The following is a 57,671-nucleotide window of genomic DNA, read 5'->3' as shown; positions in this document are numbered from 1 at the left end:
CGAAAAAATCCCATAAAGTGAGATCAAATCTATGAGAAATCTACTAGTTTAGAATCGCAACTCGATACCGAGCTTCAGTATCCGGGGCGAAAATTAGATTAGTTCAATTGGGCGGAAACGTCTGCGATCTCGGAGTTTGACAACTGCGACGCCAATGCTATCGTTGGCGAAAGTGATCATTCGAGCCAAACACAATGGTAACAATTAAAGACATCGCCGCCATACTGCAAGTTTCACCCTCAACCGTCGGTCGCGCTCTTGCCGACGATCGACGTATCAGCGCCGAGATGAAGCGAAAGGTGAACGAAGCTGCGGCGCAAGCGGGGTACGTTGCCAATCGTGCTGCACGGATGATGCGCGGGGTTCAGAGTAATCTCGTTGGGCTGATCGTTCCAGATATCAGGAACAGCTTTTATTCGACTATTGCACACGCTCTCTCGCGGTGCCTTCTTTCGGCGAATTACCAACTGACTTTGTGTGAAACCGATGACGACAGAATGCATGAGCTTCGTCACATCAAGGAACTTACTAGCGCCAACGTTGCGGGGATCATTCTTGTTCCGAGCGCAAAACCTCATCCCGATTCTGCGCGAATCCTGAAGATGACGCCTCACATCCAATTGCTGCGAAAGGCACCACTGCTCGGTGACCAATGGTTTGGGATTGATGACCGACGGGCACTTTACGAGAGTACTGAACATATCATCAATGAAGGTCACAAACGGATCGCTTACATCGGCGGCACGGAAGAACTGCCCACTGGCGCGGCTCGCGTGCAGGGTTTCCGGGATGCCGTAAAAAGCTCCGGTCAAGCGATCACCGTTCGTGAGGAGCTTGGCGCCCCCTCCTCGCCCGAATTCGGACGGGAGGCCGTGCGTCGCCTACTTTCGTTAAAGGATCGACCCACGGCGCTCGTGATCGGTGCGGTACAAAACACCTCAGGAGTTATTGATGAACTCCAGGACCAAGCTTTAAGCATCCCCCAAGACATTTCCGTCATCGGATTCGGAGATGAGCTCGGGTACCGGTGGTGGGGTCCAGGATTGACCACCGTACAGCTACCTGTTTCGGAGTTGGCAACGGCCTGCGGACTTTGGTTTTTGCATCACCTTCAGAATAAGTCTGACCTTAGCAAGCCGTACAGCTTCATCTCTCCGCCTCAATTAATTGTTCGTGGCAGTACGGCGACCCCATCGAAGCAATGACGGCGTCATTTCCCAACGTCTCAAGGCCATGGGAAAAAGGAGCCGTCCGCGATACGACTACACCTCTTTCTCCGGACGCCCCCCTCATCCGCCACGGCGATCTGGAGGGGAGGCCGCTTGAGGACCAGACCAAAGTAAAGGCCTCGATGGTGATGTCAGGTCCCTACTTCTTGTAGGAGTCCTCAAGATCTACTTTCAACGCGCCCATCAACCGTACGCCGGAATTGTACCACGCGACATTAATTGCCAATTCGACCAATTGCTTCTCGGAAAGGAATTTCGCGACACCGTTCCAAACCTCGTCGGAAACGTCGACATGCAGGGTCGAGTCCTTCGCGAAAGCCATCACCGCCCTTTCCTCTTCCGTGAATAAGTCCGAGGTCTCGAATTCAGGGATAGCTTGGAACTGCTCCTCGGTGAGCCCTGCCTTCAGACCGTGCGAATGGTGATGAACGATCTCATATTCCGAGTTGGTGCAGTAACCTACCGTAAGGATCGCCATCTCTCTCAGCTTCGGACTGAGGTCAGAAGCACGAACAGCATTGGCGTAGGTCAGGAAGTCATTCAAAATTTCTGGCGCGTTTGCGAGTGCAAGGAAAATGTTCCCTGTCGGCACCTTCCTTTCCTTCAGCAGGCGCTCATTGAGCGCCGCGTGCGTGTCTGCCAGTTCTGAATTCGGAACATATCTAACTCGTGCCATTACTCCACCCTTGGGTTGTCATCGAAGATCACTATTGGTCAAGTGCCACAACGAAGGCCACCGCGAAAATTGACCCGCTACGCGCTAACGTTTGCATTACTAACATCGAGTCACCCGGGATCAATCGCTTCTTTTCCTAAACAAATCCCGAAAGGTCTCGTTCTAATTTGCTTTCTGGAAGTCCTCACCGCGGCTGAAGCGAGCTGGCCGCGCGTGAAATGTGCGCGGGTTGCCATGCACACCTTGGAAGCTCTCAAGCATGGCTCAATGCGCGGCAAGTACAACTGGATTCTTCAAAATGCCGATGCCGGGGATCTCCACTTCGAGATCATCACCCGGACTGATGGGGCCTACCCCGGCAGGAGTGCCCGTCATGATAGCATCGCCTGGCAAAAGCGTCATGAACCGGCTCAAATAAGCAACGATGTCAGCCACTGAGTAAACTAGATCCCTGGTGTTTCCGGACTGCTTCACCGCACCATTTTGACGAAGAATGACGTCGAGATTTGTCGGATCAAGGTCGGTTACGATCGCCGGCCCCATTGGTGCAAAGGTGTCGTATCCTTTCCCCGCCAAAAGACAGCCAAACTTGCTTTCCTGACGCTGTATGATGCGATCGCTGATATCGTTGCCGCATGTATATCCAAGGACGTGGCTCAGTGCCTCGTCCTTGCTGATGTGCCGACCACCCTTGCCAATGATCGCGACTAGCTCAGCCTCGTAATGTACGATTTCACCGTCTCGCGGGAATTCGATCCCATCTCCGTTGCCGCTCGCTGCGGTGCTAGGCTTCATGAACAAAACCGGAAGTGAGGGCTGCTCTTTCCCTGACTCGTTGGTATGCTCTCGATAATTGTATGCCACTCCAAAAATGCGGGGACGGTTGACTGGGCACAGCAAGCGAACCGTGGACAGATCGTCCACCTTTCCAGTTCCTTTTATCTCGCTGAATGGCTCTCCAGCGATCCGCACGATACTGCCGTCGCCGCTATCGACACCATAGTGAATCCCATCGGCCGCCTCGTATCGCAAAATTCTCATTTCGATCTCCATTTTTGCTAACGTTAGCGCAAACCATCGGTCGTCGTCAACGCTGTCTCTAGCTATTAGTGATCTTCCTCAATTTGCGTGGTGCTCAACATTTTTGATCGGCATCATCCGTGCCCTGAGAAACTCTGAGCCAGCCCTACCGTGCATTGCACGTTTGATCGTTTTCAAATGGTTGATATGACCTTGTGCTTGGCCATCGCTCCACGGGAGGTCGATTGCAATGTCGCGGCGAAGAACGCGAAACGAACCGAGCAAGCGAAGTAAGGCCGGAGACGATGGCATCAATCCAAGCACTTCTTAACACCATTCGTTGGATGTCTTTTGCTGGATGCAAATTCGGGTGCTGGCCCCCTGCTGACGACCTTCGTCCGGGGTTGCCTTCAGCGATTTCCGTCGTCGGTTGCACCCATATGAGTTATCTGCCTCCGGTATTAGAGTAACTATCCTAAGTTTAGTTTTCTCTTTATAATTCGACTCGTCACGTAGCTGGGGAGCTATGTGCACAGGGGATACATCAACAGGTCCGTTCGCATTTCACCTGATCTTAACAACAGGAGGACGCAATGCGTGCATTCGCAAATGACGACAGAAACCTGTTCTGCAAACTGAGACCGATCGCTTTTCTCGCTGTTGGCCTTACGGCCTTTTCGATCGGCACGGCAGATGCGAACACCATCACCGAAGAGGAAGCCCATGCGATAGGCGTGGACGCGTACGTGTATTTCTATCCACTGCTATCAATGGACATCACCCGGAAGCAACTGACCAACGCCGATGCCAAAAAAGGTGCGATCGGCGGCCCGTCCAATCAGTTCAACAACATCCTCGAGTTCCCTCCCGCGGACATGAAGGTGGTAGTCCGGCCGAATTTTGACACTCTATATTCGAGCGCCTGGCTTGATCTGACGAAAGAACCGGTCGTGGTTTCGGTCCCCGACACCGGCGGACGCTTCTACTTGCTGCCCATGCTCGACATGTGGACGGACGTGTTTGCGGCACCGGGCTGGCGGACCACCGGAACTGCGGTCGGCCATTTCCTGATTGCCCGTCCCGGCTGGCGGCCCGATCTCCGTGAAGGGTTCAATGAGTTCAAGCTGCCAGCAGGAACCCAACGGATCGATGCACCGACACCCTATGTCTGGGTCATCGGACGGACAAAGACCGACGGACCGCCAGACTATGACGCCGTTCATAAGATCCAAGATGGTTACACTGTCACATTGCTTTCGCAGTGGGGAAAGGATGCAAAACCGGTGGAGGTGAAAATCGACCCATCTGTGGATATGAAGACACCACCCAAGACCCAGGTCGATACCGCCTCGGCAGGAGCTTATTTCGCCTACGCTGCCGAGCTCCTGAAGCTCCATCCCCCGCATGTCACCGATGAGCCCATAATTGCCCGAATGAAGAAGATCGGCATTGAGCCGGGCAAGAGCTTCGATCTTTCCAAAGCAGACGCGGTCGTCCAAAAGGCGCTCGAGACGGTGCCACAGGACGCTCAGGCGCTGATGGCCTGGAAGGTGAAGACGCTGGCACGCGTCGCCAATGGCTGGTCGATGAATACCGACACGATGGGTGTTTATGGCAATTACTACCTGAAGCGCGCTATCGTTGCGCAGCAGGGCCTCGGCGCCAACCTGCCCGAAGACGCCATCTATCCGCTCAATCTTGCCGACGAAAATGGCCACCCGCTTGACGGCAGCAACAACTATACGATCCACTTTGACAAGGATCAAATTCCGCCAGTCCAAGCCTTCTGGTCTGTGACGTTGTATGACGACAACGGATTTCAGGTCGCCAATTCCCTCAACCGCTTCGCAGTCAGCAGTTGGATGCCGTTCAAGTATAACGCCGACGGCTCGCTCGATCTCTATTTCCAGAACGAGAGCCCGGGCAAGGACAAGGAATGGAACTGGTTGCCAGCGCCCAAAGGGGCGTACAACCTGACAATGCGGCTCTACGCACCCAAGCCCGACGCGCTGACGGGCAAGTGGAACCCGCCGCCGGTCAGTGAAGCAATCGCAGCATCTTCACTTGCTGCGCAATAACCGGTAGTGAGAAAGTGAAACGTATCGCAGTGCGCATGCTGTAACGCCAAGGGGGCCGCATTCGTACCTCCTTGGCGGATATGCAGCGTTCCTGGCGTGTGAGTACCGGCTTGGATTTTTTGTTACCGGCGTTCATTTCTAACACACCGAAGCCGTTTTGGAGCCTTAAGGGGAACGGCAAGGTTCCACCGTTAACCTTGAAGGCTGACGGAGTTCTGCGCAACTCCGTCATTCGAAGCTTGTGTCGATATTGCAACTGTATGCTCGTCTCGAGACCAGACGATCAACTGCAAGCATGGATCTGGGACTGGAGCGGACCGCGAGGATTGATATTTCAGAATCGGATCGCAAGCCCCAAAATAGGTCCTTGCTGAACCACGTCGAATATAAAGCCGTCATTGCGATAATTGACGCCGAGAGCGCGATAACCGGCGACGGCGGAGATGGTATCGTTGAACTTGTAGCCGAGCCCTGCCATGACATCCCAATCGATATCTGCGCCGCCGCCGCCGACAAGGCCCCAGCCCGTCAGGTAGACTTTCGGTGTAAAGAAATAGCTACCCTTGACGCCGGCCAGGGCGTCCACCCAGGTGGCGCTGTCGTCTTGGGAGATCCCGTCGAGAAACCCGCCGTTGAAAGATATGTTGGTGTCAACGGACCAGAGCCTGGCGCCTCCTACGACGTCGAGATGACCGTCAGGGCCGTCAAGGACCGAGTAGCCTACGCCGAGCAGCCCCGCAAAAGTCTTGGAGGTAACCTCGACATTGTTCACGATGATGCCCCTCGGCGTGTGGGCGTCATTGGAGAGTTTAGTGTACATGATGTCGCCGAAGATGCTGAAGCGGTCGTAGCGCGCTTCGCCAATGGCCATCATGGCAAAATCAAGGTTCTCGAAGAGATCGCCGAAGCTTGCGTCGACATGAACCTCAGGAAGGCCGAACTGCGCCACGTCTCCGGACATGCTCGCGCCCCAAAAATAAGGGGCAAACGTAAAAGTCCATCCACTCTGGGTCTCGATCGATGGTGCCTGCGGGTTCAGAAGTGGCGTCAGATCCGCCGCCTCCAGCGGGCCGCAAGCTGTCATTGCGCCCAAAAGAACAGCAACATAGCCGACATGGTATTTCATAGTCTTGTCCCCCCAGATCAGCCGGCTCTTTGCCGGCGATTCAAATCGTGCTTCCACCCCTCATGCATTCGTTCGACCCACATCGCGACGCCAAAAGGCAATCCCAGCCATAGACGGTGTGTCCCCCAAAAATGTCATTTTGGAAAGGCATGCGGATCAGCAATGCTATCGGATTGGACACCTTCTTTGCGTGACCCGCAAAGTTATCCTCGGCCACTGCCAAGAACACCACGGATAGAACCAGAGGAACGCAAATCAGGCACTGAACTGAGATAACTGCCACACGAACCCCCGTCGCAGTTAGTCGCCGAACGATATATTAGAATCCCCTTACCATTCAATGGTATGAACTGAAAACGAGCCTTGGTCAATATCTCATTGCCGATTGGGATGAGCCCCTAGTTTGGGTGATAGCCGTGTTCCAGGGACCGTCGAAGGTGCTGGATTCGGTTTGGGAAAACCGCCCATTTTGCGGAGATAAATTGCCCGCGAAAGGGACAATCTGCTGCGAATTTCCCTCGTGCTCCCCGAAACTGGGCGTCCGACCATGACGTTTGATCCCAGGATCGCGACTACGTCTGCCAAGGCTGCCAGATCGTAGGAGGACGTCTTTTCCTTCAGCGCGTAATTGGCGTTGATTGGTTCGTTGGTTGGCTTCAAGCGTCAAGGCTTTGATGTGGCTCGCTGCTCGGTTGCTCGGCTCACAAGATCGATGGACCTTCAAGGCATCGTCAGCGAAAACCGATCCGCACGATGTTCTCAGGCGAGGCGGCTCCGAGCCCACTCGACCGCGTGAAGTTCGGGCGCCGAAGAGATTCTGATTTCTGATCTCACGCGTCTCAAGCAGCATGTTCGCCGTGCTGATGCAGGTTCTTTTCCTCGGTATCCGCTTATTTTGGAAATTCGTATCTCCTCATCCCTTTTAATGCACATAATCTATAGACATTATTATTTTAGGGGATACCTATGGGCATCGAAAAATCTGAAAGCGGCCTCGGAAGACGGGACTTGTTGAAACTGTCTGCTGCGATGGGGGCCGCCATTGCCGGCGCTGCCCTTGTGGGGCAAAAGCCAGCCTCTGCGGAGGGTGAACTTTCTCTCAAGGGAAAGCGCATCGCCATCAGCGCAACGGGCACCGATCACTTCTTCGATCTTCAGGCCTATAATGCACAGATTGCCGAGGTAAAGCGCCTCGGCGGCGAGCCGATCGCGGTGGATGCCGGGCGTAACGACGGCAAGCTCGTCTCGCAGCTACAGACGCTGATCGCCCAAAAGCCGGATGCAATCGTCCAGATTCTCGGCACGTTGAGCGTCATCGATCCCTGGCTGAAAAAGGCGCGCGATGCCGGCATTCCCGTGCTGACGGTCGATGTCGGCTCTACCAATTCGCTCAACAACACCACGTCCGACAACTGGGGCATCGGCAAGGATCTTGCCCTGCAGCTTGTCTCGGACATCGGCGGCGAAGGCAATATTGTCGTCTTCAATGGCTTTTATGGCGTGACGCCTTGCGCGATCCGCTATGACCAATTGGTGAACGTGGTCAAATATTTCCCGAAGGTAAAGATCCTTCAGCCGGAATTGCGCGACGTCATTCCCAACACCGTTCAGGACGCCTTTGCGCAGATCACCGCAATCCTGAACAAGTATCCGGAAAAGGGATCGATAAAAGCAATCTGGTCGGCCTGGGACATTCCGCAGCTTGGGGCCACCCAGGCATTGGCGGCTGCCGGCAGAACCGAGATCCGCACATATGGCGTCGACGGCAGCCCGGAAGTTCTGCAGCTTATCGCCGACAAAAGCTCTCCGGCCGGCGCCGACGTAGCGCAGCAGCCGGCGGAAATCGGCCGCACGGCGATCCGCAACGTCGCAAGACTGCTTGCTGGAGAAAGCTTGCCGCGCGAGACCTATGTCCCGGCCTTACTGGCCAACAAGGACAATGTTTCGGACGTCGTCAAGAAACTCGGCATCGGCTGACGCCACTCAATCGCGATCCGGGCAATTCCCGGATCGCTTACTATTGGTGCGGTGTCGGGAGAAATTGATATGACGGCCATTTCGGTCACGCAGCCGGTCAGGACGCGAGATGACATCATCCGCTTCGAGGGGATCTTCAAGCACTTCGGCGGGGCGCAGGCACTCGCGGGGGCGTCACTGATCGTCAAGCGCGGAACCATCCACGGTCTCGTCGGCCAGAATGGCGCGGGCAAGTCGACGCTGATCAAATTGCTCGCCGGTCTCCATCATCCCGACGGGGGCACGATCGAGATCGAGGGCGAATATGTCGACAGGTTGACACCCCATCTTGCCGAAGAACTCGGCATCCACTTCATCCATCAGGACCGCCTGCTGGTGCCGACGTTCACGGTCGGGGAGATCCTGTTCCTCGGTCGCGAGCCACGGATTGCTGGAACTCCGTTCCTCGATCGCAGGCTGATGCAGCGCCGTGCATCCGAAATCCTCGACGATTATTTCGGGATTCGGCTTCCGAATGGCTCCTTGATCAGTGAGCTTTCGACCGCCGAAAAGCAGATCGTGCAAATCACCCGCGCGCTTCTGAACCGGCCGAAAGTGCTTGTTTTCGACGAGCCGACAGCGGCGCTCGTTCGCCGTGAGGCGGACATCCTGTTCCGGTTAATCCGCCGTCTTCGGGATGAAGGCGTCACCATTCTCTACATTTCCCATTACCTGAACGAGATCGAGGATCTCTGCGATCATGTCACGGTGCTGCGCAACGGGCTCGATGTGGCCTCCCTGCCGATCAAAAGCACGTCCGCCGCAGCGATTGCCCGGCTGATGGTGGAACGGGACATCAAGGAGATGTTTCCCAAAAGGCAGGTCGCGTTCGGCGATGAAATCCTCGGGGTCGAGCAGCTTACCGCGCCGGGCAAATACAGTGATATCAGCTTTACACTTCGGCGCGGCGAAGTGCTCGGTATCACCGGCCTGCTGGGTTCCGGCGCAAAAGAACTCGTCCGAACGCTCTTCGGCCTGGAGAACCCGGCGTCCGGCAGCATCGAGGTCAGTGGCACGGCGGCGCGTTTTTCCAATCCCACCCATGCTGCAGACCACAATTTCGCGCTTGTGCCGGAAGATCGGCGTCGTCATGGGGTAGCGCTCGACCTCAGCGTGAAGGAAAACATCAGCCTCTCGAGCCTGGAGCGTTTCACCCGCTTCGGTTTCCTCGATCGAAAAAGCGAACAGGATGAAGTCGATAGCTTGATCAAACGGCTTGAGGTCAAGACCGGCAGTCGGGATTCTTTGTTGCGGACGCTGTCGGGCGGCAATCAGCAAAAGGTCGCGATCGCCAAATGGCTGAGCCGTCAATCGGAGGTCTATCTTCTCGACGAGCCGACTGTAGGGGTCGATATCGGCTCGAAGGTCGAAATCTACAGCATAATCGGCGAACTCGCCGCCCGCGGCGCCGGCATTATCGTGCTTTCTTCCGATTTGCCTGAGCTCGTCGGCATCACCGATCGAATTCTGGTTCTCTTCCGCGGCCGCATAGTGCGAGAATTTAAATCATCTGACACCAAGGCGGATGAAGTCCTGGCCGAATCCATTGGTTCCTCGGAGGGATTGCGCCATGTCGGCTGATGTAGAGCTCGCGCCGCCCATAAGTTTCGAACCCGCGGAACCGCATCGACGTCAGGCCGGAAGCGTGGCCGCCGCGGCATTGCGATACGGGTCCCTGATCGCCTTTGCGGCCATCCTTGCTGTCTTCTCGCTGACGGCTCCTTATTTCCTCAGCATCGGCAATATCGGCAACGTGCTTGGACAGTCGGCGATCTCAGGCGTGCTTGCTATCGGGCTGACCATCGTGCTGATTGCAGGCGGCTCCAATGTCGTCAAAGGCGGGATAGACCTTTCCCTTGCGGCCAATATGGGTTTGAGCGCCGCCGTCTATGCCAGCCTGACCCAACTTGGCTACGGTGATGCGGTGGCGGTGGCGGCGTCGCTTCTCACTGGCGCGCTGATTGGCACAATCAACGCGCTTGCGGTCGCCGTCGCCGGCATTGTGCCCTTGCTCGCCACACTTGCCGTGATGAACGTGGTCGCCGGCCTCGAATTGGTGCTGACGCAGAATACCGTTCTTCCTGCCTCGACACCGCTCCTCGCGATGCTTGCCGCGTCGGATCCCCTCGGCATCCCCGTTCTCGCCTATTACCTGCTCGGTTTTACGGTGATTACGGCTGCCGTCGTGCAGTACACGCCGCTTGGCTTGCGTCTTTATGCCGTCGGTGAATTTCCGGACGCGGCGCGCGCCGCGGGCCTGCCGCTTCGCAGATTGCTGGCGGGAGCGTTCATCGCAAGCGGCATTTCCGGCGGCATAGCGGGCATCCTCTCCGTTTCCTATCTCAGCGGCAGCACGACCGGCTCCGGCGAGATGCTGCTGCCGGTGGTCGTAACGGCTCTGCTTGGCTCGGTCTTTTCGCGCCGGCTGGTGCCGACTGTCACGGGCACGTTGCTCTCCGCTCTGCTGGTCGGATTTCTGGTCAACGGCTTCCAGCTTCTGAATATTTCGAGCACGCTGGTGAGCGGCGTCCAGGGCGTCCTCATTCTCATCGTCGTCTCCGCCACCACGCTACTGCGCAAACAGGAGAGCTGACCATGTCGTTCCAGACCTCCACTCCCGCTGCCGCCAGCTTGCCCCGCGCTATCGCCGGCAGCCTGGTACGCTACGGGCTGATCCTGGCGCTGGTCGCCGTCTTCACAGCATTCTCCATCGCAACGCCCACTTTCCTGACGCTTGCGAACCTGCAGAGTGTGTTGGTCAATAACTTCACGCTTCTCGCCATCGTTTCCATCGCCATGACCTTTGCCGTCTCATTGGGCGGGATTGATCTCTCGGTTGGAACGGCGGTTGATTTCGCGAGCTTCGCCTTCGTGTCCCTCGTGCTTGCGGGCCAACCGGTAGTATTCGCTGCGGCCGCCGGATTGGGTGCGGGCGCGCTGGTCGGCGCCTTCAACGCGCTTCTGATCTCGGGTATCGGCGTATCGCCGTTCCTGGCGACGCTCGGCACGCTGTTCATTGGCCGCAGCATCCAACAGCTTCTGACCAATGGCGGCAATCCGGTCTATCTCCCGCCGACGGGCGTGCCGGAATCGTTCCGCTACCTTGGCCATGGCACCATTGGCGGCTTCCCAGTGCCGCTGGCGGTTTCCGTCGTAATCATTGCCGCAGCGGCGATCGTTTTTGCCCGTACGCGCTTCGGCCGCGTGGTCCTGTCGATCGGCGTTCAGCCGAGTGTGGTCCGATATTCCGGCGTCGCCTCGCGTACCCATGTCGCAGTGACCTTCATTCTGGTCGGACTGATAGCCGCCGTTGCCGGATTGATCTTGACGGCGACGGTCACTGTCTACATCCCTTCCTCGGGCAATGCGTTTCTCCTGAATGCGATCGGTGCCACCTTCATCGGCACGACGCTCAGCCCGCTGGGGCGGCCGAACGTAGCTGGAACTGTTCTCGGCGTATTGCTGCTTAGCATCATCGCCAACGGGCTGCTGCTGACTGATCTTAACTTCTACTGGCAGCAGGTGGGAACAGGCACAGTGATCTTCGCCGTCCTGGCCCTAAGCTTCACGAGTCGAAAATCCAGCACTACCGGCTGAGAACTGGCGTCCAAATCTCATAGAGATCAGCAGGCAGACAGCATGAGCAAACCGTCCGAATTTCTTTGGTATATCCCGAACGATGTCAAAGCCGGCCATCGCGGCGATTCCAGCGTCGAGAACCATAACAGCCTGGAGACGCTAACCACTCACGCGAAGGCGCTGGAGGAGCACGGCTGGAAGGGCGCACTCATCGGCACCGGCTGGGGCAGACCCGACACCTTTACGGTGGCGACCTCGCTTGCCGCGCGCACCACCACCTTCGAGCCACTCATCGCGATCCGCCCCGGCTATTGGCGGCCGGCAAACTTCGCGACCGCTGCCGCCACACTCGACCATCTGTCCGGCGGGCGCGTGCGCGTCAACATCGTGTCGGGCCAGGACGACCTTGCCGCCTATGGCGACAGCGAAGGCGACCAGGCGCATCGTTATGGCCGCACCAAGGAGTTCATGCGGCTGGTTCGCAGACTGTGGACGGAAGAGAATGTTACCTATGCCGGCGAGCACTTCCGGGTCACCGGATCGACCGCGATGCCGCGCATCGAGGTCCGCGGCGACCGGCGGCATCCCAAGCTCTATTTCGGCGGCGCCTCCGAGGCGGCCGAGCGAGTGTCCGCCACCGAGGCCGATGTCCAGCTTTTCTGGGGCGAACCCCTCGACGGCGTCCGGGAGCGGATCGAGCGGCTGAGGGCGCTGAGCAAAGAACTGGGTCGCGACCTGCCGCCGCTGGAGTTCGGGTTGCGGATCACCACGCTGGTTCGCGACACCACGGAACAGGCCTGGGCCGATGCCGAGGCGAAGGTCTCCGAGATGGTAAAGAACAAGGGCGCCGGCTGGAACGATCACCGGCAGGCCGTGGCGGTTGGCCAGAAGCGGCTGCTCGATCTGCACGCGCGCGGCAATGTCCTTGACGACAACCTCTATACCGCGCCGGGCAAGTTCGGTGGCGGCGGCGCCGGCACCACCTGGCTGGTCGGATCGGCCGCGGACGTTGCCCGTTCGCTACGCAAGTATCAGGATCTCGGCATCACGCATTTCGTGCTCTCCGACACGCCGTACCTGTCCGAGATCAAGCGCCAGGGCAATCAACTGCTTCCGCTACTGCGCGGCGTCGAAATCAGGCTTCCAGATTAGCAAGCCGTAGGCGAATATCCAAAGTGCATCGCCTTGCGATTCCTGATACAGCCGCCTCGCCAGCGCGTCCAGTTCGTCTTCCGCGCGTCCTGCAGATGGGCCACGTCCCCGTTATCGGCTGCCATCCAAGCACCCGCATCGCGACCGGGGTGATTTCGGCATGCGAAAAAAATGAATGCACGCGAACCGCTTTACGATGGATCATCGAGCAATCCACGTTATAAACTTGGTACGTTCGGGAAGAAGAGCCTACTAGCGGTAACCAATGCAGAGTCCTCCCAGTTCCTCAGCCGAAAACGCCGGCGACTCAAGCGCAGGTGCTAACCACCCCGCAAACTCGGAGGTCGCCGCCAATAAGGCTGAGGCAGAGACATCCCCCTCGGAGCCATCAGAAGGTTCCAGCTCGTCCATCGAAGCTGAGCGCGCGCGACCGCCTGCCGGATCTTTTGGCCGAAGCAGAGAGGCAACGCGAAATCTGTTGCGTGCACTCGGTCACGATTTGCGGACGAGTTCCATTTCGGCGGGGGCCAAGGCTAAGACAGCCGCCCGCTATTTGAAGACGAAACTCAAGGCATCAATCCGACCCGAAACCACATCAACTACACACAGCTTTGGCAAATGGTCCGCAACAGCTTTCGTCAAAGCAGGAGGCGTTATTCGCAGTCTGCTTGCAAAGACGCTGCACTATCGCCGAAGCGCTTCGTTTACTCCCGGCCGTTGGAAAATCACCATAGGACTAGCCTTGCTTGCCTGCCTCATCCTTGCAGGAAGCGTATTGGTGTGGGCACTCAAAGACGTGCCCTGGGGCGAGATCCGGGACGGGACGTTGAAGCCCGTCGTCGTGCTGGAAACCGCTGACGGCGCGCCGTTGGTAAGACAGGGACCTTATCAAGGACCATATGCTCGATACGACCAATTTCCGCCGCGGCTGATCGATGCCGTCCTTTCAATTGAGGATCGGCGGTTCATGGATCATTTCGGCATCGACCTCAAAGGGATCGGAAGGGCGCTCCTACGGAACATCCAAGCCGGGTCGGTGGTAGAGGGCGGCAGCACGATCACCCAGCAGCTCATCAAGCTGCAATATCTTGAGAGCGATCGAACAATAAAACGAAAGATACAGGAGGTCGTCATCGCCCTGTGGCTGGAGTGGAAACTCGGCAAGCAGGAAATCCTGACACGCTATCTCAACAGCGTCTATCTCGGTGCCGGCGCCACCGGCATGCCTGCCGCTGCGCGGATCTACTTCGACAAGGATATCGGTGCACTCAATCTGCCGGAATCGGCGATGCTGGCGGGCTTACTGCGGGCGCCGAGCCAATGGAATCCGATCGACAATTTCGACGGCGCCCGCCAACGCACTTCCGTTGTTCTCGACGCGATGGTGGCCAATGGCAAGATCACCGCGCCGGAGGCTGAAGAAGCCAAAGCAAGCTTCGCCAAGCTGCACCCGACAACGCCGACACCGCGCTCCGGAAGCTGGTTTGCAGACTGGATTTCGCCGCAGGCAAGCGAAATCGCCGGCTCCTCGCCGGGCTCGACGACGGTGCGCACCACTTTGGTACCACAGCTCCAGCAGATCGCCGAAAGGGTGGTCAAAAGAGCACTCGATGGTGAAGGAAAGGCGGTCGGAGCATCGCAGGCCGCATTGGTAGCGATGACGCCGGACGGCGCGGTCGTTGCCATGGTCGGCGGGCGTGACTACAAGGCAAGCCAGTTCAACCGCGCCGTCACCGCGATGCGGCAGCCGGGCTCCACCTTCAAGCTGTTCGTCTATTACGCAGCACTGAAGGCGGGGCTTACCTTGTCCGACCGCATTCTCGATGCGCCAATCGACATCAATGGCTGGTCGCCGCAAAATTACGGCGGCAACTATCGCGGCTGGGTAACACTTGCCGAAGCCTTCGCCCGATCGCTGAATGCGGCCAGCGTGGCGCTTGCTCAAGAGGTCGGGATCGACAAAGTGATTGCCGCCGCCCGAGAGCTCGGCATCAAAGCGCCGCTTGCCAATACGCCGTCTCTGGCGCTTGGTACATCCGAAGTCAACTTGCTTGAGCTCACCAGCGCTTACGCGTCCGTCCAACTCGGCAAGGCACCGGTTGAGCCCTGGGGCATCATCAATTTTCAGGCGGCGGGGCAGGCGAATGCGTTTCGAGTTGGCTCGCAAACAAGGCCGAACGTCGATCTTTCGACCTACCAGTCCGATCTCCTCGGGCTTCTGCAGTTGGTGGTCGAGCGCGGCACCGGACGTGGAGCGGATCCCGGCACGTTTGCAGCCGGCAAGACCGGCACCAGCCAGAACAATCGCGATGCCTGGTTCGTCGGCTTCACGGAACCGCTCGTCGCCGGCGTATGGGTTGGCAATGATGACGATACGCCAATGAATGGCGTCACAGGCGGTGCCTTGCCAGCGCATATTTGGCGGGACTTTATGCGGGAGGCGATGGCCGAACCTGCGCCGAATGGAGCTCGGTCGCCAGAAGCAGTGATCGATGGCCAAGGCGCACCGCAGTCCTGCAACGTCACCGCCTGCTCACGCAGCTACCGCTCCTTCCGACCGTCCGACTGCACCTACCAGCCCTATGCCGGCGGGCGTCGACTATGCGAAAAATGATCGCTTCAGCTCATGTCGCTTGGCATTTAAGGGGGTTTCCTCAATTTGTGTGGTGATGAGTATTGTTGAGGCAACATGCATGCTCGGAGGAGCTCCGCGCCTGCTCTGCGAACAGCACTCTGAATCGCGACGGGGCGCCGGCGTTTCGAAACCGCAGTCGCGTCCCCGAATGTCGCTGCAGACGACATTTTCGCGCCGCCTGAAGCCGGCTCGATTTATGATCTGGCGGGCGAGCTGCGGGAAGACAGTTCGCATCGTCAAATACGCTGGTCGCGACAAATCCCGCTCCGACTTCGAGCAGGAAGGCAAGAAGGGATACGCCGCTCTTGATGGGATTCGAGCTGTAGGCCCCGCAACAGAAGTGTAAGGGATATCAGATGATGTGACATGCGCTACAGCCGCGCCTCAATGCCTCTCACACAACCATGCTTGTTTATCCATTGTGAGTCCTAGACAGGATCGCCGGCCCAGTCTTCATGTCCATGGCGTATTCGGATCACGAAAATTACTCCGTTTTCCTCGATCCGGTAGACAATAAGATGGGCCTTGAACGGATGAATTCTAACGGGTGGCGAAATCTCTTCCCGCTCACGTGCCATTCGCGGGTTGGCGGCAATGAGGTCAAGCACAGCGAACAGATCGTCATGATATCGCCTCGCCTGTGTGGGTCCGAACATGCTTACACCTTGTTCGGCGATCGCAATGATGTCCTCTTCCGCCTCAACTGAAAGGCTAAAATGCATTATCTGCTGCCGCGCATAGTGTCCACGCGCGCGACTGCCGTAGCAAAGAGTTCGTCCTTCGACCGGTTACCAACACCGCTCTTGAGGCCGTCATCAACAAAACGTTGCATGGCGGCAATCTTATCACTGTGAACTTGATCCCTGCGAATCAAGTCGCGTACATAGTCACTAGCATTGGAATATCGCCCGGTCTTTGCTTGCGCCTCGACCCAATCTTTCATTGAGTCGGGAAGAGATACGTTCATCGTAGCCATTCGAGCCTCCATAATGCGAGTAGGCTAGCTGAATTTGGCAAAGTTTGTCAAACCGATCCCTCGTAGTTCGGCTAGTTTCATTCCCGATAGACCACCTCCCATCGCCATATGAAGACGCTCTCGGTGGTGTAGAACGCCAATCGCTATATGACTCGCCTTGATGGGCTTCGAACCAAGGACTACACTTTCCGTTGCTTCCAATCAGCACTCAAGTAGCTGAAACACAACGAAAGATTCATCGATCCCTGCCGGCCCGGCGCCCCCACGCCGAGGTCCGTGGCAATGTCCCAGAGGCTATGGCCGGCACGGGTAACGGACCTCTTGTGCCTCTGGGTTTCCGTACGCTTGGAAAGTCGTTTCCCGCCGGAGAGCGGGAGGTTCTACTTGGTGAGGTCCGCGATGCGATTGAGTGCGCCGGCAAGGCCCTTCAAGGAGACGGCCAGCGCCAGCGGTTGGGCTGGGTTGGCGGCGGAGACGGTGACGTTGAGGGCCTTGCCGGCCCTGAGCTTTGCAATCGTGTCTGCCTCGAAGGTCAGCGGTACGAGGCAGCCTTGCGGCAGGCAGGTCGAGAACGGCAGAATATTGCCGAGCGCGGCATCGTCGATCTTCAACTGAGCGCCCTGGGGCAGCGCCAGCCCGAGCGGCAGCACCAGTGTGCCCCAGAACTTGCCGTCGGGGGCCTTGCCGATCTCGACCGCCAGGACGGTCTGCTTGGTTTGGTTGTTGGTTTGGACCTGTCTGACGAGGCAGGACGGAGCATTGGCCTGCATCTGGCACACGACGCCCCAATCATCGTAGGTCTCGACGAGCGAGCTGGCCCCGCCCGGGAGGGGCGCTGCAATCGCTGTACCGGCGACGAGAACGAGCGCCGCCGTCAGGCACGAACGTTTCAGCAAAAGAAAACGGAATGAAGTCATTCTAACAAGCCCTATGGTTTAGAGGCAAATCGCCTTTGAGCACGGTTTGGGGCCGCCAATGGTCCGGGATCGGCGGCCTGCGAAGGTCGGCAGGGTTAATGTCTTGTCCCCGCCGGAACCGAGATACAGCTACTATTGTCGAGGCAGATGACCGTTCCGTCCAAGCGCGGGTCAGCGAACAGAACGTGGCTGCCATCGGCAGTTTCGGTGTTGTCGGATTGCGCCGGGGGGAGCGGTGCGAAGCGGCCCACATCGAAGGCCATCGTGACGGAACTCGCCGTCGTGCCGGGTTCAGGGTTGGCTGCCTGCTCCACTGTCAACACACCGGGAAGGAAGGTCATACTGTAGTTGGCGGACGCGGCCAACATCCCTTGGGTGATCGCATAGGCGCCCGGCGCACTGAGGCTCGTCGCCAAGGTAGCGAGTCTTCCTGAAAGCCTGTCGCCGTTGACCAGGCTCGCACCCCCGACCGTGTAGGTGAGCGCCGGATTGGCGAGGCCATAGCGGCGGCTGAGAGAATCGGCGGCGACCGTGATGGCGCGTTGGTTGACGGTGAGGTCTGCGCCCGTGTAGCTGATGGCGTAGTTGGCGTTTGTCAGCGACCCTTGCGTGATCGCGTAGGCGCCGACATTGGCATATTGCCCCGCCATGGTCGAAAGCGATCCGGAGAGCGTGTCGTTGTTGACGAGGCCCGTCGCCGTGTAGCTCAGCGTCGGGTTTGCATCGCCGTAGGTCTTCGACTGCGCATCCGCCGTCACCGTCAGCGCCCGTTGGTTCACGCTCAAGTTGGCGCCGGCATAGGTCAGGGCGTAGTTGCTGGAAGCCGCGAGCGTCCCCTGGGCGATCGCATAAGCACCCACATTCGAATACTGCCCCGCTGAAGTCGACAGCGATCCCGAGAGCGTGTCGTTGTTGACAAGGCCTGTCGCCGTATAGGTCAGCGCCGGGTTGGCATCGCCGTAAGTCTTCGACACCGCATCTGCCGTCACCGTCAGCGCACGCGCATTCACGGTGAGGTTGGCACCTGTATAGCTGATGGCGTAGTTGGCATTGACCAGCGATCCTTGTGTGATCGCATAGGCGCCGACATTGGAATATTGCCCTGCAGTGGTCGAAAGCGATCCGGAGAGCGCGTCGTTGTTGACAAGGCCCGTCGCCGAATAGGTCAGCGTTGGACTAGTGTCACCATAGGCTTTCGACAGCGCATCGGCCGTCACCGTCAGCGCACGCGGGGTGATCGTCAGATTGGCGGCATTATAGGTAATCGCGTAATTGGCATTGCCGAGGCTACCGATGGTGATCCCGTAGCTGCCCACATTCGAATACTGCCCTGCCGAGGTCGAAAGCGACCCGGCGAGCGTGTCGTTATTGACGAGGCCCGCCCCACCGACGGTATAGGTCAGCGCCGGATTGGCATCGCCATAGGTCCTGGAAATGCCATCCGTCGTGACCGTGATCGCGCGCTGGTTAACGCTGAGGCTACCGTTGACAAAGTTGAAGCCATAGCCGCTCGACGCGAGCGAGCCCTGCGCGGCGATGATATCAAAGGTTCCGACGCTCGCTGACGATGCCACGCCGGCCGAGCTAACGCTGGCCGATCCCGAGACGACATCTGAAAGTGTATCGCCCAGATAGGCCCCGGTTACGCCCGCATCCAGGCCGGTGATCGTGGCATTCGGCAGCGTCGCGACGTCGCCATATGTCTTGCTTGAATCGACAGCTGCCACGGTCAAGGTCGGGTGATAGGCAAAGACGTAGCGATTACCTGTCGCCGACACCGCGTTACCAGCCGCTGTATTCCAAACGGCCGTGTTGCCGCTGTCAAGCCCATCGAACGTGTCGCCAGTCGGGTTGGCGGAATAGATCAGCCAGCGGCCGGATGTGGCTGCGACCGCACTTGATCCGGCATTGTTGATGAAGGCACCACCGGCCACGAGCGTAGGGGAACTGCCGGAAATCGCGGCGCCAGATGCGATCGTCAGGTCGCCCGCCGTCGCGATCTTGATCTGATCGCCGGTCACGCCTGTGACGAGGCAGTTGCAGGCATCAGTGACGTTCGCCGCAACCGTCAGAGAGCTGGCGTCGTAGATGTCGATAGCTCCGCCGGATGCGGCGAATTGGCTGAACTGATTGCCGCTGCTCGTGAGCGTGAACGTGTTGCCTGCCCCCTGCAGCATCAGCGTATTGGCGGAAATGGCGGCGGTTTGAGTGACATTCCCGGGGCTCGACAGGTTGACCGTGCCGCTGACCGAAAGTGCCGTATCGACGGCGAAGTCGTTCACCGCAAAGATGGAGCGATTGGCGAATGTGAGGCCAGATGCCGTCGTGCCGGCAGTCGCGTTGGCATAGGCTGCGTCAAGCGCCGACAGCGTACCGAGGGCGGTCGTGTCACGTCGCCAGCCGCCCGAAACATCGACATTGTTGACGGTACCAAGCGCCGTGCGGAACGTTGCCCCATCGGCCGCACCCGTTATCGCGTTGGCGGTCGTATAAGCCAGTACGTCGGTGCCGTTGGTCGTATCGATCGTGCCATTGGCGACGATTGCATAGTAATAGCCGTTCGCCCCTGTCGTTACTGTCTGCACCGCGCCATTTCCGACGCGCACATTGACGAGGCCCGCACCGCCCGCCCCCGAGGCCAGCGCGGTCGTGCCGCTGTTCTGGTAGGCGATGCCGGAGATGGCCTGGACGCCGTTGGCATAGAACGGGGTGAGATATGCGTAAAGGCCAGGTGAGACGGTGAATGACGAGCCAAGCCCAGTGCTCGAGGAACCATCCTGCAATTGCGCCGTCGTGAGGCCGGTCACATTGCCCGACGCCCCAGCGGAATCGTTTGCGATACCCGTGGTCGTTCCGCTCGTTTGTGTATCCCAATAGGCATTGGCTATCGAGCCGCCATACGCATATCCGACAAGGCCGCCGGCGGTGCCGCCGCTGACCGCGCCGGTCGAATAGGCATTGCGCAGCGTCCCATATAAGAACCCGATGAGTCCGCCGACGCTATTGCCGCCAATGACGGCGCCCGTGGCGTAGACGTTGGTGATCGTGACTCCATGAGAGGACGAGTCGGTCCCACCGATAAGGCCGCCGGCGCTGTTGCCCGTGTCGACAACAGTGCCCGTCGCGTAAGCTTTATAGACGGCACCGCCGTTCACAAATCCGGCGAGGCCGCCCACATTTGCGGTCCCGCTGACAGCGGCGGAGGAATAGGCGCTGTTGATCGCGCCCCCGTTCAGATAACCGACGAGACCGCCGGCGTTGCTGCCGCCACTCACCCAGCCGGTGACATAGGCGTTGTTGATGGTGTTGCCGGACTGGTATCCGACAAGGCCGCCGACGTAACGTCCAAAGGGATTCGTATTGGCGACCGAGACGTTGACCAATCCGATGTCCTGAATGAGGCCGCTGCTGTAACCGAATAGCCCTGCGCCGTCAGCACTCTTGGAGATCGTCAGATTGTTGATCGTATGGCCAAGGCCCTCGAACGCGCCGGTGAAATAGTTGAGGTTGTTTGGACCAATCAGCGCATCTGTATATGTGGCGCCCGACGCATCGAGACTGTTGGCGAGTGCATATTGCCCGGCCAGACCGACCGAGGTGATGTTGGCCACATCCGCCATCGAGTAGAGAAGCGAATAGACCGCGCCATTGACGGTGAGCGAGCCGCCCTGGTTCGATGTGGCGAGTGTGCCATCGGCGTTCAGATAGCTGAGGTTCCCGGTGAAGCCAGAGCCGGTCAGACCGAACGAGAGATTGCTGGCCGACGAGCTGTCGTAGGCAAGCGCGACGGAGCCCGCGCCCTTGACCGTGATCGGAGCATTGATCGTGAGCGCGCCGCCTGAGAGCAGGCGGAGACTGCTACCTGCCGTCAGCGTGAGCGGGCTGGCGACCGTCAATGGCGATCCGCTCGCTGTCGACACGGTCAGCCCGCCTACCGTCACTGCCTGATCGATCGTGAAACTGGCGCCAAGCGCGTTGATCAGAAGGTTGGACGTACCGTTGATGGCGGCGGTGGCGCCTGCATCATTACCGCTTGCGGCTAAGGCGGCGTCTTTCGTGATGCCAGCGGTTGAATAAAGCGTCGAAACCGTCGAGCCCGACAGCGTGTTGCCGAGGAGATTGAACCCGGTTTGAGCGGGCTGGTTGGATGCGGTGGCGAAGGCCGCAGAGTTGGTCGCGCCGGTTCCGGGGTTGGCAGTCGTATAGGTGATGAGCGCATTGCCGGGCGCAAAGGTACCCGCAGCACCAAAGATGTAATAGTACCCGTTGGCGCCTGTTGAGGCCGACCCAAAGCGACTGCCGTTGGCAAGACCGGTCACGGTGACCGCGCCGTTCAGGCCGGAGGCGGCGGGTGTCACCTGGTTGTCGATATAGGCGGTGCCAGAGATCGCCTGAACTCCGTTCTGGAAGATACTGGTGAGATAGGGATACAGGCCATTCGTGCCGCCGGCGAAGGCGGAGCCGAGGTTGATGCCCGCCGTCTGGAGACCCGACGTAGCAAGCCCGCTTACATTCCCTTGCTGGCCGGCGCCATCATTGCCGATGCCATTGCCGGCGATGCCACTCGTCGACGTGTCCCAATAGGCGTTGCTGACCGAGATCGTGCCACCGTTCTGCGGATAGGTCCAGCCGATCAACCCGCCCGCATAGGTCTGAAAATATTGGGTCGGTGCCGTGACCGAGCCCGTCGCATAGACATTGCTGATGCTTGCCGTCCCGCCGTAGGCCTGAAGCATTCCGACAAGGCCGCCGGCCTGGCCGTATGCCACGCTGGACACTGCACCGGTCGCGTAGGCATTGGTGATTGAAGCGTTAGCGGACGTGAACGCGTAATTTTGTCCGACCAGGCCGCCCGCCGCGCTGCCGCCGTAGACCGCACCGGTCGCGAACGCGTTGTCGATCAGTGCGGAGGCGTTGGTCGAAGCGCTGTTCACTCCGACCAGGCCACCGGCTGCTATTAGTCCCGCCGTCGAGCCGACGGTTCCGGTCGCGTAAGACGAGGCAATGGAAGCTGTCATGTTTATGTAGGCGAAGTTCTGACCCACGAGGCCGCCGAGCGTGGCGTTCGCGTCACCGGTGACGGTCCCGGTCGCGTAGGAACCGGTGATCGCAGCGGTATCGGAGTTGGCATAATTGTAGCCCGCGAGGCCACCGGCGGAACCGAGGCTTCCCGTCGTCACCGTGCCCGTCGCGTAGGAGCCGGTGATCGTGGCGGAACCCCCTTTGGCATAGTTCTGTCCGACGAGACCGCCGGCGCTGCCCTGCGATCCCGCCACCACCGCGCCGGTCGCGTAGGAATTGGCGATCGTGACCGGAGCGCCATTGCTCGATGTCGCGCCGACAAGGCCGCCGACGTTGGCGCTCGTTCCGCCGCTCACATTGGTCGAGGCAAACGCATTGACGACCGAGGCTTGCGTACCGTTGCTGACGGTCTTCAGAAGACCGACCAGCGCACCGTCCGTCGCCACGGGATTAGGGTATTGGGGCGCGGTGCCTACACCGCTGACGGTACCGCCTACAAGGCCGATATTGCGGATCGTGCCGCCCGTGACCGTGCCGAACAGGCCGACGGCTGCATTATTGGTCGTGCTGTTGATTGTCAGGTTAGAGATCGTATGGCCGAGGCCATCGAAGCTGCCGCTGAAAGTTGGGATCAGCGCATCGGTATAGGGCATTGCCGCAAGATCAAGATTACTGGCGAGGGCGAAACGGCCCGAGTTTGCCGTGTTGATGTTCAGCAGATCCGCGGCTGAATAAACGAGCGTCTGCTGCGCGCCATCGAGAAAGAGCGCTTGCGAGCCCGGCGTGCCGGTGAAGTCGATGCGACCGGCAAAGCCCGTCGCGGTCAGTCCGAAGTCGACCGTGCCGCCCGAACCCCCTCCGACATTGGTGTTCAACATAAGCGCGCCAGTGCCGCCGACTGTGACGGTCGCATCGATGTTGATTGAGTGAGCGGCATTGAGCTGGAGGAGATTGGCGCTCCAGGCCAGCGGTGCTGCGATGGTGATGTTGCCGGCCTGCGAGCCGGCAGAGCCCGCTCCGCCGGTCGATACCGTAACATTCGCCGTCTGAAGCGCATTGGTCAGTGTGTTGACATTGATGACACTGTCATTGCCGCTAGCCGTGAAGCCAGAGGAATTGCTGTCCGTCGCCGTCGAGATCGTCACGTTGTACGGATCGAGCAGCAGGTCGCCGAAGGAACCGTTGGCGGCGGAAAGATCGGTAAAGCCGGTATAGGAGAGTAGCGCCTTACCGGAGACTTCCGCATTGCCGCCATTGCCGGAGAGCGAACCGCCGCGGGCGGTGATGGTGCCGGCGAAGCTGGTGAGATTATCCGACCACAAGACGACATTGCCGCCATTGCCGGTCGTGACCGCATCGGCATTGATGGTGGTGTTGGCATCGACGGTCAGCGTGTCGGCGTGCTTCAACGTGCCGCCACCCTGACGTTCGCCGCCGATATTGACGGTGCCGCCGCCGGTCTTGCCGGAAGCATTCACCTTGGCGGAAGCGAGCTTAATCGACCGGCCGGTTACCGTGACCTTGCCGCCCGTGCCGGCGGCATTGCCGGCATCGAGCGCACCGGAGACAGCCACCTCGCCGTCGCCGCCGGTGAGCGTGATGTCGCCGCTCGTGCCGGAAACACCCTTGGCTTCGATGGTGCCAGACATATTGACCGCCTGGCGCGCCATGTCCCTGGCGGCGGCGGCCGAAAGCTGCACCGTACCGCCATTGGCGGAGATCTTGCCCGTGTTGGAGACGAGCGCTTTCGTCCCCGCGGCCGCTGTCGGGATCGCCACCTGCAGGAAGCCGTCACCGGCCAGATCGAGCGTCGCCTGCTCGCCCGAGCCAAGCGCCGCCTTGCCCATCGGCACAGTGATCACGCCAGAGTTCTCGACCGAGCCGCCGATCAAGGCGAGATAGCCGCCACGATTGATGGTGATCGTGCCCGCATTGGCCACGGAACTGGATGCGCCGTTGCCGGTAAACGTCCGCTTGCCGGCCATGAAGTCGTCGTCGGAGATACCGAGCGTTGAGGCGACGAATGCGCCGGTATTGACGGTCCCCGTTGGCGTGATGGCAATGCCGTTGGGGTTGACCAGATAAACCTGCCCGTTGGCGATGAGGCTGCCGGCGATGGTCGTCGTGGTCGAGCCGGTGACGCGGTTGAGGATGGCCGAGGAAGCATTCGGCTGGACGAAGGTGACGCCGTTGCCCTGGCCGATATTGAAGTTCTGCCAGTTGACGACGGCATTGGCACTCGTCTGGTTGATCGTCAGCGTGCCGTTTGATGGCGTGCCGATCGTCGCACTGCCCGCCGCGACGCTTCCGCCCGTCGGCAAGGACTGGGTGAAGGCCGGATTGGCCCCGACCAGTGCCGTGGAGGCAAGAAGGGCGATGAGCCTGGTCCTCGTGCGGACGGGACGGACGATGGAGCGGCGGTCTTTGACGTGCAGCATGGCGATGGTCCTAGAACTGGAACGCTGCCGAGAGCGTGAAGCGATTGTCGTTCGAACCATCACCGAAGCGCTCGGTGCGGCCGTATTCGAGGCTGAGGGTCGTGGAATTGAAGCTCGCCTGCTCGGCGGCGCCGAGACGCAGGCCCGCCCCATAGGACGCCCCTTGCGTCCAGGCTGTTTCCAGCGCGGTGGGGTCGTGCAGGAGCACACCGCCATAGGCGCCGAACAGATAGGGTGAGACGAGGAAGGCGCCGCTTGACGCTCCGTCCGCCGGCAAGCCTGTGCCCTGCTGTGCCGGGAAAGCGGGAAGCGCGAACGGCAGGCTGAACGGCATCGTGAACGGAAACTGCGCCTCGGCGCGGACGACGAAGCCGTCATCGCCCTGCATCAGGCCGGACGGGAACGTCGAAAGGCCGGTGGTCGAGGCAAGCCCGATCTGCTCGGAATTGAGCAGCGGTTGGCCAAAGGAGGTCTGCGCCGTGGCGCCCAGATCGAAGGTCAGGTGTTCGGCGACCGGCTGGCGATAGCCAAGCGTGAGTTCGAGCTTCTGGAAATCGTCGTCGGCACCCTGCCGCGACAGCGGCGTATCGCTGGCGGCAGCGTCCGCAGCACTGCGCGCGCCCAGGCCATTGATGCCGAAGGAGCCGGTCAGCCCGGCCGAGAACAGCGAATCACCGAATACATACCAGGAGAGGTCCGCCCCGGTGCGCAGGATGCGCAACCGATCCTTCGACAGAGCGACGCCGCCAAGATTGATGGCGCTCAGCTCCTCGTCCTGCGCGTCGAATGCGCCGGTCAGGTTGAGCGTCAGGTTGCGCGACCGGATCAGCGGATAGTTGAGCCTGGCGGAATAGCGGGTGAAGTCCGACTGGAAGGCATTGCTGCCGGCCTCGGCTTCCGGCGCGGTGCGCGAGGCCGTCGCCTCCAGATTGAGGCTCAGTCCGTCATTGCCGAGCGGTACGGTGACGCCGCCGGCCAGCATGCGGTTGCGCGGCGACCCCGAGAAGAAGCCGGTGTCGCCATCGAAGCGCGGTGCGCCGGAGGCGCGCAGATAAATGAGTTCCCCGAAACCGAACACCGAATTGAAGTCGATGCCCATGCCCGTATTGTATTTGCCGAGCTGGTCCGACTGCCGATTGTCCGTGTTGAGGGAAAAGAGCACCGGCTTGTAACGGGCCTCGATCGTCAGCACACTGCCGCCAGCCGTCGTCCCCCTGGAAAGGGTAGAGCGCAGCACGGCACCCGGCAGGTCGCCGGCCAGCAGCACGCGTCGTTCGATCTCGGCATTGGTGATGCTTCTCTTACCTACCAGGGGCGCCAGCAGCTTCGCGACGCGTTCACGGATGTTGTCCGGCAGATGCGAAGTGTCGATCCTTTCCAGGAAGCCGTCGATGACGGCGATGCGCAAGGTCGCGCCGTTCACCAGGCGTTGCGCCGGCAGGAGCACGCGCACCAACGGATAACCTTTTGCGGCATAGGCTGTCTGCAAACGGCTCGTGGCGGCGAAGAGATCGGCAGCGGTGACCGTCTTGCCGGCAAGTTCCGCCTTTAGCTTCGCCGCGTCTTCCGCCAGCACCGGCAGACCGCCCTCGATGACGACACTCCCGATATGAACGTTGAGCTTTGCCGCACCGGCGGGTGCGGTCTGCCCCGCGCCTTCGGGAATCACGATGCCGCGCACCTGCTTCTGCAATTGTGGTTCGAACGTCTGCGGCGTCACCTGCGAGGCGGTCTGCGCCAGGACCGGTCCCACCGAAAACAGCATGATCGCCGCTCCGGCGAGCAGCGCGGCCCGCCGCGCATCGTCATATCTCGAAATCAAATTTAGCCCCGACCTACCTGTTTCCCCCCGCATGCTTTATCCGCCCGTGAAGCGGCTACTTTGCCTGCAATCGCGAGAACTGGCCGTTCGAGGGAACTCTTCCGCGCAAGAGCTAGAAAAATTCTCCGCGATTGTCTGCGTCCATTTTTGACTGCCCGTGAACAGACATCCGCGATTCACGACGCGTCAGGGGGTGCTTGAACCGACTGCTGCCGAACAACGTCGGAACCTATGCGATCACGCAGGGGTCGCTTGCAGAGCGTTGCCGCCGTAGCGGCTTGAGTGCCAAGTGGTATTTGGCGTCTATCGAGGGTCGCCGGTCGGCAGGCCGATTTCGACGAGCGTTCGCAGAATGGCCTGGGTGGCGTTGAGGTAGGTGTCGCTCGCGTTGTGACTCGACAAGGGGAGAGTGCGGACGGTGAAGTCGGGACGTAGCGCCATGCCTTTCAGCAACGCTTCCCATGCCTCCTTCTTGCGGCCAAGGCGCCGGTAGGCGGTCGCTAGCAGCATGTAGGAGCGGCCGGAGCCAGGAGTGATGGCAATCGAGCGTTCCAGCAATCCGATTGCTTCTGCGTTGCGATCGAGCAGCAGGTTCGCCCAGCCAGCCCCGAGCAGCCAGGTCCAGCGGGAGACCGCCGGCGTATCGAAGCGGTCGGCCTCGGTGAATGTCCGCAGTCCATCGTCGAAGCGGCCGAGTTGGACCTCTGCGAGACCGATCTGATAGAGCGCCGCGCCGTCCCAGGGATTGAGCGTCAGCTCGCGCGCGCAGGCGACAAGACTTTCGGCGAACTGGTTGGTCGCCGTCAGGAAGCGGCAGTATGCGCCCAGCACGGGTATGGATTGCGGTCGCGACCGTAAAGCATCTTCCAGCAAGGCGCGGGCATCGGTTTCGGCGGCGGCGCTTTCGGCGGCGCTATACCAGCCCATTTGCACAGCGCGCAGATGCAGGCCGACAAGCGCCACTCGCAGGTCGACGTTTTCAGGATCGGCGGCGCGATACTTCTCAAGAATCTCCCGTGCCGTTGCGAAACGCTCGCGCGTCGTCTGGTTGATCGACGCGACGGCCTGCTGGATCGCGATATCCGCGCCTGTCCTATGCGTACTGTCCGGTTGAGCAAGATTGTTCATCCGGACGGCCAGCGCATAGCCGACGCCCGCAGCAAGGCGGGACTGGAGACGTTGTGGATCTGTTTCCCCCGCGTTCACCGATATCTCGGCGACTGTTTGGATCTCACCGCTGACGACATTGATAAGGCGCGCCTGAATGGTCCAGGATTGTGCAGTTTTGCTGAGATCAGCTTGCACCCTGTAGGTGGCACGCGTGTTCGATCCCTCGTTTACGACGAGATCGATGCCTTCGATCTTGGAAAGGCCGCCGATCAGCTCGGCGGTGATGTTGCGGGAGAGCGCGACACCCTCGGGACTACCGGCGGCATCTGTAATCGGTAGTACTTCCAGCACAGGCCGGGATGGTTGGAAAAGAAGGGAACGGCTGAAGAGAATGAGGAGCGCTACAACTAGAACGCCGAGGCTGGCGAGCATCGCGGCGCGAAGTCTCCGGCGTGGCCTTGTGCTCGGCTGGTTTCCCGCTTGCCGGAGCTGCGGCGCCGCCTTCTCGTGCCCCTGTCCGTTGGTGACCTCGAGGGCGAAGAGATAGCCTCGGCCGGAGACCAGCTTGATCATCTGCCGCTCGCTATCACCGAGCGCGGTGCGGATTTCGCGGATGCACTGGAAAAGGCTGTCCTCGCCGACATGGATGCCGGGCCAGACGGCCTCCATCAAGTCCTGCTTGCCGAGCACGCGATGGCTGTTGGCAACGAACAATTTCAGCAGTTCGAAGGCTTTTGGGCGCAGCCGGGTCACGGACCCGTCGGGCGCACGCAATTCTGCACGGTCCGGATCTAGAACAAAGCCCGAAAATAAGAACAAGTGCCCCCCACGCCCTTTCGCAACACGGCGCACCATAATGAGCACCCGGCGGACCCGTCAACCGGTAGGGTCGGGCGTGTGGGGACGGCCTGGCGCGGCCAGTGCCGGCGGGCAATTTCAGAAAAGAATCAGAAAATTTCAGAATTCCTCCGGCCTGCCTTCAGGACGTTGCGCCGCCATCCCGGCTATCTGTCGAACGGGTCGCAGGGTGGCGGCTTGTGACCGGGGAATGACCGTGCCTGATAAAAAGAAGAGAGTGCAGATCTGTCTGTCATGGCTCTATATCGCTCGAGTGGCTTGCGATGACGTCCATGCTTGAGCGGCGCTTCCGCCTTCTGCCGGAAGCGAGCGGGATCGACCGTTTGATGGCGGCGGAAGCCTTTGACGATGCGATCGGGTTGCTGGCTCAGAATTTCGTCGCAAGCCACGTGGCCGCGCCGCGTTCATCGGCGCAGTTCGCCTCGCAGCAGCGATGGCTGCTCTCCCAGGCGGCGCTCACACGGCATTTTCGCGCCGCAGAAGTAGGCGGACCGGGCGTGTCGCGGCGGGTTATTGGGCATCTCGCCGTCCAGCACAACATTTCCAGCCGCAACACCGCCTATGCCTTTTTCGACGAAATCCTGAAGTACCGTCTGGTCCTTCCGGCGCTCGAAGGGAGCCGCGCGGGGGAAGTGGTGCCTGCACCCGAAGCACTGCCGGTGCTCGGCGGGTGGTATGAGGTGCATCTTGCCGCTCTCGACTGTATCGACGGGGGGGATAGGAGCATCCGCTTTCGCAGCGCGCCCGAACGGCTGCTTCCTCTCCTCGTGCCGGCTATAGGAGATCGCCTCTTGGCGAGCCCTGAGATACGAATGCCCGGGCCGCTCTACCGGATCTTCGCCTGGAGCGATGCAGGTGGGCATTTGATGGACCGGCTTGTCGCAGGCATCGACCGACACGCATCGCAGCCTGGCGGTTACCTCACGGATGTCAGATCGATCACGCATCTCGCCGATTTCCTGGCGCTTTCACGGGCGCATACCAGCCGGAAGTTCGCCGAAGCGGAATCGATCGGCGGCTTAGGCTGGAATGGCCGACGGGGGCGCTCGCGCATCTGGATTTCGGACGGTTTCTATACGGAATACGCAATGGCGCAGGCGCACAAGCTCATCATTTTCCAAGAGGCATTCGCAGAGATCGAAGGGCGAGCGTCAAAAATGAACGACGAGGATTGTGCCGTTTTTTCATAGTCTCGGCAGGGAACGACCGATTTTAGGCCGGGTGCGGACTGGCAGGTTTGCCCCAGTTTCAGTCGTTTCGGCGTAGGCGCTTGAGCGCCGGCTCAACCTTGGCAAACCAGATCGGACGTGTCGCACGTTCAGTACTGCATGCTGAAACCGATCGGATACAGCGGATTGGCCGTGTCGTGCGGAACGTCGGATTTCTGCGCCAACACCTTGGCCATGGATGAAGGAAGTTCGAACGGCAGCTTGCCTTGCGCCTTCTGCTTACCCTCGATCACATCGAACAGGGCTTCGTCGCTGGCACCGAAATTGGCAAGGATAGCACCGGACGAAGGGGATCAGATGCTCGGCGAAATTATTGCCGGGAAAAACGGAGCGGTGGCCATGGGGCAGCGGGAGGAACAGAACTTGAAGTGCGCTATCGTTTGCATTAAAAGCCGCGAATCTTGGCAGCCTGCCTCGCTCGATTGGGCAAAACCGGCTTCAGACAGGATTGACGCGGGACGTCGATTCCTGTTATCTGTGCTAACGATAGCGTAATCTACGCAGCAGCTTTTACTTCCATCGGTTATCGGGGAAGCGTCGGAACATTCTTGGAGGGAATGGTCCGGAATGGCGGCTGCGAGATGCCGTTAAAGCGGGAGGAGAGAAAAATGGTAAGATGGAGTGCGGCAGCCGCCGCAATCGCAGTATTATGGAGCGCCGTCGCCATGGCTCAGGAGCCGTCAAGGCCCTCGATCGCATACGGCCAAATGATGTCGATCATTGGTGGCTGCCATGACTGCCATACGTCAAATTACAGCGAGAAGGGCGGCGTCATCGATCCGGCAACCGCACTTGCCGGCAGTCCTGTGGGCTTTCGCGGGCCTTGGGGAACGACCTATGCGATTAATCTCCGACTCCTCGTTTCGGAGATGAGTGAGGACGATTGGGTTTCGTTCTTGAAGAACTTCACTGCGCTACCACCCATGCCATACTACAACGTCCGACACATGGACGAGGTGCAGATGCGTTCGCTCTACGAGTACATTGCGTCGCTAGGTGCGCTAGGCGAAACCGCTCCGGAAGACGTGCGGCCCGGTCAGGAGCCAAAGACCCCATTCCTCGTATTCGCACCACCGACAGTGCCCGCACCCTGAGTGCCCGCTGCCCTCCGCGAGAATACCGAACCACGGTCGTCGATACTCGCGAGCGCGACCGGGAGGTCGCTCAACCAGTCAGAGCGCGGTGAATTTCTTTCCACTATCGCCCATGCGCATGTTTCTAGCCTCTCATGGAGCTTCGCCGGCGAACGAAGCTTGAAATCATAACGGCGCGACGCTTTGCACGCGCACCCGACGCGAATAACTACCGAAGAGGAACCCAGGATGTCGAAGACAATAACGCCCCTAATGCGCGCTGCCCGGATCCACGGTGTCGGCGAACCTTTTAGCTTTGATGAAGTTCCGACTCCAAAAGTTTCCGGCGACGACATCCTGGTTGAAGTCAAGTCGTGCGGCCTCGTTCCAAATCTGAAGAATGTCATTCATAATTTTCCGACATGGTTTCCGCATCTCCCGTTGCCCCCCTTCCCAGCGATTTTTGGTCTAGACGTCGCCGGCGTCGTCGCTGAGACCGGTTCCGGGGTACGCGGGATTAATGTGGGCCAGCCGGTTTACATCAATCCGCTCCGCTCCTGCGGCACTTGCGCGGCCTGCCGTGCGGGAAAGCCGATGGGTTGCCGTGCGTCGACATTCGCCGGCTACTTTGGCTTTGGTCCAGACTCACCGGATATGTTTCGGCGATATCCTTCGGGCGGATTGGCGCAATACATGGTGGCGCCAGCGTCCAGTGTCGTCGAACTCCCTGCCAAAATGAGTTTCGACCAAGCAACACGCTTCGGATATCTAGGCACCTCCTACTCAGGTCTCCTGAAGGGAGGCGCTGGTCCGACCAGTACGATATTGATTCTTGGCGCGACGGGTACACTCGGGGTCGGCGCGGTGCTTCTGGCGCTTGCCTTAGGTGTCCCGAAAATACTCGCGGTGGCTCGGGACGAATCGTCATTGGCGCGGCTGAAGGCACTCTCGCCCACTCGAATAGAGACATTCTCAACTCATTCCGGCTCGATTGCGGATTGGGCTCGGACGGTGACGGATGGGATGGGCGTTGACATTGTCTTGGAGGCACTTGCGACTGCGGCGCCATCGTCGCTGTCGACCGACGCAGCTAACGCTTGTAGCAATGGTGGGCGAATGGTCTTTGTCGGTGGAACGCGCGAGCAAGTTTGCTTCGACCCGGTCGCTCTCATGGTGAACCAAATGCAATATATCGGGTCCAAGTGGTTCACGACGCAGGAAGGTCAACAAATGGCAGGAATGGTGGCAGCCGGCACTCTCGATCTTAGTTGCCTAGAACATCACGCATTTCGGCTAAGCGAAGCGAACGAAGCGCTTGATCACGTTGTAACGCAGGTCGGCAGCGGCTTCATCAATGTGGTAGTACAGCCCTAATCAGCCCATTGTAGTTTTTAAAGGCTTGAGGTCCTTGTTCTAGAGGACCGAGATCGACCGAACTACTAAGTCCAACGGACAATCCGCCCGTTGACGCTAATCGGTTCGTCTTGACGGTCTCGACCCTCGCGCGCAGTTAGGAGTTCACGACGAAGTTGTTGGTAAGCGCGTGAGAGAGAGCGAGGCGCTCTCTACCTTGCCTAGTAGCCCTTCTGCGACTCTTTGGCGGCCAGACTTGCCACCTCATGGGCAGGAAGAATGCGAAAGCCCAGTTCAATCGCCGCATGCAAGAACCGCTCCATCGCAGCAAGCCTGTCGGAGGCGACGCCCGAAACATGGGCATGGAAGATGACCGTGAGAACTCCACCTTTTGCGGCGACGTTGCGCAGAATTGCCCCCCAATACTCGGCCAAGGCAAAAGGATCGCGAATTCCATCCGGCGATAGGAGATAATGAATGGCGTCAATCATGAACCACTCCCACGGAATGTTCATCAGACCGGAAGGCAGTCGCCCAACCCCGTTACCTACATAAAGAGATGCGTCGCGCGGGATATCCATCGACATGCATGTCTCGACGCTGCTGTCGTACTTGAACCCTGACGCGAGAAGGATCTCCTCCGCGTACGAGCCGCGTTTGCCGCCCGGCGCGCGAAAGCCCTTTGGCACAACGCCGCGCGCGGCCAACATCGCGACGCCGTCGGTAATATACTGGGTCGCTCGAAGCTGATTTAGCTCGGCGAAGGGTTCATGGATCCATCCGTGCAACCCAATCTCGTGCCCCTCTGCTACGATAGCCTTTATGGCATCGGGGTAGTGTAGCGCACTCCACCCCTCGACAAAGAAGGTCGCTCGCAGATTGAGGCCCCGAAGCGACCTGAGGACGTTGGGGATGCCGGCAACAATGTCGTGTGCGGCGTGGTCGGGAACCGCCGTCTTGCCATCGAAGACACTTCGCGCCGCGCCGAGATTGTCGAACGTCAGGCATAGAATTGGCGTATGCTGCATAGCTTTCGGAATCCCTTGTGCCATCGTTAGCGCTAGGTAAGTCGACTATCTCCCCGAGTCAAGAAGCAGGCAAGGCTACACAGCGCAACAATCATCTTAACCTCACTGTGGGATAGCTTGACATTTGCGCTAACGTTCGCATAATCCACGCACACGTTTGGGAGGAGATGTGGGATGAAACACGTTCGTCACGTCACTGTTGCGGGTTGCACGATACCCATTCTTGCCCGCAGGGGCTTACGACCGTTTCGGACCGCTAGGACCTATCCGTGCGACCGATCTCAATCCGATTGGCGCGCAGATCCGAACCCGCGTCGACAGGTTGTCCGAGCGGCGGAATTCCAGCGCCACATGAAATACTCAACACCTTATATCTTCTCCTGCTTTTCCCAATACATCACGCAGCGCCAGCGACTTGATCATGACCGGAACTCCCGAGGGCGTCGGCCCAATCAAGGTCGACGACTTCGATGAAGTCGGAATCCGCGGGATCGGCGTTCTCAAAAATTCGGCGGCTGCGATATCGACCCTTGGCAAATTTGAATGGATCAGCGTGCGCTATCGGAGGAAAACATGAAGTTTCCTGACACTAACTACAACCCGCCTTTCAATATCACCCGAGCCAGTCACCTGACGCTGACGGTGAAGGATCTCGGCCGAAGCAAGGAGTTCTACACCGAGATTTTTGGGCTCGTCGTCAGCGACGAGGACAACGAGACGGTCTTCCTCCGGACAGTGGAAGAAATCGCCCATCACAGCCTCGTCCTGCGCAAGACCGCGGGCGCGCCGCGTTGTCAGAGTATCGGCATGCGCGTGCAGTTCGAAGAGGATCTCGATAGGGCGAAGGCATATTTTGACAGACAAGGCATCCGAAGCGAATGGATCGAGATCCCTTTCCGACAACGCACTCTGCGCTTTCATGATTGCGCAGGAACCCCGATCGAGCTTGTGGCGCAGATGGAAACGCGACAACGCATGCTGGGACAATCCCGGCTTCACAAGGGCGGAGCAGTGCTGCGCCTAGACCACTACCAGCTGCACACACCAGATCCCCACGAGACTTCGATCTACTATTCCAACCTTGGTTTCCGTTGCTCGGACTACAACGTTGGCGGCACGCCGGAGCGGATCACCGGTGCGTTCATGAGCAGGAAGAATAACCCGCACGACATCGTTTACATTCGCGGGCGAGGACCGGCCTTGCACCACTTCGCCTATGCCATCATGGAGTCGTCGCACATCTTCCACGCCTGCGATGCAGCAGCTCAGCTAGGCTTCGGTCAGACTGTGGAACGCGGTCCTCAACGCCACGGCCTCGACCACATGCTCTATGTCTACTTCCGCGATCCGGACGGCCATCGGGCGGAGATTTTCATCATGCCGATCCAGCTGATCGATTTGGAAGAGCCGCCGCACGAATGGGGGACTGTCGGAACGCTCGAACAGCCTTGGGGTCGCCCAGCGCCGCGATCATGGTTTTTCGAAACCACACCCTTCGAAGGTGTCGAGCTCAGCCCCCGGATCGAGGGCTGGGAACCTATGACGCTGGAGAAATCATTGGGCATGTAAGTTTTGCTTGTCATCATTAATCTTCGCCGCCGGCATAGGCTTTGAACGCCCTCTGATGAAAGAAAACCTTCAACCAGTCGCTGGCGCTGGCGCGCAGCAACCTTAAGATTTCGCGTCTCGCCCGCTGTGCATCGTGCTTACTGCCAGTAACCTTATTTTCGTCGTTATAGTGCCGTCATTCCGCGAACGCGGATTAGGCAGCGTTTTGGGATCAATAACCATGGCAATCTGCTCGCGTATCGACTTTCCCGAACAGGGCGCAATGTCCGAGGATCAACTCCGCGTTCGCAACGAAATCGCTAGCGGACCTCGCGGAGGTGTTCGCGGGCCACTGCGCCTGCTTCTACATACGCCTCAAATTGCACAGCGCGTGCAGGCGTTGGGCGAGGCTCTTCGTTGGGGCACGCGCCTCAGCAAGGCAATCGTGGAAGTGGCAATCCTGTTGACTGCCCGTAGGATCGGCGCCGACTATGTATGGCATTTCCACGCCGCGCTCGTTGCCAGAGAGGAACTTCTTAGTTCAGCCGCGATCGAGGATCTCTTTGTCGGTCGCATTCCCGACGAACTATCCGAGGATGACAGGGCGATCGCTGCATTCGTGCAGGAGTTACTCGCCAATGACGACGTCGGCGACGTGCGGCTGTCGGATGTTATCAGACGCATAGGCGAACCAGGACTCATCGAGCTTCTATGTCTCGTTGGATATTATCATATCGGTGGATATATCGCCGCAGTGGCGGACTTGCGCTATTCCGACGATGTGTGATGTTCGGGGTAGTTTGGTGGTGCGTCAGAATCGAGAACGCCAGGCAGACAATGGTCCTAACGGACACCGGCTTCGCCTGCATGGAATGACAGACTTGGGCTGTAAGCGGACTGGCAAGTTCCGGCTGCGGATCTTCAATGAGCGGGCATTCGGGTAGGCCCGGGCATCGTCGTGACCTGACCCTGAGTGGGCTTTCGAAAGACCGCGTCCGAACGGCCGGGAGGCTGACAGAGCAGTCATTGCGCAGGGCTACAACGTCGGCGCGTCCACATGAGCCATGGCCAACTCGATCTCAACCAAGATCGCTCTGAGCAGCGGCCAAAAGTTCTTTCTTGCCCTCTGTCTCCCTGCTATCGTGAAAGTGAGGAGACGGCGCCATGAGCGAGAACCGAAAGCTGGCTGCAATCCTGGCCGCTGATGTGGTTGGGTACAGCCGGCTTGCCGGCGCCGACGAGGACCGCACCCTAGCGAGGTTGCGGGCACTGCGTAGCGATCTCATCGATCCGACGATCGCCGTGCACCATGGCCGGGTGGTGAAGCGCACCGGCGATGGTGCGCTGGTCGAGTTCCGCAGCGTGGTGGACGCCGTACGCTGCGCCATTGAGGTGCAGAACGGTATGGTGGAGCGCAATGACGGCGTGCCGCAGGACCGTCGCATCGAGTTCCGGATCGGTATCCACCTGGGCGACGTCGTCGAGGAAAGCGATGGCGATCTGATGGGCGACGGCGTCAACATCGCCTCGCGATTGGAGGGCGTCGCCGCGGCGGGCGCGATCTGCCTGTCCGAGGATGCCTATCGCCAAGTCAAGTCAAGGCTCGACCTCTCGGTTAGCGATCTCGGGAGCACGCAGCTCAAGAACATCGCCGAGCCGATCCGGGTCTATTCGCTGCAAGTCGGCAGCGCCGGGACCAAGGCAGCCGCGACCTCGGAAACCGCGACGAGCCAACCGGCGACGGCAGTGTCGCCGAAGCTGTCGATCGCCGTCCTGCCCTTCACCAACATGAGCGGTGACGCCGAACAGGACTACTTCGCCGACGGCATCTCGGAAGACATCATCACGGCGCTATCGAAGCTGTCGCAGCTCTTCGTTATCGCCCGCAATTCGTCGTTCACTTTCAAGGGCAAGAACGTCCATGTGCAGGAGGTGGGCACGAAGCTCGGCGTGCGGCATGTACTTGAGGGTAGCGTACGCAAATCGGGGAACAGGGTACGCATCACCGCGCAGCTCATCGACGCGACCACCGGCGGGCATCTATGGGCGGAGCGGTTCGATCGCGACCTGACCGACATATTCGTGGTTCAGGACGATGTCACGCAGCAGATTGTCGACGCGCTGGCGGTCAACCTGACAGATGGCGATCGGCAAAGACTGGCGCCGGGGAAGACCCGGCAACCCGAGGCGTATGACTGCTTCTTGCGTGGCCGGGAGCTGTGGCACCGGCTGACGAAGCAAACGAACAGCGACGCCCGCGAGCTTTTGCAACGTGCCGTCGAACTGGACCCGAACTTCGCCTCGGCACACGCCTTCCTCGCCCTTACCCACGGGCTCGACTACCTGAACCGGTGGAGCGCGTCGCCGCAGCGCTCGATCGAGCAAGCCGAAGAGGCAGCGACGTTGGCGGTAGCGCGGGATGATAGCGATCCCGTGGCGCACTGGGCGCTGAGTCTGGTCAACCTTTACTCGCGACAGCACGATAGAGCCATCAGCGAGGCCAAGCGTGCGTTAGTCCTCAATCCGAACTTTGCCCAAGGGCAGGTCAGCCTCGGCGAGGCACTTCTCTATTCAGGCAGATCCGAGGAGGCACTCGCCTATTTCGATCGGGCGAGGGTCCTGAACCCGTACTTTCCGGATGTCGTTCTCCACTTTCAGGCCTGGGCCTTTTTTCAACTGGGAAGGTACAAAGAAGCCGTCGAACTGTTGCTGCAGCGCGTGAGCCGTAACCCCGTCACCGATGTCTCGCGCGCGCTTCTGGCCGCCTGCTACGGGCACCTCGGCCGTTTCGAAGAAGCTCGCGCGATGTGGCAAGAGGTGCTGCACGTCAATCCCAGCTACTCCTTGGAATACCGTCGCAAAGTCTTGCCCTTCAAGAACCCCGCCGATTTCGAGCTCGTCATGGAGGGGCTACGCAAGGCCGGCATCGTACAATGACGGGTGATTAATGTCCGATCTTGAACCTGTTGCCGCCATTTGCACGGAGGATGAGCAACAGCGACTGCCTGCGCAACCACGAGCTCCAGCGGGATCGCCAGCAAGGTCTGCTTTCAGGAAGCTGCGAAGCCGCTCTCTACCGCCGACACGGAGGTGCAAAGCCGTCGTTGAACTTTAAAGTCTTGAGCTCCCCGCATTCGACATCTGGCGCAGTTGATGGGATTAGAACCTTCGGCACCGCCAGCGAGTGTAAATAAGCATCAAGTAACGACCCCAGACGCTGCAGCGAAAACAATTGCTTGTGTGCCTACCGGCATCGTGACCCCATGCCGATTCACACGTTGAAGATGAAACGCGCCCAGGACCATGGATCGAGATGAAGCGCTGGGGTTCAGTCGCGAACCGGGCACCAAGCGCAAACAACAGTTCCGGATATTCGTTCGAAGACAGTTAATTCGTGAAAACAACTGTGCAAAGCAACAAATTTTACAGGATTTCTTAAGCCGGTTTTTTCGGGCTCCTGTTTAGCTGATGCAGCATTAGAGAACGGGTATAATTCCGATATGATTCGACAACAGCGACATCCCTCCGCCACCATTTCCAAAGCCCTGTGGAGGGCCACGCTCGGCGCACTATGCGCCGTCATCGGTTCCGTTGGTCTTTTACTTTTATTAAACCTATTGATGCCGGATCGACCATTTTTGGTCGGATTTGTCGGTGCAGCATTGATTTCCGCATTTGTGGCCTTTCCGCTGCTTTTTGCCTTGCAGCTCAACAACGGCGTCATCCGCAAGATGCGGGAAAACGTCACCCAGGCGGCGCGCTACGATAGCGTGACGAAGACGCTGAACGGCACCGCTTTTGCCGCGGCCGTCGAGCACTTTGTCGACCGGCGCAAGCATGCCGGCACCGATGCAGGCGGCATCGTCATCGCCGTCATCATCGATACGCTCGACGACATCGGCCGCCGCTGGGGGCCGCAATGGGCCGACACCGTGATGCAATCGCTTGCCTCGATCATCCAGTCCTCGGTTCGTCGTGGCGATCTCGTGGCGCGGCTTGCGACCAACGAACTCGGCATCTTCCTGCCTGGCGCCACGATCGAGGACGCCCGCGACATCGGCACCCGCATCCGCACGCGCGTCTCCGCGGCCACCTTCAGCGCCGACGACGCGCCGCTTTCCGTCGCCATCCGCCTCGGCGGCATCTCCTTCGACGGCCCAGCCGACTTCAACCAACTCCGCCAGCTCGCCGACCAAATGGCCTTCGAGCGCGGCGACGAGAGCGACGACATCCCGATCAGCGTGCTGCCGGCAGCATGACGCTGGCGACCCCACCGCCGCGGCGGCGGCGGCATGGGCCCAAACGGCGAGACCTGTCTTTGATGCGGCGTCAGAGCCAGCTGGGATCTCGGTTGGCCTTCTGGATCCACCGAGGCTGATCGAGCCTCGAGGGATGAGTGTCGGTGTGTAGTCTCGTTAAGCAGCCGTCATGACGGAAACCTTGATTTCAACGCCCGCCGTCACACATTTCCCCATCGCGACGAGCAGCTTTCCCGGCAAGGGCGACGATGGTTGTTGCGTAAGGCGCACTTGGTTGCGCCTTAAGCCAATCGAGATTGTCGCGCGTGCGATCTAGCTCTATTTTCGCTTCAATGCTCGAACGCGGCGTTTTCGTTCCTTACGAGACAATCGGCTGGTGTCGCAAACGACGCAATCGAATACCACGCTCTATTTTGCCGGCGCGCCTGCGGATGCCAGCCTTTTCAGGGCTTCGGCAATGCCCACTCGGCGATAGGTCTCCTCGACGAGACCGTCGACCTTGAGAGCGTCCCGGCGGGACTGCACGAGGGCGCGATCCTCGTCTGTGACGTCCGCCTCGCGCTCGACGATCCAGTGAAGGAAGGTATCGTCGGCCTCCTTGACTGGCCGTCCGGTTGCCGAGGAAACGCGGTTCTGACGCAGCTCGGATAGCGGGCGAAGCGTCTGGCGAGGATTGTGCTCGGTCCGCTTGTCGTTTCCCGAGATCGCGAGATCAGCGGCGGCCGTCCGTCCGGACGCGCTGTAGACGAACGCAGACTCGATCCTGTCGAAGGCGGCATCCTCTTCCTTCGGACGATGGACGACATCACGCATCGGTCTGTCGGGTACCGCCAGGCGCGTGATACCTCGGTCGTTTATCGCATCAAGCACTTCGCGGTGGTCCAACGTCTTGAGAATAACTTCCCGCCTGGCGGGCCAGAAGTCGTAGTGCGCATGGGCGCCATGACCCTTTCCGATATGGAAGGCGTATATTTCCGGATAGACCGTCAGGGTCGTGCGGCGCGACACCTTAACATCATAGTATGCCGTCATCGCCAACTGCAGGAGGTGAGTGGCGCCAATGCCTCCGAAGACCTCGTCGATTACCAGTCCGAAACGATCATGCTCGTGCCAGTTCGGAAACACATCCTCGAGAGACGCTGGCTGGCCATGTATCGAGACATTGAACATCTCACGCTTCAGAAGTGCCATCACATGCATTTGACCAGTTCCCTATATTTCGATTTCGACGGGCGACAGTGGTTTGGAGCAACAGGCGAGGATATATCCTTCCGCGATCTCTTCGCCAGTGATCCCTCCGTCGTGGGACATGTCGACGTCCCCCGATGCCATCTTTACCTTGCACGTCCCGCAGAGGCCAATTTCACACACTGAGGGAAGACGAACGCCGCATCGACGCGCGACCGCAAGTACTGTTTCATCTGGCGTAGCGTTCCCTTCTACTCCCGAGACTTGGAATCGGACTGATGTGCCAGCAGCTCCGGATTCCGCAGCAGGCGGGTGCCGTGTCGTTTCGATGACTACCTCCGCCGTCACCGCCGGAGCGAACGAGAAGGCCTCCTCATGATAGTGCTCCATCGTGAAGCCGGCGGCAGCGGCCAGTGACCTCATCCCGGCCATGAACGGATCGGGCCCGCAGCAGAAGATCTCCCGATCGAGAAGATCGGGAACCAAACATTTGAGCTTCCCTGAGTCCAGTCTGCCCGAAAGTCCCGACCAGTCCGACGACCGATGTTCGACGACAAAGCCGAGTTTCAGGTTGGGCATTAAATGTGCCAGGCACGCCAGTTCGGTGCGGAAGATGATATCCGCGGGCGAACGCGCGCAATGCAGAAAAGTGACATCAGCGTCCGGCGACACATCAGACAGCCAGCGAAGCATCGACATCATCGGCGTGACGCCCGATCCTGCCGAGACGAAAAGCAGCTTGTGCCTCCTGCTCAGGTCCAGCGTGAACGCTCCTGCGGGGCCTATTGCTTTCAACAGGCTGCCCTTGCTCAGGTTCTCGAACATCCAGCGCGTGCCGATACTCGTCGCCTGTGCCTTGACCGTGACGGAGATCGTCATTGGGCGAGACGGCGACGATGCGATCGTATAGGTGCGCAGCAGCGGGCCAGCCGCCGTCGGCAGTTCCAGGGTAAGGAACTGCCCCGCCCTGTAGCTGAACAGCGATGGTCGTTCCGCCTCGAACATGAACGTCTTCACGTCAGGGGCCTCGTCGACCACGTTTACGACACGTAGCTGCTGAGCCGCACCAACCCAGACTTCGCTCGTCCTGGCGGGGCATTCGGGAAGCTGAAGAACAGCCCCCGCGTTGAATGTGGCCATCGAGTTCATGCTACGCTCAACCGTGGCGCGGCGGCCTTGTCGCGAAGCCGCGGAGTTATGAACGATGCATACCATTCGACGAACTGCATCACGCCGCCCTCCTCGAGCTCGGAATACGGCCCCGGCTTGTAGGCAGGCGACATGATCCCGGCGGCGTTGTCTTCTACGACCTGGCGGTCCTGATCATTCGTCTCAATCCAAACATGGGTAAGACGATCTTTGTCGTAGTCGACGCCTTCGACAGCATCCTTGTTGACGAGCCACTTGGTCGTCACCGCTGTTTCGGTTGCGCTGATCGGAAGCACGCGGAAGGTAACGGCGTGGTCGAGCAGATAGTGGTTCCAGCTCGAGGGATAGTGATAGAAGAGCAGAGCCCCGACGTTGCCAGCACCTCCATCGTCGGTCAGCAGCTTGTTGACTGCGATCTTCCCATCCATCGTGTAGCTGTCTGCAGCGTTGAGCAACGGCGTGCGGGTCGTGCGGAACTGTCCCGTCGGATCCACCTTGAAGCGGCTGGCAACGCCTGCGTTCTCGCATCTCGACCACAGCTCGGTGACCTCCGCATCGATCTTTCCGCCCGCGAAACCGGTCGCACTCGGAGCCTCCGGAAAGGTCTTGCAGAGTTCGGGATGGTTCGCCGCGCAATGGTAGCACTCACGATTGTTCTCCCAGACCAGCTTCCAGTTGCCCTTCTCGATGATGGTCATCTCGTGCGCGACTTTGGCATCCTTGAGGCGATGTACGCTCAGATACGGCAGGACATGCTGTCTCACCACGCTGAAATCCCTGGGGTTCTCGGACAGGCAGATGAAAATCGTCCCCTCGACAACTTCGCATGCGATCGGCATCAGCGAATGCTGCGACTTGTCGAAGGTCGCGTCCATGTGACGTGCAAACAGCAGATTGCCATCGAGGCCATATGTCCACTGGTGGTAGGGACAGACGAGCTTCGCCGAATTCCCCTTGTGCTCCTTGCAGATCTTGCTGCCGCGATGCCTGCACGTATTGTGCATCGCGCGGATCGTTCCTTTTTCATCCCGGACGATCATGATGGGATACTCGCCGACCTGGAGGGTCAGGTAGCCGCCTGCCTTCGGCAGCTCGCATTCGTGTCCGGCGAACAGCCATTCCTGGTACCAGATGTGTTCCATATCGAGCTGGAAGATGCCGGGATCGGTGTAGAACGGCCTTTCCAGCGCATGGCCCTGTTTCCTGTTGTCCAGAAGTTCGAGCATCTCGCTTTTTGAAGTCATCGGTCTCTTCCCAGATTTTATCATCTGCTAATTCGGAGCTTCCATTTCGGCTCAGCAGCCGTTGGTGCACGCAAGCTAGCAGCCGTGAAACGCCTGGTATCGCGCAAAAAACTCACCAGGACTTGAGTTCCTCGCATCGCTCTCCGGAGCGGGCCGGAGAATGCGACGGCCTATACGGGAGAGGACAGATGCTCGGAATGGCGCGCCTGATCGAGGATCCAGTCCTTGAGAACAAGCGCCGATGCGGACAGCGTTCGCTTTCCATTCCAGGCGAGACAGAATCCGACCGGATCGCGCATTGAGAGATCGGTGATGCGGACCAGCTTCCCTTGCTTTACCGATGAACTGACGAGCGAATGCCAGCCGAGCGCAACGCCCTGGTTCGCCTCGGCCGCCGACAGAAGAACGGAGTACTTTCCGAACCGTTTTCCACGAAGCCCCTCGTAAGGTATCGAGGCCACCTGCAGGAAATCCTGCCAGCGTGGCCAGTCAGGGTTGGTCCAGTCCATGTGAAGAAGCGGCAGATGCGAGAGCTCGGACACCGGAACGTCCTTGTGGTGTTCCGCGAACTCAAGACCACAGACCGGGTAGATGAAGTCGGCAAACAGGGGTTCGGTGTTTTCGTTTGGCCAAACGCCGGTAGCCGCCCTGACGAACATGTCGACCTCGGCATTGCGGAAGTCCCTGATCTGATCGGAAACCAGATGATTGACGGTGATATCCGGATGGCGGTTCCAGAAGTCAGCCATCCTTGGCATCAGCCACAGCGTCGCGAAGGCGTCGGTACAGGCGAAGGTCACGCTCTCGATACGTGTGTCAGACTTGATGGCCCGGATTGCCACCGAACATCGAGCGAAACTCGCCGCAACCTCGGCGAAGAGGTCCTGAGCGGCCGGGGTCAGCTCGATACCGTTCTTCTCCCGAACGAACAGCTTCACACCGAGTTCTTCTTCAAGCGATTTGATTTGGCGACTGATGGCCCCGGTGGTGACATTCATCTCTTCGGCAGCCCTCGCGAAGCTCGAATGACGAGCAGTCGCCTCGAAGACGGCCAATGTGGTTAGGGGCGGTAGCCCATAGTATTTGCGAACGATGCCTTCCTCCTTCGCGGGCCAAAGCTCCGCAGCATTCAACCGAGCACGATGATCTGTCACGTCGCATTGTCAACGTTGGTCGTGGTCCGGAATGGCGGCCGCCCGTCAAGGTCTCAAGAAGCGACTGCAGCCCGTCCCACGGGTGTGAGAGGATTGGTGAAATCCAAGGCGATCTGCGATCTTGCCGGTTCCAACTGCTTCCGGTAACGGTCACGTTCACGCCGGGATGAAGGAAGGGGTACCAGCTTCATAGCAAATGGACGTAACCTTTCCGGACCCACACTCCCGTGTCGCCGGCGATCAGACCTCCGGGTACTTCCGAAGCGGGCTTCTACACGCCAGCTTTATTGCGATCCTGCCCGTCTCTGGAAGTGCAATCGTGGCGCTCATGGTGTTGGTGCCCGAGATCAACGGATAGCCCATCCTCATCCATGATGATGAAGCGAGCGTCCGCCGTCAGGTTCTCCCGCTGCAGGAAAAGGTCGGCGTATGTATAGCGACGGATGGCATCCCCCCGGGCTCCTTGAGCAATATCTGCCGAGGGCCGACCGCATTGTCTCAAGGAAACTTCATCTTTGAAGCAACGGAGCGACCGGGCGGCTCGATACACCACCGACAACAATCCAGTGCAGATTCCCCGCCTACATGGATGTCGATAGCCTCCATGAGGCAAGCACGAATAGACAGCAGAAATGGCGTCTAAACGGACCTCGCACTTCCGTGGATAAGAACGATCGGAAATGCTCAGCGGTCGCCGGCGCACTGTCAATTCTTGATGTACCAACCCCATCGCGCTTCCGTGACGTACTTCGTTACCTGCTTCGTCTCGAGGTAGTTTTCAAGACCCCAGCGTCCCAACTCACGGCCGATGCCGGACTGTTTGTATCCTCCCCACGGCGCTTCGGTGAACGTTGGCTGCGAGCAGTTGATCCATACAATCCCGGCCCTGAGGGCCGACGCTACGCGCTCACCCCGCGCGTCGTCCTTTGTCATGACCGCTGCCGCGAGCCCGAAGCGAGAATCGTTAGCAAGAGCGATCGCTTCGGCTTCCGTTGCGAAAGGACGTACGCAGACAACGGGACCAAAGATCTCCTCGGTCCAGGCGGCGCTCTCCAGCGGAACATCGGTAAGAACCGTAGGCTCGATATAATAGCCCTCCTGCAAGGCGTCGGGCCGTCTTCCGCCAGCCGCAAGCGTCGCTCCAGACTGCGTCGCGGCTTCCACCGCGTCGGTCACCTGCTTGTGCTGTTTGGCGGAAACGAGCGGCCCCAGCAGAATTCCTTTGTCCATGCCATTTCCGATAGTGATCTTGCCGGACTCCTCCACAAGACGAGAGAGAAGCTTCTCGTAGAGCCCCTGTTCGACAAGCACGCGGGAAGTCGCTGAGCAGACCTGCCCCTGGTTCCAGAATATTCCGAACATGATCCACTCGACGGCCTGCTCGACGTCGGCATCTTCAAACACCACGAAGGGCGACTTCCCACCGAGTTCCAGGCTGACACGCTTGATGTCGCGTGCTGCCGCGGCCATGACCTTTGACCCGGTCGGGACCGATCCGGTGAAAGCGAGCTTGTCGATACCAGGATGGTCGGTGAGCGCTTGGCCAGCCTCCGAACCCAGTCCGGTGACGACGTTGAGGACGCCGCGAGGCAGACCCACCTCCTCCGCGATCGCCGCCAGCTCAAGTGCCGTCAACGAAGTCAGTTCCGATGGCTTGAGGACCATGGTGCACCCGGCAGCCAGCGCTGGCGCCACCTTCCAGGCGGCCATGAGCAACGGATAGTTCCAGGGAATGATCGCGCCTGCGACGCCCACCGGTTCCTTGACCACCTTCGACGTGAAACGGTCGTCCGGGAGTTCGATCTGCTCTTCGGGCTTGTTGTCTAGTTGCTCTGCGAGACTTGCGTAGAAATCGAAGCAGCCTGCGGCGTCGCCGATATCCCATTCGGCTTCCGGAAGCGGCTTTCCGTTGTCAAGAACTTCCAGCCGCGCGAGCTCGCTCAGGCGGTTCCTAATGCCTTCGGCGATCGCACGGAGGTACTGCCCCCGCTGACTGCCGGACATTCTCGGCCACTCGCCCTGGTCGAACGCCTTCCGGGCAGCTCTGACCGCCGCATCGACGTCGTCCGCTGTTCCGGCCGCGACCTGGTGAAAGACCTCCTCAGTCGCAGGGTTCACGACGTCGATCGTGCCTCCCTTCTCAGATTTCACCCAAATTCCGTCGATAAACAGGTCATTACGCATCTAGTTACCTTTTTGTATCCTAAACGAGAGAGGTTCGATCTGGAGAACCGTCAGTTCCCGTGGGACGACCCGCGAAGCGAAGTCCTTCCGCAATCCGACGCCGGACGCTCTCCCCTGTCTGCGTGTCACATGTGTCTTGTCATGCCACCATCGACACGGAGGTTCTGCCCCGTGATGTAGCCCGCATCGCTGGATAGAAGGAACGCCGCCGTCTTAGCGATCTCAGTGACATGGCCGATACGCCGGAGCGGGATATCCAAGTTGATCTCCTCGCCATGGTTCATGCTGTCAATGTAGCCCGGCAGGATTGAATTCATCCTGATGTTCTTTGGGCCATAAAGGTCGGAGTACATTTTCGTGTAGGCAGCGACCGCGGCACGGTAGGCACAGGAAATCGGATAGTTTGCGTCGGGTTCGAACGTGGCTAGCGTGGTGATGTTCAAGAACGCTCCCCCTCCCTGCTCGAGCATCGCCGGCGTCGCAAGCTTTGCCATCCGCTGGATGGAAAGCACGATCGACTCGTTTGCTTCAATCCAGAGTTTGTCGTCGATATCGAGAAGGTTGCCCGTGGGGGGATGGCCTGTGTTGTTCACCACGGCATCTATCCTCCCAAAGGCTCCAAGAGTGGCGGCAACGAGATTCTCCAGATCGTGAAGATTGCTCGTCGATCCCGCCACACCGATCCCGTCCAGCTCTTTCGCCAGTTCCGATCGCCGAATTCGAAGGAGACATCAGAGCGACCCTGTATCCGCGGCATGTCAGTTCGCGCGCGATCGCAGCGCCCATCCCTCTCCCGCCGCCCGTTATAACCGCTACCGGGCTCTCGACCTTGTTTCCGACCATCGACTTCTCCATGCGTTGCTGTATGTCAGTTCTTTGAAAGGTAGACGTCCGGGATCGCACCGCGGAACGTCCGGTCCATCACGATCGCTAGGATGACAATGGCGAGGCTGGCGCGGACGCCGAGGCCGAATTCCATGCGCGTCAGTCCTCTGGTGACTTCTGCGCCGAGTCCACCAGCTCCCACGAGGCCAGCGAGGACGACCATCGCAAGAGAAAGAAGGATGCACTGGTTCACCCCGACGAGGAGCGTCGGAAGTGCAGATGGAAGCTCGATCTTCCGGAGGATCTCCGACCTCGTGGCTCCTATTGCGGCACCAAGCTCCAGTCTTTCATGCGGAATCTGCGCCATTGCCAGGATGGTCAGGCGAACCATCGGGGCGATCCCGTAGATAATGGTGGAGATGAGCGCCGGAACAGTACCGAGACCGAACAGGATGACTGCGGGAACAAGGTAGACCCAGGGCGGAAGGGTCTGCATCATGTCGAGCACGGGCCGGGATGCCGCCTGGAGCCGCGCGCTCCGCGAAAGAAGGATCCCAATCGGAATTCCGATGGCGATCGAAAAAATCACAGCAAGCAGCACGAGGGCGATCGTCTGGATCGTAGCCTCCCACATGCCGATCGTATCGCAGAACAGGAGACCGATGAGAGTCAGAATTGCGATACGCCTGCCCGAGAGAAGTAGCGCAGCTACGGCCAGGATGCAGGCGACAACTGGCGCTGGCGCTGCGGAAAGGATCATGACGATCCCGCTGACCCAGAAGTCGAAGAACGCGGCAATGGCAGAAAACAGGCCGTGGTAGTTGAGGTTCAGCCACGAGAGAGCTGGTCCGACTACGGATCCCGGAGAAAGCTGTAGACTATCCACGTTTAGCCCCCGATCTAAAGTTTGCAAGCCTCTGAGAGAAGCGGTCGAGCACGATGCTAAGGATGACGATGGCGATACCAGCGTTGACCGACTTGTCGATCTGAAGAGTTCGCACCGCCTCGTAAACCGTTTGTCCCAGGCCTCCAGATCCGACAATTCCTGCAATGACGACCATGCCGAAGCCGATCATGAGGCTCTGGTTGACGCCCGCGAGGATGGACGAGAACGCGAATGGGATGCGGATCTTGAACAAGGCATGGGACGGCTTCATTCCCACGGCCTGACCCAGTTCGCGGAATTGTGTGGGGGTCATCCTTATGCCGTGCGCCGTAAGACGCATCGCGGGCGGAATCGCGACAAGGCTTGTCGCACACATGGCCGTGGCAGGCCCGTAGCCTACCAGCGCTATGCCCGGCAGAAGGTAGATATAGGCGGGCATTGTCTGAATGAAATCGAGTACGACGTCGCTGACCTTGTTCATTCCGGCAGTCAGACCCACCAGTATTCCGGCCGGGATCGCAATGATCAGAGCGATGAGTGTCGAGCTCAGCACGAGGGTCAGCGTTGCCATCGTGTCGGCCCAAAGGCCCATGGCCTGACATAGCCACAAGCCTGCCGCGGCAGCCACGGCGAAAAATCTTCCGACGAAGAACCACCCCGTAATCAGTACGATGGCGATGAATGCCCAGTAGGGCGTGGCCGCGAGCACACTTTCGAGGCCGTTGAATATACCCTCAAGGACAAACCGAATGAAATCGAAGAAACTCGTAGCATTGTCGGTGATCCACATCAGACCGTCGTCTACGATTGCGTCGAATGGATCTGTGATGTCGAACATTTCAATTCCTCCCCGGCGCGAAGTTGCCGGACCGCTCAATGAGCGTCGATTCCGCGAACCGCTTTCAGCAGGGCTTCACGCGTTACGACACCGACAGGCCGGCCCTGACTGGTGATCATGATCTTCTCAGCGCCGTGATTGAGCGCCAGATCGATCATGGTCTGCAGGTCGTCATCGACGGTCGCCTGCGGCATCTCCGATCCCGAAAGGGCGGCCGATTGCAGCGCACTCATGATCGAGTGGGCCTTTACGAGGCGCAGTCGCGAAATGCCTTCGACGAAGTCCGCAACGTAGTCGTCGGCCGGACGGAGCACGATCTCTTCCGGAGTGCCGATCTGCACGATCCGCCCCTCCTTCATGATGGCAATACGGTCACCGATGCGGATTGCCTCTTCAAGGTCGTGAGTGATGAAGATCGACGTCTTGTTCAGCTTGAGCGAAAGCTGCCTGAACTCGATCTGCAACTGCTTGCGAATGAGCGGATCCAAAGCGCTGAACGGCTCGTCCATCAAGAGGATTTCAGGATTCGCGGCCAGAGCACGGGCGATGCCCACGCGCTGTTGCATGCCTCCGGAGAGCTCGCCCGGATAACGCTCGGCCCAGTTGTCCAAACCGACGGTCTGCAAGGCTGCCCGACAGGTTTCAAGCCGCTTGCTCTTCGATATCTGCTGGACTTCGAGTGGGAGGGACACGTTCAGAAGGACGGTCCGATACGGAAGCAGCGCGACGTGCTGGAACACCATGCCGAGGTGCTTGGCGCGAAGCTCGCGCAGGTCCGCCTCGTTCAGCTTGCAAACGTCCCTGCCCCGGACGATCACCTCGCCAGTGCTAGGCTCGATCAGGCGGTTGAAGTGCCTGATAAGGGTAGATTTCCCGCTCCCGGAAAGCCCCATGATGCAAAACGTCTCGCCTTCGAACACCTCGAACGAAGCGTTTGCGACGGCCACGACACTTCCGTACTGCTTCAGGATCTGATCCTTGTCGAGTGTTCCTTTTTCGGCAGCCTTGACGGCGTCCGAAGATTTGCTGCCAAACAGCTTCCACACCGAGCGGCACTCGATGACCTTTGCCCTCTGCGTGGTCTGCCGGTCTTTTACCAGGTTCATCATATTCATGACGCCTCCATCCCAAGTTGAAGCGAAGAGGCGCTCGGGAGATGCCGAGCGTCTCGACACGAACATGATGTCACTTAGACATCACCGACCATTTGTCGATCAGGTCGGTATGGTTGCTCCACCAAGTGTCGACCGCCTGTTCCATGGTTACGCCCTTGTCGTTCATCTCCGCGTTCATGGCGGTGATATCATCAATCGGCACGAACACGCTGGCCATGACTTCGCGACGATGTGCATCTTCGGCAGAGAAGCCCTTCTTCGCGATCCAGTAGTATGTCTGCGGCGGCGGGAACACGCCCTTTGGATCCTTGAGGAACTTGACCTTGAATTTGAGTGCCATCCACGACGGTTCCCAGAGCATCGTTACGATGGGTTCCTTCCGTTCCAGGGACGCCTGCAATTGCGCGGTCATCGCAGCGGTGCTGCCGTCGACCACCGTGTACTTGAGGTCGTAGGCCTTGATTGCGTCGCTGACCTGGCGCATGAGGCCGGTTCCGGGCTCGATGCCAACGATCTTGCCGCCTACCTTGTCTGCATATAAGTTAAGCTGATCGACGGAGTCGATAGGCGCATCCGCGGGGACGACGATGCCCTGGTAGAGCCCGTGCGACAGGGTCGAGACCTTTTCCAGACGATTCTTGCTTTTCGCCCAGTAGTCCTGACTGATGTAGTTGATCTGTGACGCGAGGATATCTACGTCGCCCTTGGAGAGCGCGGCAAAGGCGATGCCCCACTCCTGGAACTTGGTGACTTCGACCTTGTAGCCCTCCTTCTCGAGGAACTTCTTGGTCACAAGAGAAATCGGATAGAGATCCTCCCAGGGCATGGTGCCCATCTTGATGACCTTCTCCTGCGCCTGAACGGACACAACGCTCATGAGCGTCAGCGCCGCAGCGGCAACAAATTTCAGGATATTTCGCATATTCGTTCCCTTTCCTTCTTAGAGTTATGTCGAATGCACGTCTTTGTTTTCCTTGCCATCCCTGGCTAGGCGCTCAACGATTCAAGCGCACGCTGCAGTTCCCGGTCTTCGTCCGCGCCCAGTTTCGCGAGGGGCTTGCGAACATTGCCAGTGCCGTAGCCCCGTAGCTGCGAAGCACGGAGAACGGAGGGCGTGTAGTGAGTGCGCCAGATGAAGAGAAGTGACGGAAGCATGCGACGCCACAGGGCGAAGGCTTCCGCGTATTTGTTGGCCGTGACCAGCTCGTAAAGCGCAACGGCTTCCCGCGGCATGTAGTTCGCGCCGCCCCAAATCACGCCTTTGGTTCCCGCCAACAAGGAGTAGATCGTGGTCGTGTCTGCTCCGTTGAGGACGCCGTCTGTTATCTGCAGATACTCTTGATGGACCGTGAGGTCCCCGGCGCTGTCTTTGATATAGTTGAAGTTCTTTAGCTCGACGAGACGCTTCAAGAGATCCGTCGAGACAGAAATCCCGGTCGCCTGAGGAATGTTGTAGCCAACAATGTCGATCGAGATCGCAGCGTCGATCTCCCCGTAGAACGCGACAAGCCCGTCGTCGTCGGAAGGTCCTTCGAAGTACGGAGGCAGAATCATCAGAGCGTCCGCCCCGATACCCTCGGCATGCTGCGAGCGGCGGACCACTTCGTCCACGTTCAGCGCCGATGTCTGGCAAATGATCTTGCAGCGACCGTCGATGCGCTTTGCGCCGAGCTCGTACAGATTGTTGCACTCCGTCTCGGTGAGATAAGGGTGCTGACCGGTCCCGGCCCCGAGGACCAGACCGTGCACCCCTGCATCGATGTACTTCTCGATGAGCTCCTCGTAGATCTTGTGGTTGATGCTGCCGTCGTCGTTGAACGGGGTCTGCATCGCGAGATTGATGCCCTTCAGGTCCGCCATCTCAATGTTCCTTTCTAAAATATTTAGACTTCGTTGCCCGCTTTTTTGAACCGCCGTCCGGTTACGAATCGCACGCCAAGGGATGTGATGAGCTTGGGATAGGCGCGGCTTGGCGGAACTTTCCGTTTCAGGATTTCGATCGTGGGCGAGGAGCGGCCGGCGGCCAGTTCTGCAACCGCCTTGCCAAAAGCAGTTCCGCGGGACACGCCGGTGCCATTGCAGAAGGCCGCGCCAAAGACGTTGTCGGCAAGCTGTCCGAACACCATGCCCCCGTTTTGCGCGAGAGTGAGCAGTCCGCCCCAGCTCGCCTCGAAACCGATCTTCGACAGACCGGGCCAGCGTCTATCGAAGGCGACCTGCTGATGCTTGCGGGTGTCCATGACCTGTGCACGGGTCATCTCAAAGTCGTTCGCATACGAGTATACGTTTCGCAGGAACAGGCGATTGTCGATGGTGCGGCGGACGGTGGTACCGAAGCTGTCGGCAGGTATAAGGCCGTATGCGGAATGGGTGCCAGCCTGGGCGAGTTCGGATTCCGTGAGCGGCCGGGTCATGCTGGCGAACGTGTAGACCGGGATCGCGGTGTTCGGATAGTAGCCAAACTTCGTCAGATGCCCGGCCGTGCAGATGATCACCTTCTTCGGCCTGATCGTACTCGACGCGGTCTCGAAGACATGTCTCGGAGAGCCATACTGAACTCCGGTAATGGCAGCGTTCTCGTGGACCGTGACGTTCTTCGGCAATACCCGAGCGGCATTCTTCAGGTACTTGGCGGGCTGGAGCAGAATGGTGCCGGGGTGGTGAAGCGCTCTGATGTAGTGCTTGCTTCCGGTAATCGAGCGGATCTCATCCTTCTCGACCCAGCGATAGCTCTGCCCCATGCGGTCGAGCGCTTTCGAAAAGCTTATCAGGTCTGCCACGCCGTGGTCGGTGGCGGCGCTGTGATACTTGCCCTGCGGATCCCAATCGCAGTCTACGCCGTGTTCCTGCACCGCGGATCGCAGGTAGGCGTTTCCCTCAAGATTGGCGTTAAGCTCGTCGAGGTTGCCTTGAACATCCTCGACAAAATCATGCTTTCTCGGGTTGTGCGCAAGATCGATAGCAAAGCCCATGCATCTGCCCGACGCGTTGTTACCGATCCTTCCAGCATCCACGAGGATTACCGACGCTTCCGGCTCCAGCTCGGCGTACCGACGGGCTGCATGAAGCCCCATCCAACCGGCTCCCACCACAAGGCAATCGCACTCGACATCGCCCTTGAGGGGGATCAACGGAAGCTCCGGGCCGGAAGTCAGGTACCATCCTGATGGGGTCCCTTCGGCATGCGGCGGAGGAATTGTGATGCGTGAGGACTGGGAAGAATATGCAGGCGAATTCATCTACCGATCTTTCAAAGCTGAAAGTGTGGCCACAGGCCCACCGAACAAGGCCACTGTAGACGTCGAAATGTGACTTCTGTAGACTGAAAAGAATACCTCTGGTATGAATTCAGATCATGTCAAAGCTTCGTCACATGCTCCCATCGACCCACTCGCTCTTCGTGTTCGAAGCCGCGGCTCGGAATCTCAACTTCAAGCTGGCCGCAGCAGAATTAAATGTGACGCAATCGAGTATTTCTCACTCGATCAAAGCATTGGAGCGCCACTGCAAGATTGATCTCTTTCTTAGGGATAATAGAGGCGTGCAGCTAACTGCGGCTGGCCGCCAGCTATATGAGGATGTGCGGGCTGGCTTCGGACGTATCGAGCAACGTCTGCGAGCGATCACAACGCCGGAGACGCAGTATATCACTATAGCGGCCTCAAGTTCGATGGCGGCTCACTGGCTTGTTCCCAACCTTCCCGGATTCCAGCAGCTTCATCCAAAGCTAAAGATCAAGATCGTCACGACGGACAGGGACATCGAACCCGATCACGAGGTGGACCTTACGATCTGGCTCAGGCCCAAGGGATTGCAGAGGCAGAACTCGTGGCATGTGGCGGACGAAGTCGTGTTTCCTGTCTGCTCGCCACTTTTCTTGCAGGCCGCCCAGATTCGCTCCGTCGAGGACCTGGTCGCCCATCAACTCATTCACTCATTCGACCCCAACAGGAAGCGCATGAGCTGGAGCGAGTGGCTTGATCTGGTGGGATTGGCGCCTGCCGAGATAGAGCCGAACCTGGTGTTCAACGACTATCAGCTCGCGATGCAAGCCGCCCTTGCTGGCGAGGGACTCGCGCTGGGCTGGTCTCTCACGGCCCAGTTCCTGCTTCGCAAGAAGATGCTTGTCAGACCTCTGGACCAGGAAATTCGGACCAACAACGCGTTCTACTTGATCGCCGGTGAGAGATGCACAAAGCTGGATGAGATCATGCCGCTCGTGGATTGGATACTTGCGGAGGCAGGGAGAGCTTAAGGACACTCCCGCGGTTGGGCGGGTGTCCGGGCAGTTCGCATCAGCCTGTACGACGGCGCCCGGACAGATCTGATATTATCAGATTTTATGGCGGAGGCAGTTCGCCTCGTCCCTTATCGGATGTAGCTGCCGCCATTCACGTCGATCGTCGCACCATTCAGGGAAGCCTGAGAGGACAGCAGCAGGAAAGCTACAAGCTCGCCGATTTCAGAAGGGGCGGCCATTCGTCCGATGGGAATATCGGCCACCGCTGCTGCCTCGCCGCTTCGATCAATCCGGGGCTGGACCATCTCAGTTCGGACCCATCCCGGCGCAACCGCGATCGCAGTAACCCCCTCTGGCCCGAATGAACGAGCAATGGATTTCGTGAGGTTGAGGATCGCCGCCTTTGTGGCGCCATAGGGCATGGCGTTGCCCACGTATCCCCGCAAGCCCGCACGGCTCGCGATGTTGATGATGCGACCATCTCCCCTCTCCCTGAAATGCAGGATTGCTTCCTTGCACAGATCGGCCGCCGCGAAGAAGTTGATCTGGAATTCTCTTCTCCACACAGCGTCCCATTCCTCCGGTTCAGCTTCCACTGTCACTTCCGAACGGATGCCCGCGTTGTTTACGAGTCCATGAATATCGCCCGCTACAGCGCGGGCTTGTTGCCACAGGTCGCGCGCTCCGGAAGGATGAGAAAGGTCGGCCTGAACTATGAATCCTTTACCGGAAATGCGGGCCAGAAGAGCTTCGGCTTGAGTATTCCCACGACTGAAGTGAATGACGGGAGTCGCCCCGGAACTGGCGAGGCGCTCCACGATCGCCTCGCCTATTCCCCCGGTCGCACCCGTCACGAGCACGGTCTTCCCTTCCAGCATCAATCTTCCTCCGCTCATCCCGCCCTCCTCGCGGCTTTACTCGACCTACATCTTGGTGCGTTCGGCCTTCGGGTCGTACATCGCACGCAGCGAAGCGTCGGCGGCGTAACGCTTGCCCGCCACTTCGATCTCGTATGTGGATGCGAGGACGTCCGCTTCCGTTTCGCCCTCGCAGGGAACGTAGCCCATGCCGATCGCACCACCGAGGTGGTGGCCGTAGTTGCCGGACGTGATGATCGAGACGATCTTGCCATCGCGCACCAGCGCTTCGTTGTGGAAGAGCAGCGGCTCGGGATCGCGGAGCCGGAACTGCAGCATTCGACGTTTCAATCCCTCTGCCTTGATCCTGACCACGGCGTCTCGCCCGATGAATTCACCCTTTTCGACCTTCACGGCGAAGCCCAGGCCTGCCTCGAGCACATTGTCTTCGTCGGTGATGTCGTGGCCGAAGTGCCGGAATCCTTTCTCGATGCGGCAGGAATCCAAGGTGTGGAGGCCGCATAGCTTCAAGCCGAGATCCTTGCCTGCATCCTCGATCGCTTCGAAGACATGGGCCGTCTGGTCAGACGACACATAGAGTTCCCAGCCAAGTTCGCCGACGTAGGTGACGCGGTGGGCGCGCGCGAGCCCCATCCCGATTTCGATTTCCTGCGCCGTTCCGAACGGAAACGCCTCGTTGGAGAAGTCGTTCGGGCTGATGCGCGTGATGAGCTCGCGGGACTTCGGCCCCATGAGCACGAGAACCGACTCCGACGCTGTGATGTCCGTGATCACGACGAATTCATCGGAACGAAGCTGTTTGCGCATCCATGCGAGATCGCGCTGCAGGGTCGCCCCCGGCACGACGGCGAAGAACGCCGTTGGAGACAAGCGGGTGATGGTGAGATCGCTCTCGATGCCGCCACGCTCGTTGAGCATCTGGGTGTAGACGATGCGCCCGGACTTGACGTCCATCTGGTTTGCACAGAGCCGCTGAAGGAACTGGAGCGCGTCCGGCCCCTCCACACGGATCTTCCCGAACGAAGTCATATCGAAGAGACCGACGCCGTTTCGCACCGCCAGATGCTCCTCCTGCTGGTTCTCGAACCAGTTCTGGCGCTTCCACGAGTACTTGTATTCGCGCTCCTGGCCGGGCTTTGCGAACCAGTTCGCCCGTTCCCACCCGGCGACTTCCCCGAAGACTGCGCCGCGCGCCTTTAGATGTTCGTGGAGCGGCGAACGGCGTACGCCGCGCGACGTCGCCATCTGTCGATACGGAAAATGGTCGGCATAGAGAAGTCCGAGGGTCTCGGAAACGCGCTCCTTGAGATATCGCCGATTTTTCTGGAATGGCTGGGCGCGCCGGATGTCGACTTCCCACAGGTCGAACGGAGGCTCGCCATCGTTGATCCACTGAGCAAGAGCGTAACCCGCGCCACCGGAAGACACGATCCCGATCGAGTTATAGCCGGCAGCTACCCAGTAGCCCTTGAGTTCCGGAGCCTCGCCGAGATAGTAGCGGTCGTCCGGCGTGAAGCTCTCGGGCCCATTGAAGAAGGTGTGAATGCCCGCCGTCTCAAGCATCGGCATACGGTTGACCGCCATCTCGAGGATGGGCTGGAAATGGTCGAAGTCCTCCGGCAACTGGTCGAAGCAGAAGTCCTCCCGTATTCCCTCCATACCCCACGGCTTCGCCCTCGGCTCGAAGGCTCCAAGAAGCATCTTCCCCGCGTCTTCCTTGTAGTATGCGCACTCATCCGGAACGCGCAGCACCGGAAGGCGGGTCAGGTTCGGGATAGCCTCAGTCACGATGTAGAAATGCTCGCACGCGTGAAGAGGCAGGGTCACGCCAGATTTTGCGGCGAAGTCGCGGCCCCACATGCCGCCGCAGTTTACGACGATGTCAGTATCGATCCTGCCCTGCTCTTCCCCCGCCTCCCACGACACGCCGGTTACCCGGCCGTCCTGGTCGTGGACCGCAGTGACTTTGACGTTCTCGATGATCCTGGCACCGAGTTGCCTTGCACCCTTGGCGAGGGCCATTGCGATGTTGGCTGGGTCACACTGACCGTCGAGGGGAAGGTGTACCGCGCCGACGACATCAGCGATGTTCAGGTGCGGATACATCTCCTTCACCTGTTGCGGAGAGATCTCATTGACCTCGACGTCGAATGCACGTGCGAGCGTGGCTTGCCGGTAGATTTCCTCCTTGCGCTCTTCAGTGAGGGCTACCGTGATCGAGCCGTTCTGGCGCATCCCCGTCGCGATGCCCGTCTCTGCTTCGAGCTTCACGTAAAGGTCGGCCGAGTACTTTGCGAGGCGCGTCATGTTCTGAGAGGCGCGAAGCTGGCCGATCAGCCCGGCGGCGTGCCACGTCGTTCCAGACGTAAGCTGCTTGCGTTCGAGAAGAATGATGTCCTTCCAACCCAATTTGGCGAGGTGATAGGCCACCGAGCATCCGGAGATACCTCCGCCAATAATGACAACTCGTGCTTTATCCGGAATGTTACCCATCGATTTTCTTCCGTGGTTCGGACCGACGCATGACGCGAACGGTCAAAGTAAATGGAAATCAGGCTTTGTCTGTCACTCAGGCCAGCGAGGCGATCTCAGGCAAAGCCTCGAAGAGATCGGCGACGAGGCCGTAGTCGGCGATCTGGAAGATCGGGGCTTCTTCGTCCTTGTTGATGGCGACGATGACCTTACTATCCTTCATGCCGGCGAGATGCTGGATGGCACCGGAGATGCCGCAGGCGATATAGAGCTGTGGTGCCACCACCTTGCCGGTCTGGCCGACCTGCCAGTCGTTCGGAGCATAACCGGCATCGACGGCAGCGCGGGATGCGC

General features: G+C 59.3%; 41 protein-coding genes and 3 pseudogenes (1 of these 44 running past the window's edge). 17 read left to right on the top strand and 27 right to left on the bottom strand.

Features of this window, described 5'->3' with window-relative positions:
- Positions 1-194: 194 nt before the first annotated feature.
- Positions 195-1,205, top strand: a complete 1,011-nt coding sequence (locus ACXHXG_RS15765; RefSeq protein WP_457899895.1) for a LacI family DNA-binding transcriptional regulator — start codon at positions 195-197, stop codon at positions 1,203-1,205.
- 163 nt (positions 1,206-1,368) lie between these two features.
- Here ACXHXG_RS15765 and ACXHXG_RS15760 read toward each other — a convergent pair whose 3' ends face one another.
- The 3 genes and pseudogenes from ACXHXG_RS15760 to ACXHXG_RS15750 form a co-directional block, all read right to left on the bottom strand.
- The gene (locus tag ACXHXG_RS15760; RefSeq protein WP_457899894.1) at positions 1,369-1,905 is read right to left on the bottom strand and encodes a carboxymuconolactone decarboxylase family protein; all 537 of its coding nucleotides are present in this window, start codon (positions 1,903-1,905) and stop codon (positions 1,369-1,371) included.
- A 264-nt stretch (positions 1,906-2,169) separates the two neighbouring features.
- Positions 2,170-2,946 (bottom strand): fumarylacetoacetate hydrolase family protein, encoded by a 777-nt coding sequence (locus ACXHXG_RS15755; protein ID WP_457899893.1) that lies wholly within the window; start codon positions 2,944-2,946, stop codon positions 2,170-2,172.
- 78 nt (positions 2,947-3,024) lie between these two features.
- Positions 3,025-3,247, bottom strand: a pseudogene (locus ACXHXG_RS15750) (ISL3 family transposase); the annotation flags it as partial.
- Between the two features lie 271 nt (positions 3,248-3,518).
- On the opposite strand from ACXHXG_RS15750, the gene ACXHXG_RS15745 reads away from it, so the two are divergent.
- Complete coding sequence (locus tag ACXHXG_RS15745; protein ID WP_457899892.1) at positions 3,519-5,003, top strand: DUF1254 domain-containing protein; 1,485 nt, start codon at positions 3,519-3,521, stop codon at positions 5,001-5,003.
- Positions 5,004-5,337: 334 nt separating this feature from the next.
- Here ACXHXG_RS15745 and ACXHXG_RS15740 read toward each other — a convergent pair whose 3' ends face one another.
- Positions 5,338-6,129 carry a hypothetical protein gene (locus ACXHXG_RS15740; protein WP_104827679.1) on the bottom strand — a complete coding sequence of 264 codons (792 nt, stop codon included), beginning with the start codon at positions 6,127-6,129 and terminating at the stop codon, positions 5,338-5,340.
- A gap of 658 nt (positions 6,130-6,787) precedes the next feature.
- Between ACXHXG_RS15740 and ACXHXG_RS15735 the strand changes: the two are divergent.
- From ACXHXG_RS15735 to ACXHXG_RS15705, 7 genes and pseudogenes are all read left to right on the top strand, one after another.
- A pseudogene (locus tag ACXHXG_RS15735) lies at positions 6,788-6,924 on the top strand (IS3 family transposase); the annotation flags it as partial.
- A 171-nt stretch (positions 6,925-7,095) separates the two neighbouring features.
- Positions 7,096-8,106, top strand: a complete 1,011-nt coding sequence (locus ACXHXG_RS15730) for a sugar ABC transporter substrate-binding protein (RefSeq protein WP_457899891.1) — start codon at positions 7,096-7,098, stop codon at positions 8,104-8,106.
- Between the two features lie 69 nt (positions 8,107-8,175).
- A complete protein-coding gene (locus ACXHXG_RS15725) occupies positions 8,176-9,726 on the top strand; it encodes a sugar ABC transporter ATP-binding protein (RefSeq protein ID WP_457899890.1) in 1,551 nt (516 codons plus the stop codon).
- Positions 9,716-10,738, top strand: a complete 1,023-nt coding sequence (locus ACXHXG_RS15720; RefSeq protein WP_457899889.1) for an ABC transporter permease — start codon at positions 9,716-9,718, stop codon at positions 10,736-10,738. Before ACXHXG_RS15725 ends, ACXHXG_RS15720 begins: the two co-directional genes overlap by 11 nt.
- 2 nt (positions 10,739-10,740) lie before the next feature.
- Positions 10,741-11,742, top strand: a complete 1,002-nt coding sequence (locus ACXHXG_RS15715) for an ABC transporter permease (protein WP_457899888.1) — start codon at positions 10,741-10,743, stop codon at positions 11,740-11,742.
- A gap of 42 nt (positions 11,743-11,784) precedes the next feature.
- Entirely contained in the window at positions 11,785-12,876 is a 1,092-nt protein-coding gene (locus ACXHXG_RS15710) for an LLM class flavin-dependent oxidoreductase (RefSeq protein WP_457899887.1), read from the top strand.
- A 265-nt stretch (positions 12,877-13,141) separates the two neighbouring features.
- On the top strand, positions 13,142-15,490 hold the full coding sequence (locus ACXHXG_RS15705) for a PBP1A family penicillin-binding protein (RefSeq protein WP_457899886.1): 2,349 nt from the start codon (positions 13,142-13,144) through the stop codon (positions 15,488-15,490).
- 449 nt (positions 15,491-15,939) lie between these two features.
- On the opposite strand, the gene ACXHXG_RS15700 is transcribed toward ACXHXG_RS15705, so the two are convergent.
- The 6 genes from ACXHXG_RS15700 to ACXHXG_RS15675 all read right to left on the bottom strand — a co-directional run bounded on the left by ACXHXG_RS15700 (position 15,940) and on the right by ACXHXG_RS15675 (position 28,549).
- Entirely contained in the window at positions 15,940-16,233 is a 294-nt protein-coding gene (locus ACXHXG_RS15700) for a type II toxin-antitoxin system RelE/ParE family toxin (protein WP_457899885.1), read from the bottom strand.
- A complete protein-coding gene (locus ACXHXG_RS15695) occupies positions 16,233-16,487 on the bottom strand; it encodes a type II toxin-antitoxin system ParD family antitoxin (RefSeq protein ID WP_457899884.1) in 255 nt (84 codons plus the stop codon). Before ACXHXG_RS15695 ends, ACXHXG_RS15700 begins: the two co-directional genes overlap by 1 nt.
- Positions 16,488-16,867: 380 nt before the next feature.
- A complete protein-coding gene (locus tag ACXHXG_RS15690) occupies positions 16,868-17,404 on the bottom strand; it encodes an invasion associated locus B family protein (protein ID WP_457899883.1) in 537 nt (178 codons plus the stop codon).
- A gap of 95 nt (positions 17,405-17,499) precedes the next feature.
- A complete protein-coding gene (locus ACXHXG_RS15685; protein ID WP_457899882.1) occupies positions 17,500-24,864 on the bottom strand; it encodes an MBG domain-containing protein in 7,365 nt (2,454 codons plus the stop codon).
- Between the two features lie 10 nt (positions 24,865-24,874).
- Positions 24,875-26,686 (bottom strand): ShlB/FhaC/HecB family hemolysin secretion/activation protein, encoded by a 1,812-nt coding sequence (locus ACXHXG_RS15680; RefSeq protein ID WP_457899881.1) that lies wholly within the window; start codon positions 26,684-26,686, stop codon positions 24,875-24,877.
- Between the two features lie 303 nt (positions 26,687-26,989).
- The gene (locus ACXHXG_RS15675) at positions 26,990-28,549 is read right to left on the bottom strand and encodes a winged helix-turn-helix domain-containing protein (RefSeq protein ID WP_457899880.1); all 1,560 of its coding nucleotides are present in this window, start codon (positions 28,547-28,549) and stop codon (positions 26,990-26,992) included.
- Between the two features lie 368 nt (positions 28,550-28,917).
- Here ACXHXG_RS15675 and ACXHXG_RS15670 point away from each other — a divergent pair, with 368 nt between their 5' ends.
- Entirely contained in the window at positions 28,918-29,844 is a 927-nt protein-coding gene (locus ACXHXG_RS15670; RefSeq protein ID WP_457899879.1) for a hypothetical protein, read from the top strand.
- Positions 29,845-29,972: 128 nt separating this feature from the next.
- Here ACXHXG_RS15670 and ACXHXG_RS15665 read toward each other — a convergent pair whose 3' ends face one another.
- Positions 29,973-30,116, bottom strand: coding sequence for a hypothetical protein (locus ACXHXG_RS15665; protein WP_457899878.1), 144 nt, complete (start codon positions 30,114-30,116; stop codon positions 29,973-29,975).
- A gap of 375 nt (positions 30,117-30,491) precedes the next feature.
- Between ACXHXG_RS15665 and ACXHXG_RS15660 the strand changes: the two genes are divergently transcribed.
- Together ACXHXG_RS15660 and ACXHXG_RS15655 are read left to right on the top strand one after the other, a co-directional pair.
- Positions 30,492-30,977: a hypothetical protein gene (locus tag ACXHXG_RS15660; protein WP_457899877.1), complete on the top strand. Its 486-nt coding sequence runs from the start codon at positions 30,492-30,494 to the stop codon at positions 30,975-30,977.
- Positions 30,978-31,205: 228 nt separating this feature from the next.
- Positions 31,206-32,330 carry an alcohol dehydrogenase catalytic domain-containing protein gene (locus tag ACXHXG_RS15655; RefSeq protein WP_457899876.1) on the top strand — a complete coding sequence of 375 codons (1,125 nt, stop codon included), beginning with the start codon at positions 31,206-31,208 and terminating at the stop codon, positions 32,328-32,330.
- A gap of 200 nt (positions 32,331-32,530) precedes the next feature.
- Here ACXHXG_RS15655 and ACXHXG_RS15650 read toward each other — a convergent pair whose 3' ends face one another.
- The gene (locus ACXHXG_RS15650; protein ID WP_457899875.1) at positions 32,531-33,337 is read right to left on the bottom strand and encodes a polysaccharide deacetylase family protein; all 807 of its coding nucleotides are present in this window, start codon (positions 33,335-33,337) and stop codon (positions 32,531-32,533) included.
- 573 nt (positions 33,338-33,910) lie between these two features.
- Between ACXHXG_RS15650 and ACXHXG_RS15645 the strand changes: the two genes are divergently transcribed.
- From ACXHXG_RS15645 to ACXHXG_RS15630, 4 genes are all read left to right on the top strand, one after another.
- Positions 33,911-34,906 (top strand): VOC family protein, encoded by a 996-nt coding sequence (locus ACXHXG_RS15645; protein WP_457899874.1) that lies wholly within the window; start codon positions 33,911-33,913, stop codon positions 34,904-34,906.
- Positions 34,907-35,126: 220 nt separating this feature from the next.
- A complete protein-coding gene (locus ACXHXG_RS15640) occupies positions 35,127-35,672 on the top strand; it encodes a hypothetical protein (protein ID WP_285169851.1) in 546 nt (181 codons plus the stop codon).
- Between the two features lie 377 nt (positions 35,673-36,049).
- Positions 36,050-37,822, top strand: coding sequence for an adenylate/guanylate cyclase domain-containing protein (locus ACXHXG_RS15635; RefSeq protein ID WP_457899873.1), 1,773 nt, complete (start codon positions 36,050-36,052; stop codon positions 37,820-37,822).
- A 701-nt stretch (positions 37,823-38,523) separates the two neighbouring features.
- Entirely contained in the window at positions 38,524-39,144 is a 621-nt protein-coding gene (locus tag ACXHXG_RS15630; protein WP_245464130.1) for a diguanylate cyclase domain-containing protein, read from the top strand.
- A 408-nt stretch (positions 39,145-39,552) separates the two neighbouring features.
- On the opposite strand, the gene ACXHXG_RS15625 is transcribed toward ACXHXG_RS15630, so the two are convergent.
- The 12 genes and pseudogenes from ACXHXG_RS15625 to ACXHXG_RS15570 form a co-directional block, all read right to left on the bottom strand.
- Positions 39,553-40,344, bottom strand: a complete 792-nt coding sequence (locus ACXHXG_RS15625; protein ID WP_457899872.1) for a hypothetical protein — start codon at positions 40,342-40,344, stop codon at positions 39,553-39,555.
- Between the two features lie 12 nt (positions 40,345-40,356).
- Complete coding sequence (locus ACXHXG_RS15620; RefSeq protein ID WP_457899871.1) at positions 40,357-41,481, bottom strand: FAD-binding oxidoreductase; 1,125 nt, start codon at positions 41,479-41,481, stop codon at positions 40,357-40,359.
- Positions 41,478-42,725 (bottom strand): aromatic ring-hydroxylating oxygenase subunit alpha, encoded by a 1,248-nt coding sequence (locus tag ACXHXG_RS15615; protein ID WP_457899870.1) that lies wholly within the window; start codon positions 42,723-42,725, stop codon positions 41,478-41,480. Before ACXHXG_RS15615 ends, ACXHXG_RS15620 begins: the two co-directional genes overlap by 4 nt.
- 170 nt (positions 42,726-42,895) lie before the next feature.
- Positions 42,896-43,879, bottom strand: coding sequence for a LysR substrate-binding domain-containing protein (locus ACXHXG_RS15610; RefSeq protein ID WP_457899869.1), 984 nt, complete (start codon positions 43,877-43,879; stop codon positions 42,896-42,898).
- Between the two features lie 705 nt (positions 43,880-44,584).
- Positions 44,585-46,063: an aldehyde dehydrogenase family protein gene (locus ACXHXG_RS15605; RefSeq protein WP_457899868.1), complete on the bottom strand. Its 1,479-nt coding sequence runs from the start codon at positions 46,061-46,063 to the stop codon at positions 44,585-44,587.
- Positions 46,064-46,188: 125 nt separating this feature from the next.
- Positions 46,189-46,906 (bottom strand): annotated as a pseudogene (locus ACXHXG_RS15600) (SDR family oxidoreductase).
- A gap of 25 nt (positions 46,907-46,931) precedes the next feature.
- Entirely contained in the window at positions 46,932-47,774 is an 843-nt protein-coding gene (locus tag ACXHXG_RS15595; RefSeq protein WP_457899867.1) for an ABC transporter permease, read from the bottom strand.
- A complete protein-coding gene (locus tag ACXHXG_RS15590) occupies positions 47,767-48,618 on the bottom strand; it encodes an ABC transporter permease (RefSeq protein ID WP_457900020.1) in 852 nt (283 codons plus the stop codon). The genes ACXHXG_RS15595 and ACXHXG_RS15590 overlap by 8 nt, the downstream gene beginning before the upstream one ends.
- Before the next feature lie 29 nt (positions 48,619-48,647).
- A complete protein-coding gene (locus ACXHXG_RS15585) occupies positions 48,648-49,718 on the bottom strand; it encodes a quaternary amine ABC transporter ATP-binding protein (RefSeq protein ID WP_457900019.1) in 1,071 nt (356 codons plus the stop codon).
- 79 nt (positions 49,719-49,797) lie between these two features.
- Positions 49,798-50,649, bottom strand: coding sequence for a glycine betaine ABC transporter substrate-binding protein (locus ACXHXG_RS15580; RefSeq protein WP_457899866.1), 852 nt, complete (start codon positions 50,647-50,649; stop codon positions 49,798-49,800).
- 65 nt (positions 50,650-50,714) lie between these two features.
- Complete coding sequence (locus tag ACXHXG_RS15575) at positions 50,715-51,587, bottom strand: dihydrodipicolinate synthase family protein (RefSeq protein ID WP_457899865.1); 873 nt, start codon at positions 51,585-51,587, stop codon at positions 50,715-50,717.
- A gap of 23 nt (positions 51,588-51,610) precedes the next feature.
- On the bottom strand, positions 51,611-52,858 hold the full coding sequence (locus ACXHXG_RS15570) for an NAD(P)/FAD-dependent oxidoreductase (protein WP_457899864.1): 1,248 nt from the start codon (positions 52,856-52,858) through the stop codon (positions 51,611-51,613).
- A gap of 224 nt (positions 52,859-53,082) precedes the next feature.
- On the opposite strand from ACXHXG_RS15570, the gene ACXHXG_RS15565 reads away from it, so the two are divergent.
- Entirely contained in the window at positions 53,083-53,982 is a 900-nt protein-coding gene (locus ACXHXG_RS15565) for a LysR substrate-binding domain-containing protein (protein ID WP_457899863.1), read from the top strand.
- A gap of 113 nt (positions 53,983-54,095) precedes the next feature.
- On the opposite strand, the gene ACXHXG_RS15560 is transcribed toward ACXHXG_RS15565, so the two are convergent.
- From ACXHXG_RS15560 to ACXHXG_RS15550, 3 genes are all read right to left on the bottom strand, one after another.
- Positions 54,096-54,863: an SDR family NAD(P)-dependent oxidoreductase gene (locus ACXHXG_RS15560; RefSeq protein ID WP_457899862.1), complete on the bottom strand. Its 768-nt coding sequence runs from the start codon at positions 54,861-54,863 to the stop codon at positions 54,096-54,098.
- A gap of 27 nt (positions 54,864-54,890) precedes the next feature.
- Positions 54,891-57,338, bottom strand: a complete 2,448-nt coding sequence (locus tag ACXHXG_RS15555; RefSeq protein WP_457899861.1) for a GcvT family protein — start codon at positions 57,336-57,338, stop codon at positions 54,891-54,893.
- Positions 57,339-57,414: 76 nt separating this feature from the next.
- Positions 57,415-57,671: the end of an electron transfer flavoprotein subunit alpha/FixB family protein gene (locus tag ACXHXG_RS15550; RefSeq protein ID WP_457899860.1), read on the bottom strand. It continues 685 nt past the right edge of the window; only the last 257 of its 942 coding nucleotides appear in the window; its start codon lies off the right edge, out of view; it ends in the stop codon at positions 57,415-57,417.

This window comes from Rhizobium sp. LEGMi-198b, from assembly GCF_054114205.1.
Note: the sequence above shows the minus strand (reverse complement) of the source record. Positions and strands in the feature narration are given on the sequence as shown.

Coding starts and splice junctions, on each gene's coding strand:
- ACXHXG_RS15765 (WP_457899895.1), top strand. CDS start 195: ATGGTAACAATTAAAGACATCGCCGCCATACTGCAAGTTTCACCCTCA.
- ACXHXG_RS15760 (WP_457899894.1), bottom strand. CDS start 1,905: ATGGCACGAGTTAGATATGTTCCGAATTCAGAACTGGCAGACACGCAC.
- ACXHXG_RS15755 (WP_457899893.1), bottom strand. CDS start 2,946: ATGAGAATTTTGCGATACGAGGCGGCCGATGGGATTCACTATGGTGTC.
- ACXHXG_RS15745 (WP_457899892.1), top strand. CDS start 3,519: ATGCGTGCATTCGCAAATGACGACAGAAACCTGTTCTGCAAACTGAGA.
- ACXHXG_RS15740 (WP_104827679.1), bottom strand. CDS start 6,129: ATGAAATACCATGTCGGCTATGTTGCTGTTCTTTTGGGCGCAATGACA.
- ACXHXG_RS15730 (WP_457899891.1), top strand. CDS start 7,096: ATGGGCATCGAAAAATCTGAAAGCGGCCTCGGAAGACGGGACTTGTTG.
- ACXHXG_RS15725 (WP_457899890.1), top strand. CDS start 8,176: ATGACGGCCATTTCGGTCACGCAGCCGGTCAGGACGCGAGATGACATC.
- ACXHXG_RS15720 (WP_457899889.1), top strand. CDS start 9,716: ATGTCGGCTGATGTAGAGCTCGCGCCGCCCATAAGTTTCGAACCCGCG.
- ACXHXG_RS15715 (WP_457899888.1), top strand. CDS start 10,741: ATGTCGTTCCAGACCTCCACTCCCGCTGCCGCCAGCTTGCCCCGCGCT.
- ACXHXG_RS15710 (WP_457899887.1), top strand. CDS start 11,785: ATGAGCAAACCGTCCGAATTTCTTTGGTATATCCCGAACGATGTCAAA.
- ACXHXG_RS15705 (WP_457899886.1), top strand. CDS start 13,142: ATGCAGAGTCCTCCCAGTTCCTCAGCCGAAAACGCCGGCGACTCAAGC.
- ACXHXG_RS15700 (WP_457899885.1), bottom strand. CDS start 16,233: ATGCATTTTAGCCTTTCAGTTGAGGCGGAAGAGGACATCATTGCGATC.
- ACXHXG_RS15695 (WP_457899884.1), bottom strand. CDS start 16,487: ATGGCTACGATGAACGTATCTCTTCCCGACTCAATGAAAGATTGGGTC.
- ACXHXG_RS15690 (WP_457899883.1), bottom strand. CDS start 17,404: ATGACTTCATTCCGTTTTCTTTTGCTGAAACGTTCGTGCCTGACGGCG.
- ACXHXG_RS15685 (WP_457899882.1), bottom strand. CDS start 24,864: ATGCTGCACGTCAAAGACCGCCGCTCCATCGTCCGTCCCGTCCGCACG.
- ACXHXG_RS15670 (WP_457899879.1), top strand. CDS start 28,918: ATGACGTCCATGCTTGAGCGGCGCTTCCGCCTTCTGCCGGAAGCGAGC.
- ACXHXG_RS15660 (WP_457899877.1), top strand. CDS start 30,492: ATGGTAAGATGGAGTGCGGCAGCCGCCGCAATCGCAGTATTATGGAGC.
- ACXHXG_RS15655 (WP_457899876.1), top strand. CDS start 31,206: ATGTCGAAGACAATAACGCCCCTAATGCGCGCTGCCCGGATCCACGGT.
- ACXHXG_RS15650 (WP_457899875.1), bottom strand. CDS start 33,337: ATGCAGCATACGCCAATTCTATGCCTGACGTTCGACAATCTCGGCGCG.
- ACXHXG_RS15645 (WP_457899874.1), top strand. CDS start 33,911: ATGAAGTTTCCTGACACTAACTACAACCCGCCTTTCAATATCACCCGA.
- ACXHXG_RS15640 (WP_285169851.1), top strand. CDS start 35,127: ATGGCAATCTGCTCGCGTATCGACTTTCCCGAACAGGGCGCAATGTCC.
- ACXHXG_RS15635 (WP_457899873.1), top strand. CDS start 36,050: ATGAGCGAGAACCGAAAGCTGGCTGCAATCCTGGCCGCTGATGTGGTT.
- ACXHXG_RS15625 (WP_457899872.1), bottom strand. CDS start 40,344: ATGCATGTGATGGCACTTCTGAAGCGTGAGATGTTCAATGTCTCGATA.
- ACXHXG_RS15620 (WP_457899871.1), bottom strand. CDS start 41,481: ATGAACTCGATGGCCACATTCAACGCGGGGGCTGTTCTTCAGCTTCCC.
- ACXHXG_RS15615 (WP_457899870.1), bottom strand. CDS start 42,725: ATGACTTCAAAAAGCGAGATGCTCGAACTTCTGGACAACAGGAAACAG.
- ACXHXG_RS15605 (WP_457899868.1), bottom strand. CDS start 46,063: ATGCGTAATGACCTGTTTATCGACGGAATTTGGGTGAAATCTGAGAAG.
- ACXHXG_RS15585 (WP_457900019.1), bottom strand. CDS start 49,718: ATGAACCTGGTAAAAGACCGGCAGACCACGCAGAGGGCAAAGGTCATC.
- ACXHXG_RS15580 (WP_457899866.1), bottom strand. CDS start 50,649: ATGCGAAATATCCTGAAATTTGTTGCCGCTGCGGCGCTGACGCTCATG.
- ACXHXG_RS15575 (WP_457899865.1), bottom strand. CDS start 51,587: ATGGCGGACCTGAAGGGCATCAATCTCGCGATGCAGACCCCGTTCAAC.
- ACXHXG_RS15565 (WP_457899863.1), top strand. CDS start 53,083: ATGTCAAAGCTTCGTCACATGCTCCCATCGACCCACTCGCTCTTCGTG.
- ACXHXG_RS15560 (WP_457899862.1), bottom strand. CDS start 54,863: ATGAGCGGAGGAAGATTGATGCTGGAAGGGAAGACCGTGCTCGTGACG.
- ACXHXG_RS15555 (WP_457899861.1), bottom strand. CDS start 57,338: ATGGGTAACATTCCGGATAAAGCACGAGTTGTCATTATTGGCGGAGGT.